The organism is Arcticibacter eurypsychrophilus (genome assembly GCF_001730525.1).
GTDB classification, from domain to species: domain Bacteria; phylum Bacteroidota; class Bacteroidia; order Sphingobacteriales; family Sphingobacteriaceae; genus Arcticibacter; species Arcticibacter eurypsychrophilus.
In genome coordinates, this window is record NZ_MDFN01000033.1 from 1 (window position 1) to 55,926 (window position 55,926).

Annotated in this window: 50 protein-coding genes and 1 tRNA gene; 13 read left to right on the forward strand and 38 right to left on the reverse strand. The window is 38.6% G+C overall.

Features of this window, described 5'->3' with window-relative positions; genetic code table 11:
- The first annotated feature begins 41 nt into the window (after window positions 1-41).
- Window positions 42-779, forward strand: a complete 738-nt coding sequence (locus BFL47_RS16040; protein WP_139125849.1) for a carboxypeptidase-like regulatory domain-containing protein — start codon at window positions 42-44, stop codon at window positions 777-779.
- Here the strand turns inward: BFL47_RS16040 and BFL47_RS20545 are convergent.
- Window positions 776-976: a DUF6358 family protein gene (locus BFL47_RS20545; RefSeq protein ID WP_069660815.1), complete on the reverse strand. Its 201-nt coding sequence runs from the start codon at window positions 974-976 to the stop codon at window positions 776-778. The genes BFL47_RS16040 and BFL47_RS20545 overlap by 4 nt on opposite strands.
- 18 nt (window positions 977-994) lie before the next feature.
- Window positions 995-1,312: a rhodanese-like domain-containing protein gene (locus BFL47_RS16050; protein ID WP_016197497.1), complete on the reverse strand. Its 318-nt coding sequence runs from the start codon at window positions 1,310-1,312 to the stop codon at window positions 995-997.
- Between the two features lie 143 nt (window positions 1,313-1,455).
- Between BFL47_RS16050 and BFL47_RS16055 the strand changes: the two genes are divergently transcribed.
- Window positions 1,456-2,565, forward strand: coding sequence for a DUF4407 domain-containing protein (locus BFL47_RS16055; protein ID WP_069660816.1), 1,110 nt, complete (start codon window positions 1,456-1,458; stop codon window positions 2,563-2,565).
- Here BFL47_RS16055 and BFL47_RS16060 read toward each other — a convergent pair.
- From BFL47_RS16060 to BFL47_RS16075, 4 genes are all read right to left on the reverse strand, one after another.
- Window positions 2,540-3,043, reverse strand: a complete 504-nt coding sequence (locus BFL47_RS16060; protein WP_069660817.1) for a GNAT family N-acetyltransferase — start codon at window positions 3,041-3,043, stop codon at window positions 2,540-2,542. The genes BFL47_RS16055 and BFL47_RS16060 overlap by 26 nt on opposite strands.
- A 168-nt stretch (window positions 3,044-3,211) precedes the next feature.
- Window positions 3,212-3,847, reverse strand: coding sequence for a thiamine phosphate synthase (locus tag BFL47_RS16065; RefSeq protein ID WP_069660818.1), 636 nt, complete (start codon window positions 3,845-3,847; stop codon window positions 3,212-3,214).
- Between the two features lie 32 nt (window positions 3,848-3,879).
- Window positions 3,880-5,532 (reverse strand): alkaline phosphatase PafA, encoded by a 1,653-nt coding sequence (pafA, locus tag BFL47_RS16070; protein WP_069660819.1) that lies wholly within the window; start codon window positions 5,530-5,532, stop codon window positions 3,880-3,882.
- Window positions 5,533-5,583: 51 nt separating this feature from the next.
- A complete protein-coding gene (locus BFL47_RS16075; protein ID WP_069660820.1) occupies window positions 5,584-8,010 on the reverse strand; it encodes a TonB-dependent receptor in 2,427 nt (808 codons plus the stop codon).
- Between the two features lie 296 nt (window positions 8,011-8,306).
- On the opposite strand from BFL47_RS16075, the gene BFL47_RS16080 reads away from it, so the two are divergent.
- On the forward strand, window positions 8,307-11,204 hold the full coding sequence (locus BFL47_RS16080) for a DEAD/DEAH box helicase (protein WP_069660858.1): 2,898 nt from the start codon (window positions 8,307-8,309) through the stop codon (window positions 11,202-11,204).
- Here the strand turns inward: BFL47_RS16080 and aat are convergent.
- The 15 genes from aat to BFL47_RS19835 form a co-directional block, all read right to left on the reverse strand.
- Complete coding sequence (aat, locus tag BFL47_RS16085; protein ID WP_069660821.1) at window positions 11,201-11,833, reverse strand: leucyl/phenylalanyl-tRNA--protein transferase; 633 nt, start codon at window positions 11,831-11,833, stop codon at window positions 11,201-11,203. The genes BFL47_RS16080 and aat overlap by 4 nt on opposite strands.
- Window positions 11,834-11,856: 23 nt before the next feature.
- Window positions 11,857-12,522, reverse strand: coding sequence for an energy transducer TonB (locus tag BFL47_RS16090; RefSeq protein WP_069660822.1), 666 nt, complete (start codon window positions 12,520-12,522; stop codon window positions 11,857-11,859).
- Window positions 12,523-12,568: 46 nt separating this feature from the next.
- Complete coding sequence (gene rbfA, locus BFL47_RS16095; RefSeq protein ID WP_069660823.1) at window positions 12,569-12,946, reverse strand: 30S ribosome-binding factor RbfA; 378 nt, start codon at window positions 12,944-12,946, stop codon at window positions 12,569-12,571.
- A gap of 104 nt (window positions 12,947-13,050) precedes the next feature.
- Complete coding sequence (gene hflX / locus BFL47_RS16100) at window positions 13,051-14,229, reverse strand: GTPase HflX (RefSeq protein ID WP_069660824.1); 1,179 nt, start codon at window positions 14,227-14,229, stop codon at window positions 13,051-13,053.
- A 13-nt stretch (window positions 14,230-14,242) separates the two neighbouring features.
- Window positions 14,243-15,127 (reverse strand): indole-3-glycerol phosphate synthase TrpC, encoded by an 885-nt coding sequence (trpC, locus tag BFL47_RS16105; RefSeq protein ID WP_245681391.1) that lies wholly within the window; start codon window positions 15,125-15,127, stop codon window positions 14,243-14,245.
- Entirely contained in the window at window positions 15,093-15,656 is a 564-nt protein-coding gene (locus BFL47_RS16110; protein ID WP_069660825.1) for an anthranilate synthase component II, read from the reverse strand. Before BFL47_RS16110 ends, trpC begins: the two co-directional genes overlap by 35 nt.
- Before the next feature lie 167 nt (window positions 15,657-15,823).
- On the reverse strand, window positions 15,824-17,245 hold the full coding sequence (locus BFL47_RS16115; protein WP_069660826.1) for an anthranilate synthase component I family protein: 1,422 nt from the start codon (window positions 17,243-17,245) through the stop codon (window positions 15,824-15,826).
- A 327-nt stretch (window positions 17,246-17,572) separates the two neighbouring features.
- Window positions 17,573-18,439, reverse strand: coding sequence for an Rpn family recombination-promoting nuclease/putative transposase (locus BFL47_RS16120; protein WP_069660827.1), 867 nt, complete (start codon window positions 18,437-18,439; stop codon window positions 17,573-17,575).
- 346 nt (window positions 18,440-18,785) lie between these two features.
- A complete protein-coding gene (locus tag BFL47_RS16125) occupies window positions 18,786-19,232 on the reverse strand; it encodes a cytochrome B (protein WP_069660828.1) in 447 nt (148 codons plus the stop codon).
- An 86-nt stretch (window positions 19,233-19,318) separates the two neighbouring features.
- Window positions 19,319-20,284: a hypothetical protein gene (locus BFL47_RS16130; RefSeq protein ID WP_069660829.1), complete on the reverse strand. Its 966-nt coding sequence runs from the start codon at window positions 20,282-20,284 to the stop codon at window positions 19,319-19,321.
- A 433-nt stretch (window positions 20,285-20,717) separates the two neighbouring features.
- Window positions 20,718-21,875 (reverse strand): molybdopterin-synthase adenylyltransferase MoeB, encoded by a 1,158-nt coding sequence (gene moeB / locus BFL47_RS16135; RefSeq protein WP_069660830.1) that lies wholly within the window; start codon window positions 21,873-21,875, stop codon window positions 20,718-20,720.
- Window positions 21,876-21,881: 6 nt separating this feature from the next.
- A complete protein-coding gene (locus BFL47_RS20075) occupies window positions 21,882-22,163 on the reverse strand; it encodes a MoaD/ThiS family protein (RefSeq protein ID WP_069660831.1) in 282 nt (93 codons plus the stop codon).
- Window positions 22,164-22,189: 26 nt separating this feature from the next.
- Window positions 22,190-22,540, reverse strand: a complete 351-nt coding sequence (locus tag BFL47_RS16145) for a M67 family metallopeptidase (RefSeq protein ID WP_083257231.1) — start codon at window positions 22,538-22,540, stop codon at window positions 22,190-22,192.
- A 106-nt stretch (window positions 22,541-22,646) separates the two neighbouring features.
- Window positions 22,647-24,065 (reverse strand): NAD-dependent epimerase/dehydratase family protein, encoded by a 1,419-nt coding sequence (locus BFL47_RS16150; protein ID WP_069660832.1) that lies wholly within the window; start codon window positions 24,063-24,065, stop codon window positions 22,647-22,649.
- Between the two features lie 471 nt (window positions 24,066-24,536).
- A tRNA-Asp gene (locus BFL47_RS19835) sits at window positions 24,537-24,644 on the reverse strand.
- 144 nt (window positions 24,645-24,788) lie between these two features.
- On the opposite strand from BFL47_RS19835, the gene BFL47_RS16155 reads away from it, so the two are divergent.
- Entirely contained in the window at window positions 24,789-25,265 is a 477-nt protein-coding gene (locus tag BFL47_RS16155; protein ID WP_016195214.1) for an Lrp/AsnC ligand binding domain-containing protein, read from the forward strand.
- A gap of 100 nt (window positions 25,266-25,365) precedes the next feature.
- Here the strand turns inward: BFL47_RS16155 and BFL47_RS16160 are convergent, their stop codons facing one another.
- Both BFL47_RS16160 and BFL47_RS16165 read right to left on the reverse strand, forming a co-directional pair.
- Window positions 25,366-26,352 (reverse strand): pyruvate dehydrogenase complex E1 component subunit beta, encoded by a 987-nt coding sequence (locus tag BFL47_RS16160; protein WP_069660833.1) that lies wholly within the window; start codon window positions 26,350-26,352, stop codon window positions 25,366-25,368.
- A 290-nt stretch (window positions 26,353-26,642) separates the two neighbouring features.
- Complete coding sequence (locus BFL47_RS16165; protein WP_069660834.1) at window positions 26,643-27,116, reverse strand: hypothetical protein; 474 nt, start codon at window positions 27,114-27,116, stop codon at window positions 26,643-26,645.
- Window positions 27,117-27,579: 463 nt separating this feature from the next.
- Here BFL47_RS16165 and BFL47_RS16170 point away from each other — a divergent pair, with 463 nt between their 5' ends.
- The 4 genes from BFL47_RS16170 (at window position 27,580) to BFL47_RS16185 (ending at window position 33,004) form a co-directional block, all read left to right on the forward strand.
- Window positions 27,580-28,830 carry a vanadium-dependent haloperoxidase gene (locus BFL47_RS16170; protein ID WP_245681392.1) on the forward strand — a complete coding sequence of 417 codons (1,251 nt, stop codon included), beginning with the start codon at window positions 27,580-27,582 and terminating at the stop codon, window positions 28,828-28,830.
- 86 nt (window positions 28,831-28,916) lie between these two features.
- Window positions 28,917-29,408 carry a thioredoxin family protein gene (locus tag BFL47_RS16175; RefSeq protein ID WP_069660836.1) on the forward strand — a complete coding sequence of 164 codons (492 nt, stop codon included), beginning with the start codon at window positions 28,917-28,919 and terminating at the stop codon, window positions 29,406-29,408.
- An 85-nt stretch (window positions 29,409-29,493) separates the two neighbouring features.
- Window positions 29,494-32,010: a M1 family metallopeptidase gene (locus tag BFL47_RS16180; RefSeq protein ID WP_069660837.1), complete on the forward strand. Its 2,517-nt coding sequence runs from the start codon at window positions 29,494-29,496 to the stop codon at window positions 32,008-32,010.
- 16 nt (window positions 32,011-32,026) lie between these two features.
- Complete coding sequence (locus BFL47_RS16185; protein ID WP_069660838.1) at window positions 32,027-33,004, forward strand: hypothetical protein; 978 nt, start codon at window positions 32,027-32,029, stop codon at window positions 33,002-33,004.
- A gap of 67 nt (window positions 33,005-33,071) precedes the next feature.
- On the opposite strand, the gene BFL47_RS16190 is transcribed toward BFL47_RS16185, so the two are convergent.
- Window positions 33,072-33,695 (reverse strand): rhomboid family intramembrane serine protease, encoded by a 624-nt coding sequence (locus BFL47_RS16190; RefSeq protein ID WP_170827339.1) that lies wholly within the window; start codon window positions 33,693-33,695, stop codon window positions 33,072-33,074.
- A 46-nt stretch (window positions 33,696-33,741) separates the two neighbouring features.
- Between BFL47_RS16190 and pepT the strand changes: the two genes are divergently transcribed.
- The gene (gene pepT / locus BFL47_RS16195) at window positions 33,742-34,995 is read left to right on the forward strand and encodes a peptidase T (protein ID WP_069660861.1); all 1,254 of its coding nucleotides are present in this window, start codon (window positions 33,742-33,744) and stop codon (window positions 34,993-34,995) included.
- A 72-nt stretch (window positions 34,996-35,067) separates the two neighbouring features.
- The gene (locus tag BFL47_RS16200; protein WP_069660839.1) at window positions 35,068-37,899 is read left to right on the forward strand and encodes a TonB-dependent receptor; all 2,832 of its coding nucleotides are present in this window, start codon (window positions 35,068-35,070) and stop codon (window positions 37,897-37,899) included.
- On the opposite strand, the gene BFL47_RS16205 is transcribed toward BFL47_RS16200, so the two are convergent.
- Both BFL47_RS16205 and BFL47_RS16210 read right to left on the reverse strand, forming a co-directional pair.
- Window positions 37,893-39,647, reverse strand: a complete 1,755-nt coding sequence (locus tag BFL47_RS16205) for a glycoside hydrolase family 3 protein (protein ID WP_069660840.1) — start codon at window positions 39,645-39,647, stop codon at window positions 37,893-37,895. The genes BFL47_RS16200 and BFL47_RS16205 overlap by 7 nt on opposite strands.
- A gap of 138 nt (window positions 39,648-39,785) precedes the next feature.
- Entirely contained in the window at window positions 39,786-39,998 is a 213-nt protein-coding gene (locus tag BFL47_RS16210; RefSeq protein ID WP_069660841.1) for a hypothetical protein, read from the reverse strand.
- A 280-nt stretch (window positions 39,999-40,278) separates the two neighbouring features.
- Between BFL47_RS16210 and BFL47_RS16215 the strand changes: the two genes are divergently transcribed.
- Window positions 40,279-40,773, forward strand: coding sequence for a hypothetical protein (locus BFL47_RS16215; RefSeq protein ID WP_069660842.1), 495 nt, complete (start codon window positions 40,279-40,281; stop codon window positions 40,771-40,773).
- A gap of 114 nt (window positions 40,774-40,887) precedes the next feature.
- The gene (locus tag BFL47_RS16220; protein ID WP_069660843.1) at window positions 40,888-42,186 is read left to right on the forward strand and encodes a UDP-N-acetylmuramoyl-tripeptide--D-alanyl-D-alanine ligase; all 1,299 of its coding nucleotides are present in this window, start codon (window positions 40,888-40,890) and stop codon (window positions 42,184-42,186) included.
- A gap of 45 nt (window positions 42,187-42,231) precedes the next feature.
- On the opposite strand, the gene ffh is transcribed toward BFL47_RS16220, so the two are convergent.
- The 7 genes from ffh to recQ form a co-directional block, all read right to left on the reverse strand.
- A complete protein-coding gene (ffh, locus tag BFL47_RS16225; protein ID WP_069660844.1) occupies window positions 42,232-43,572 on the reverse strand; it encodes a signal recognition particle protein in 1,341 nt (446 codons plus the stop codon).
- 68 nt (window positions 43,573-43,640) lie between these two features.
- A complete protein-coding gene (locus BFL47_RS16230) occupies window positions 43,641-44,639 on the reverse strand; it encodes a DUF3078 domain-containing protein (RefSeq protein WP_069660845.1) in 999 nt (332 codons plus the stop codon).
- Window positions 44,640-45,022: 383 nt separating this feature from the next.
- The gene (locus tag BFL47_RS16240) at window positions 45,023-45,646 is read right to left on the reverse strand and encodes a hypothetical protein (protein ID WP_170827340.1); all 624 of its coding nucleotides are present in this window, start codon (window positions 45,644-45,646) and stop codon (window positions 45,023-45,025) included.
- A 188-nt stretch (window positions 45,647-45,834) separates the two neighbouring features.
- Window positions 45,835-46,698, reverse strand: coding sequence for a glucosaminidase domain-containing protein (locus BFL47_RS16245; RefSeq protein WP_069660848.1), 864 nt, complete (start codon window positions 46,696-46,698; stop codon window positions 45,835-45,837).
- An 8-nt stretch (window positions 46,699-46,706) separates the two neighbouring features.
- The gene (locus BFL47_RS16250; protein ID WP_069660849.1) at window positions 46,707-47,366 is read right to left on the reverse strand and encodes a glucosaminidase domain and LysM peptidoglycan-binding domain-containing protein; all 660 of its coding nucleotides are present in this window, start codon (window positions 47,364-47,366) and stop codon (window positions 46,707-46,709) included.
- A 3-nt stretch (window positions 47,367-47,369) separates the two neighbouring features.
- Window positions 47,370-48,005 carry an O-methyltransferase gene (locus BFL47_RS16255; RefSeq protein ID WP_069660850.1) on the reverse strand — a complete coding sequence of 212 codons (636 nt, stop codon included), beginning with the start codon at window positions 48,003-48,005 and terminating at the stop codon, window positions 47,370-47,372.
- A gap of 91 nt (window positions 48,006-48,096) precedes the next feature.
- The gene (gene recQ, locus BFL47_RS16260; RefSeq protein ID WP_069660851.1) at window positions 48,097-49,911 is read right to left on the reverse strand and encodes a DNA helicase RecQ; all 1,815 of its coding nucleotides are present in this window, start codon (window positions 49,909-49,911) and stop codon (window positions 48,097-48,099) included.
- A 96-nt stretch (window positions 49,912-50,007) separates the two neighbouring features.
- Here recQ and BFL47_RS16265 point away from each other — a divergent pair, with 96 nt between their 5' ends.
- Complete coding sequence (locus tag BFL47_RS16265; RefSeq protein WP_069660852.1) at window positions 50,008-50,346, forward strand: phage holin family protein; 339 nt, start codon at window positions 50,008-50,010, stop codon at window positions 50,344-50,346.
- Between the two features lie 5 nt (window positions 50,347-50,351).
- On the opposite strand, the gene BFL47_RS16270 is transcribed toward BFL47_RS16265, so the two are convergent.
- From BFL47_RS16270 to panC, 5 genes are read right to left on the reverse strand one after another with little or no spacing between them, the layout of a single operon-like run.
- Window positions 50,352-52,460 carry a M1 family aminopeptidase gene (locus BFL47_RS16270; RefSeq protein WP_069660853.1) on the reverse strand — a complete coding sequence of 703 codons (2,109 nt, stop codon included), beginning with the start codon at window positions 52,458-52,460 and terminating at the stop codon, window positions 50,352-50,354.
- 2 nt (window positions 52,461-52,462) lie between these two features.
- Window positions 52,463-53,707, reverse strand: coding sequence for a peroxiredoxin family protein (locus BFL47_RS16275; protein ID WP_069660854.1), 1,245 nt, complete (start codon window positions 53,705-53,707; stop codon window positions 52,463-52,465).
- 32 nt (window positions 53,708-53,739) lie between these two features.
- On the reverse strand, window positions 53,740-54,231 hold the full coding sequence (gene rfaE2, locus BFL47_RS16280; RefSeq protein ID WP_069660855.1) for a D-glycero-beta-D-manno-heptose 1-phosphate adenylyltransferase: 492 nt from the start codon (window positions 54,229-54,231) through the stop codon (window positions 53,740-53,742).
- A gap of 25 nt (window positions 54,232-54,256) precedes the next feature.
- Window positions 54,257-54,607: an aspartate 1-decarboxylase gene (panD, locus tag BFL47_RS16285; protein WP_069660856.1), complete on the reverse strand. Its 351-nt coding sequence runs from the start codon at window positions 54,605-54,607 to the stop codon at window positions 54,257-54,259.
- A 55-nt stretch (window positions 54,608-54,662) separates the two neighbouring features.
- Complete coding sequence (gene panC, locus BFL47_RS16290; RefSeq protein ID WP_069660857.1) at window positions 54,663-55,499, reverse strand: pantoate--beta-alanine ligase; 837 nt, start codon at window positions 55,497-55,499, stop codon at window positions 54,663-54,665.
- Between the last annotated feature and the right edge of the window lie 427 nt (window positions 55,500-55,926).

Below are 55,926 nucleotides of genomic sequence, written 5' to 3' on the forward strand. Positions count from 1 at the left end.
TTATCCCGGTTTTACCGGACAACAATAATTTGTAGTATAATATGAGCACACATCGCATTATTCCGTTTATTTTGAGCATCTTGATGTTATGCTGCTTTTTTCAGGGTTATTCTCAATCTATAAAAGCGCAACAAGGCGCTATTTTAAAGGCGGGAGGTAATTTGCGGATTAGTGGGGCAAACATTAAAAATCAGCGGAGTAATTTCAGCGTCGTGTCTAACGAACTTGGGATATTTACTATTCTATCTTCGGTGGGAGATACGCTTGAAGTATCGGCGATGGGCTATATGACTAAATATATTGTAGTCGTGGATTTTAAAGATGTGATTCTTTATCTTCAGCAAATTACCCAGCTTGATGAAGTGACGGTACATGGAAAGTCGTTGGAGGCAGATCTTAATGACATCAGAAAGGCTTATAAAAGTAAAGGCTCGTATTTTAGTGGTAAACCCCCTGTTCTTGCTTATATTTTTAGTCCGTTATCCGCTCTTGGCGATCGTTTTGGTAAAACAGGGAAACGTGCTAGGCGCTTTAATAACTTTGCATCGCAGGAACTTGAATATCAGGAAGTGACTAGAAAATTTAATGATCTATCAATTAAAACTGCCGTGCCAGCAATTACGCCGGAAGAGTTGCCTGATTTCAGATCAGATTATTTACCTACATTGGAGCAGGTTCGCTTATGGAATGAATATGATATGGTCGTTTATATCCGTAAATCGTATAAAGAATTTAAAGCTTTTAAACAACAAGATAAAGGAACAGTTTCTGCTCCTTAAATCTTATTGTTTCTTTTCTTTATTAACTCAGTCACTTCTTTTTTAAGCTTAATCTTTAGGAATATGATAAAAGCTGAAATGAATACGGAGCCAAGTGTGATGGCATATTGACCGTCTTTAGCGCTCCAGAATACACATAACACTAAAATTATTAAAGCTAAGTTGTATAATACATTAAGAAAAATCTTTTTCCCCATTGGATCTGGTCAAACTTATTAATATACAGGCATTGATGGATCAATTTTTTCTTTCCAGGCCAGTATTCCACCTTCCAGATTATATAGATTTTCCAAATCCAGAGTCTGTTCCAGTTGCATAATAGCGGCGGCACTTCTCTTGCCACTTCTGCATTGAACAATCACAGGTTTATCTGTTGCAATTTTATCCGATTCTATTAGAATACCCGACAAAGGAATGTTTTCGCCATTCAGATTAGATACCTCATATTCAAAAGTTTCTCTAACATCTATTAACTGAAAATCTTCGCCATTATCTATTTTCTGTTTAAGCTCTTCAACTGTAATTTCTTTCATGACCTCAAGTTTGTATATTCAAAGATATGAATTATGATGAAACATACCAGTTGGTTGTTTCAAAGCGTTATAATATCGTAATTTTACATCCTACTGTAACAAGTTCCCCCTGCAGCTGTTCTAATATATGATTATATCAATAGATGAAAAATCTTAATCAATTCTTCTGGTTTTGTTCAGGAGTACATATCAATACGTTAAAAGATTACCCTACCGAACATAATAAATATGTAGGAATTGGGGCTACCATTTTTTTTACTGCACTATTCGCCTCTCTCTCTGGTGGGTATGCTATGTATTTTGTCTTTTCGGGTGACGTTGCTGCGGTGTTTTTTGCTATCCTATTTGGGATCATCTGGGGACTTGCTATCTTTAATATGGACCGTTATATTGTATCCAGCATCAGCAAAAACGGGACTGTAAACAAACAAATTCTGCAGGCTACTCCTCGAATTCTCTTAGCTTTTATGATTGGTATAGTCATATCAAGGCCTTTGGAACTCAAGATATTCAACAAGGAAATCCGTGAGAAATTGAAGCTCTCTTATTTAAACGGTCAACGTTCTAAAATAGATACCCTGAATAATACGTTTACCTATAAATATGGATTGGAGTTAAAGAAGGTTAAGGACCTTGTGACTGAGCGGGATTCGCTTACCACTGATATAAATAGGTCTCGTTACCTTTTAAACCAGGAAATCTTTGGGGATAAAACTAACCAGACATCAGGGAAGGTTGGATACGGTACTTATGCCAAGCAGAAAGAAGAGGTGCTGGCACAAAAAGTGAATCGTCTGGATGTTTTACGTACTGATATTACCGCCATGGAAGGCTTTATAAGGCAACGTAGAGATTTGGATGGGATTACCAGTGAGCGTATGTTTAGTGGTAAGCAGCTGGATAGCTTAGCTAATGTTGCAGGTTTTGCTGACCGGAACTGGGCGTTAGGGCAATTAAGTTTTAAGGCAGATGGCACTCGTGAGTTGGGGACTTTTCTTGCTATTTCATTTATAGGATTACTTTTTATTCTTTTTGAATGTTTGCCTGTATTCGTTAAACTAATGAGTGACAAGGGTCCTTATGATGTCGCCTTAATGAATACGGAAGAGTCATCTATCCATGGATCATTTAAAAACAAAGACTACCATATAGCCGTTATTGACGCTGTACAGGAAACAAAAATAGAGAATGAAACGGAAAGGCAAAAAAGAGAAATTATTAATTCTTCTAAATCAGCTGTTTACGGAGAATAAAGTCGTTCATCCAATATTTATAATAAGGAATATCTTCTTCTTTGAAAATTTCAAACCCTAGCCTTTTATAAAAGTCAAATGCCTTGTTTTGTCTGTTTACATTAAGCTCCAACTGCAAGACACCTGCTTTTATGGATTCATTTTCTATGTATTGGAGAAGCAATCTGCCTATGCCTTTACCATGCTCTGCCGGCTGGACATAAAGCTTATGAACCTTTAAAAGAGCAGGATCAATTTCGGATCTGGAATATCCTGCAAAGGCAACAACATTATTCAGGTATTCCGCCAGTATAAAGATTATCCCTTGATTGATCTGTTGGGTTAGCGCATCTAAGGAGTACATATGGTCCAGCATAAAGCGTAATTGCTCCTCTGATAAAATAGAATGGTAGGTAGGCCACCAAATATCCTCTGCCAATTGATGTATTACAGGTACGTCTTCTATTGTAGCTGTGCGTATATTGATGGTCGAACTCATTAGTAGTTTTGAATGTTATAAAAAAACGAATAGCTGTCTTGAATGATTAAATTTTCTCATCAAGACAGCTATTCGTTTTTTATCGTTAATACTCAATTTTTTAATATAACTCTATGTGCAATGAACGGTCTTTTGACCTTCTAAAACGAAGAAGACATAAAAAACGTTTTAATGCAGCTTTTTATAAATTTCCTTAAAAGCTTTTGAAGGATCTGGAGAAAGGTTTACTGCCGCAGAAACGGCAACCCCATATACTCCTGCTTTCAAGAGTGCATCAACATCCTCTGCCGTAACTCCACCAACTGCAAGTAAGGCAATAGATATTCCCCTTTTTTTCATCTCATCTGTGATAAGCTGATAGCCATTTATACCAAGCAGAGGATAATCATTAGGTTTAGTGAGGGTTATTCTCAATGGCCCGCAACCTATATAATCCACAACCTTGCTGTCTGCAATACGTTGGATATCTTCTATTGTATTAGCAGAGGCACCAAGCGTTTTATCTGGTCCTATTTCTTTCCTTATTGATCTAAAATCAGCATTCATATCTTCAATATGAATCCCTTGAATATCTGCTTTTGAAATTAAGGAGATATGATCGGTGACAATCAGGGTGGTACCCCAATCATCGCAAACCTCAGCTATCCGGTTAATATCATCTAAAAGCTGTTCTTCATCCTTAGAAAAACAACGGTATTGAATCCAGTTTGCTCCATTTTCACATGCTATCATGACCTGTTCCAAGTGGCTCCTTCGGGAAAGATCCTGTGTCAGGTAATGGAATTTTGATATGTACTTATGCATGTTTTCTAAATTATTTACCTTCAATTACGTGGTTATTTACTTTCAGACGTGAGGGCCTCAATAACTGGTTTACCAATGTTTCCATTAGGTGCCTGGATATGAAGTAAGGCAGATATAGTAGGGGCAATATCGGTCATGGCAACCGGACGATTGGTGGCTCCCTGTTTAATTCCCCATCCCATTAATACAAAGGGGATATGGGCATCATAAGGGTTCCATGTACCATGTGTGGTACCTGTTGCTCCTCCACTATAAAACCCGGGCTTCAATATAATTTGAATGGCCCCACTTCTGTCTTTATTATATCCGTTAATGATTCGGGTCTTTAATTGCTCAGGTATAGAGGCTTGCTGTGCCTTTTCCATTTCAACAACATAAGCGATATCACTTCTTTTATTGAGATATTGAATGCATGTTTTTATAATAGCAGATTCATCCAGCTTGCTTTTCTCCATAACCAACTTGTTTAAGTTGACCTGATAGTTAGTTAAGCCAATAACCAAGTTTGGCTGCTTGAACTCTTTCTCTAATATAGCATTCAACTCTTTGGTAATCGTGCCGGAAGGAAATAAACCTGCAGGAATATGGTGTGACAGTAAAAAGTTAGGATTATGTGCAGCACCGTGATCAGCAGATAGAAAAACGGTATAATTCCCTTTCCCTAGTTTATTATCTATAAAGGTTAAAAAAGAAGCAATATCCTGATCAAGGCGTAGATAAGTGTCCTCTGCCTCTATGGAATTTGGCCCAAATTGATGCCCCACATAATCGGTTGATGATAAACTTACTGCTAAGAAATCGGTTACATCACCTTGTCCCATTTGCTCATTGTCGATAGTGGCTTTTGCCATATCAAAGGTTATTGAATTTCCATAAGGGGTGGCCCGTATAACAGATAAGTCTTTTTTATGCATGGTGGATGTTTCATATGGAAATACAGGAGCATTCACACCACTAAACTTTCCTTCAAAGGGACTATCATCTTTTTCACTTTGCACGTAGGTGTTAGTAGGATATAGGGTATTCCAGTTTTTGTCCAGATACTTCTGAGGAAGCTTCTGATTGTTAACCGTTTTAACCCATGCAGGAAGATCTTTCATGTAATAGGTACTTGTAATCCAGTTACCCGTTAAATCATCAAACCAATAAGCTGCATTTGCTGCATGTCCCCCAGGTAATATTCCCCCTCTGTCTTTTATCGCAATGCCTATTGTTTTGGAGCGAAAGTTGGTAGCCAGCTTCAATTCATCAGTTACCGTAGTAACCAGTAAATTATTAGGTGACATTTCGCCTGCATTTGAAGTGCTTCCTACCGTTTTTACTGTGCTATCATCTGTGCAATACATGGATTTTCCGGTTGCCTGAATGATAAAGTCGTTGCCGGCAATGCCATGAAGCGAAGGTACCGATCCGGTATAAATAGTGGAATGCCCAATAGCGGTGACTGTAGGAATATAATCAATATTGGTATTCTCGCAGGAGAATCCTTCCTGAAGAAGGCGTTTAAACCCGCCTTTAGCATATCTGTCCTGGTATCGGTAAAGGTAATCCCACCTCATTTGATCAACGACAATCCCAACAACAAGTTTGGGTCTTTCTATTGAAGAAGAGGTGCTTTTTTTCTGTGCCGAAGCACCAAGGGTAAGCAAAATGAATGCAGTAACAAATAGATAGCTTAATTTCATTTTTTCGAATGTGTGAGCTCAAATATCGTAAATCCTCCAGTACTATTCCTATTAAAACTTTAAACTTAACGAAAGCATAAAGTTCCGCGTTGCCTGCGGGAAATAGTTGTTACTGGTGGTTTTAACTCCGTAATAAGTAAAACTATAGGTGTATCCATTTGACTCATAGAGCTCACTGAAAACATTGTTAGCCAATAAGGTTATACCGATGTTTTTCACCTTTCCAAGGGAAGTATTGTAGCCTAATCTTAAATCGTTAACGAAAAAGGCATCTATTGTACGGGTGTTGTTGGAGGTGTTATCCAAATATTGCTTACTTACATATTTATTTAACAGCCCGATCTCTGCCTTTTTGAATGGGCGGAACGATAATTCACTGGAGCCTATAAAAGAGGGAGAAAATGCAATGTTCGTATGAGTATGATTGAAACTGTCATTAATTTCGGTATCGTAGTTGTACACATATTCCGTAAAATCTTTGATCTTATTCCGGCTCAGATTAGCGGCAACTCCCCAGCTTAGATTAGGGAGTAGGGCAAATTGTATATCTGCTTCTGCTCCCAGGCGATAGCTGTCGGCCACATTCTGCCTCAAAGCCTCTCCTTCTGTATTTAATTGTCCGGTTAAAACTAACTGGTCTTTGTAAATCATCCAATAACCGTTTATTCCTGCTTTAACCGAATTTCCGGTAAAACGGTATCCTGCTTCCAGGTCTTTCAGGTTTTCGCGTAAGGGACTTAAACCTGCCGCTATATTGATATAATCATCCCGGTTAGGTTCTTTATTGGCTACTGCAATTGAGGCGTAAACGTTGCTTTCGTTATTCAGCAGGTAGGTAATTCCAGCCTTCGGATTGAAAAAGTTAAGATTGTCCTTTACATTTAGCGCCGTTCTGTTTTTATCTGTTCCTGTAATGGAATACCCAATTTTGCGATATTGCAGATCTCCGTATAAGATCACGCTTCCCAGCTCGTAGGTCGCTTTCCCATAGATATTGAAATCGGTTTTAAATCCATTTCCGTTATAATAACGATCTCCCGGTTGTCCGTTGGAATTAAAAGTAGCCCAGGTAACTTCCCCAAAGTGGTCTCCATCGTATTCATTATAAGCACCACCTAATGTGAAGTTAATCCGTGTTGATGGCTTGTAGTTTAACGAGTAGGTTACGCCATAAAAATCATTGTCCAGCCACCTGCGGCGTACTAAATCAGTGTTCTCAATGACTTCTGATCCTAAAACAACATCTTCAAGACCATAATCTTTTAAGTCCTGTTCGTTTTTATATTCTTCATAATAACCACTTCCATGTGTATAATGCAGCGCTGTATTTAAGGAAAGCTGATCATTAAAGGTATGGGTATAAAATGCCTGGTAATGGTTTTGGGTATAGTTATCAGTTTGGTTTTTATACAGGAAGGAGTTGTATTTCCGTTTGTCCGAATTAAATAAGTTGGATGAGTCAGCTGGTGTAAAAAAGGATACGCCTTTATTATTCTGATAGTAAGCCTCTAATTCCGCAGGAGTTCCTTTCAACTTTTCTCCAGGAATACCATTCCATGCCTGATAGGTCTTCTCGTCTCCTGAAAATACATTTGCACGCAACAGATCTTTTTTGCCATAATAGGCTCCAGATAAGAAATAAGACTTCAGATTGGATGCCCCTCTGTCAATATAACCGTCTGATTTAATCCTCGAAAGTCGCCCGTCAAAAGTAAACTTATCATTGATCAGTCCGGTTCCAATATTGACTGTATTCTTCCAGGTATTATAAGAACCAAAGGTATTGTTCACTTCAGCATAAGCAGAATCCCTGCGGGTAGTGGTTTGAATATTCAAACTCCCACCAAAAGCACCTGCCCCATTTGTGGATGTTCCTACTCCTCTTTGGATCTGGATGTTATCTACAGATGACGCAAAATCAGGAATGTTGACAAAAAAGGAACCCTGACTCTCCGCATCATTTAGCGGGATCCCATTTAAGGTTACATTTACGCGGGTGGCATCACTTCCACGGATCCGAATACCGGTATATCCAATTCCTGTACCCGCATCTGAGGATACAACCACCGAAGGGGTCTGGTTAAGTAGAAAAGGCAGATCCCGACCATGATTATACTTTTCTATTTCTTGTTTATCGAGGTTTTTATAAGTAGTAGCCGTATTTGCTGTAGCTCTGGTAGCGCTTACGATCACTTCATCTGTGATAATGTTTGTGGGTGCCATTGCTGCATTGAAGATCCGGTTGTTGGTCAAACTTATTGTCGTACTTATTTCAGAGAAACCAATAAAGCGAAACGTCAAGGTATATGTCCCAGCTTTCAATCCTGAGATCCTATAATCTCCATTTGGATTGCTCTCTATTAATGTATTTCCGCTCAGGATACTTGCTCCTGAAAGAGGCTGACGGCTAGAACGATTTGTAATTGTTCCCGAGATTGAGTACTGTGCCCAAGCTAAAGCTGGAAACAGGAGTGCCATAAGGGCAACTAAGTAGATTTTTTTCAAAACTAAAATTTTATAAAAATGAATGCGTATCGGGGCTACACGCAATTGTCCTTGTTACAATTCCTACGCCGGCATTATCCGGATCAGGTTCACGGAGAAAAGTATACGCTTTTGTATAACAATCCTTCCGATGGGTGTAATCTCAGCCTGTTTTTACACAAGCACCCCCTAAGACACCACGAAGTTAAGTATCAAATTTTGAAATACCTATTTTTCTGCTTAATTTTATGATTTTTAACTTAGGCTTATTTTACTTACTATTCATATTCATGCTACGTGTTGATAGTTCCAAGCCTTTTAAAGTCGTGTATTCATTGTGTAAACATGAATACCTTGGTTGGTTAATAGAACCTCATGTGGTTCAGTTAAACTCCGATGGAGGCTTTTCCCTTACCTACCAAAGGCTTTTTTCAAATACCATACAGGAGTTTGCCAAGGAGTTCGATGAGATAGATTTTAAACTGATTAAGCTTCTTGATGAAACGGAACAGTCTCATGTCATCAAGCGGTTTTATAAGAAACTAATCCGTCCGGCAGAATTCTTTGCGCGGATCTTCGATGATAAGTTATTTCAGGTTATCCGTCCCAAAATAGAAAAACGCCTTATTGAAGCGATCGCTCTACTTCGACATAAAGGATTCTATCTGATGAGCAGGGAAGGCTGGCCGGTAGATCATCTACTTGAAGTCGCTGAAGAACCTGCATCCGTTTTATTTCACTTCCGACGTAATGAAGAAGAGACACGCTATTTTCCAACCATAAAATATAAGGGTACGCGCATCGAGTTCATGTTTAAGGATGCGCAGATCATTTGCAATGAACCAGCCTGGTTATTATTGGAAAATGTGGTGTATAACTTCCAGGATGAGATGGAAGGTAAAAAACTGCAACCTTTTCTTAATAAACGGTTTATCTCTATTCCTAAAACTTCTGAAAAGAACTACTTTGAACGATTTGTAGCTCCTCTTATTGAGAAACATAACGTGTTTGCGGATGGATTTCAGATTAACACAGAGAAGTTTGATGCCTTTCCCGTATTAAAAGTAGATTTTGTGCCTGGTGGAACATCCCGTCTGGAACTTTTATTCAAATACGGGGAATATACTTTCCCTGCTGGGGTGGGAAGGAAGGTTTCTGTGCGCATGCAAATAGAAGGTGATGACTATATCTTCCATCGCATCAAACGATCGCAACTCTGGGAGAAAAATAAACTGGATGAGTTACTGCATCTTGGCTTAAAAAAAACCAGTGATCTCTTTACTCAGTTCGAGGTAGAACCTCAATCAGATGAAACAGACCCTGCTCTTTCTATTATAGAATGGCTGAATGCCAATCATGCTGCACTGGCTGATTTAAATTTTGTAATCGAACAGGTTGAAGGGAAGAAGCGTTTCCTATTTGGTACCAGTAAGGTAGAGCTTGACTTCCAGGAGAACAACGATTGGTTCGATCTGAAAGCAGTTGTCTTTTTCGGGCCTTATCAGATTCCATTTATTGATCTGCGCCATCATATTTTAAATAAAATAAGGGAATATGTATTGCCATCTGGCGAAATAGCCATTATTCCTGAAGAGTGGTTTGCCCAATATGGAAATTTGATGATGTTTACTGAACTTCATGGTGAGCATTTAAGACTAAAAAAACACCATATTGGACTGATAGCCGATTATGCGAATAGTGAGTTGGCAACCATTACGATGGGAAGAAAACTTCAGATGCTCAGTGCCTTTGAAGAGATCGAGGAGGCTCCTGTACCCATTAACTTTAAAGGTGTCTTGCGCCCCTATCAGAAAGCGGGGTATGATTGGTTTCATTTCCTCCGTAAATATCACTTCGGAGGATGTTTGGCTGATGATATGGGTCTGGGTAAAACAGTGCAAACGCTTGCATTGCTGCAAAAGATTAAAGAGGAAAACGTAAAAGAGGGTACATTATCTACCTCTTTGATTATTATGCCTACTTCTTTAATTTATAACTGGGAGAATGAAGCCGGAAAGTTTGCACCCGAATTGAAAATACTGGTACATACCGGAAGTCTTCGCAGTAAAGATCTAAGCCGCTTTCTGGAATACGATGTGGTGCTAACCACCTATGGTATTACCAGGGTCGACATCGAGCTGATGGTGCATCTCTATTTTCATTATATCATTTTAGATGAAAGTCAGAACATCAAGAATCCCGCATCAAAAGCCTATAAAGCCGTAAGGCAGCTTAAATCAAAGAATAAGTTGATCCTCAGTGGAACTCCTGTGGAGAACACGGTGAATGATCTTTGGGCGCAGATGTCTTTCATTAACCCTGGCTTACTTGGAAACCAGACGTTCTTTCAAAATGATTTCGCAAACCCCATAGAGAAAAAGAAAGATGATGAAAAGGCGAAGAAGCTGCTCGCTTTAATCAAACCGTTTGTATTAAGGCGCACAAAAAATCAGGTTGCCAAAGAACTTCCTGACAAAACAGAACAGCTTTTTTATTGTCGTATGACCGATGATCAGGCCGAATATTACGAAAATGTGAAGTCTGAATACCGGAATGCACTGTTGGACTCCTTAGAAGACGGCACTTATGTGAAATCTCAGATTCAGGTATTGCAGGGATTGACCAGACTTCGTCAAATTGCCAATCACCCACTGATGGTGGACAAAGAATACGAAGGTGAATCCGGTAAATTTGAAAACGTGATTCATACCCTGGAAAATGTACTAGCAGAAGGGCATAAAGTATTAGTTTTTTCCCAGTTTGTGAAACAGCTTGATATCTACAGGACCTATCTGGATAAAGAAAATGTCACCTACGCTTATCTGGATGGAAACACGAAGAACCGAGGTGAGGTAGTAGAAGAATTTCAGCGGAATGATGATATTAAGTTATTCCTTATTTCACTAAAAGCGGGGGGTGTAGGACTCAATTTGACCGAGGCTGATTACGTATTTCTACTTGATCCATGGTGGAATCCTGCTGTGGAGCAACAGGCCGTAGACCGCACACACCGCATAGGCCAGACTAAAAACGTATTTATTTATAAGTTTATAACCAAAGATAGTGTGGAGGAAAAGATTCTTGCCTTACAAAACAGAAAGCGAATTGTAGCTGAAACTCTTATTACTACCGAGGAAAGCTTCGTTAAATCATTATCTCCTGAAGATATTAAAGAAATTTTAAATTAAGGCTTCACATAGGGCAGGAATAAATCCCTACTCAATATTTCAGCACCTAGTGTAGCCAAATGTTCACTATAGATCTGGCAGTCAATTAATTCATACAGGTTAGTATGACACAGCCAGATTAAGGCAATTTTAGAAGCATTGCTGACATGGCTAAACATACTTTCGCCACAAAATGCCTTCCCGGAACTGATGCCGTACAAGCCGCCAACCAGTTGATCCTCCTGCCATACTTCAACTGAATGGGCTATTCCTATTTGATGCAGACGGATATAAGCCTCCTGCATCTCCTTGGTGATCCATGTTCCATCCTGATCCTTGCGTTCTTTTGCTGCACAAGACTTGATTACTTTTTCAAAAGCCGTATCAGTAGTCACTCTGAACTTTCCTGATCTTAAAGTCTGCCGCATGCTTTTAGAAATTCTAATCTTCTCGGGAAACAAAACAAAGCGTTCGTGTGGGGAATACCATAAGATAGGTGAATCATCCGAATACCAAGGGAAAATGCCATTGTGGTAGGCATTCATAAGTCGTTGAGCGGTTAAATCTCCACCAACAGCCAATAAGCCATCTTCTTCTGCCAGTTCTGCAGGAGGAAAACGAGCGTCCAGATCATCAAGCTCAAATATCATTCATACAAAAATACGACAGAATTTTATTTACAATACGTGGCGATGAGCTTATCAGCCTTATCACTGCCTATTTTTCGAACAAATTGCAGGTCTTTGCAAGCCCCTTCCTGATCTCCTTGCTTGATTTTCTGCTTTGCCTGATCAATAACCCGGCTTATATAATCATCATCGTAACCAAGTTCCTCTTTCAGCTGGATGATTTTTTGTTCATCGTCAGCAGTATAATTACCCTTATCTTTTTTTTCGTAATAGGTTATTACCGCATCGCTTAAATAGCCCTGTGCCTTATAAGCATCTATTGCCGCTTTAATTTCAGTGGCAGAGCGCCAGCAGTTAAATTGTCGCAGTGAAAAATTAATGGGTAGAGTGATTACGCTTGTGGTGTCATACAGAGCAGGAATTGTCCACTTTCCTGAAGTAAGCCTGATCAAACGGAGAGCCTCATCATCAAGATCTATTCCTAATCCTTTTTGCACCTTGGATTCAATGATTCGACCCTGACTATTTAACCGGAAACTAACCTCAATAGTCCCTTCAATGCAGTTTTGTTTCGAGTACTCCGGATAAATCATACTCTGATTAATAAAGTTAGCTAAACCGGATGCCCCTCCTTTAAAAGAAGGGTTTTCTGCTGGCTTAAAGGATGCTTGCAGAAAAAATATAAACAATACGAGTAAATTCAGTTTCATTATTACTATAACGAATTGAAGCCCAATTTATTGATTAAACTTCAAATTACTCTTCCTCTGTATCCGGTTGACGGGGTTCTTTGCTTATTTTATCAAATATCTGATCCATCCGATTCACATATTCACTCGTATCATCAATAAAAAACTCCAGACTTGGAACAACACGTGCCTGATTCCTAATCCTCGAACCCAACTTGTATCTGATTTCGTTAGCATGTGCTTTAATGGTACTCAAGGCAAGTGCAGCATCCTGACTATTAAAGAAACTTAGAAATACACGTGCAATAGCCAAATCAGGAGTCATGCGCACCTTTGTAATAGTGACCAGCATATTTGGTAAAAAGCTCATTCCCTCCCTTTGAAATATCTCAGCCAGATCCTGTTGTATCACCCCTGCAAATTTTTGTTGCCGTTTGCTTTCCATAATAATATTATTTGTAACAGGTTAAATGGGTCCAATACCCCAAAATTAGCCTGTTCAAAGTTAATGATTAGAATTAAAGTATGAAGAACCCTTTATTAGAGCCCTTAAAAGAGTAAATTATCATAAGGATACCTTACTGTATGCATTGCTTTTGCTTGCTCATAAACAAGCTGTTTAAGCTCTTCCAGATTTTCCTTATTTAGTGCTGAGATGAATACAGCAGGACTATTATGCTTACCCATCCAGCTATTCCTGAAATCGTCCAGACTTAAAATTTCTGCATCATGACCGCTTTCTGATTTCCAGGCATCAATTTTATTAAATACTGTGATGGTTTTTTTATCAGCTACTCCCAGTTCTTTTAGCGTTTCATTCACTGTTCTGATCTGGTCTTCAAAATTAGGATGAGAAATATCAACCACATGCATCAAAATATCAGCCTCTCTGACCTCGTCCAACGTAGATTTAAAGCACTCAACCAGGTGAACAGGGAGTTTACGGATAAACCCTACAGTATCAGAAAGCAGAAATGGGAGATTATCAATTACCACTTTCCTGACGGTAGTATCCAGCGTTGCAAACAACTTGTTTTCCGCAAAAACATCCGATTTAGATAGCATGTTCATAATAGTTGACTTCCCAACATTAGTATATCCTACCAAAGCCACACGAATAAGCTGACCACGGTTTTTGCGCTGTGTTCCATTCTGTTTATCAATCAGTTTAAGTTTTTCCTTCAGTATAGAAATTTTAGTCTGAATAATTCTTCGGTCACTCTCAATTTGACTTTCTCCAGGACCACGCATCCCAATACCACCTTTTTGTCGCTCAAGGTGAGTCCACAAACGTGTTAAACGAGGTAATAGATATTGCAGCTGAGCCAGTTCGACCTGTGCTTTAGCCTGTGCGGTTTGCGCTCTACTGGCAAAAATATCAAGGATCAGATTACTTCTATCCAGTATTTTAACCTCAAGTTCATTCTCAATGTTTCTGATCTGCGAAGGCGTAAGCTCATCATCAAACACTACCAAATCTATTTCTTCCGACCGCACATAGGCCTGTATTTCTTCCAGTTTACCCTTCCCTACAAATGTAGCCCGGTCTGTATGAGTCATCTTTTGAGTAAAGATTTTCTCCGTAACACCTCCGGCAGTATCCACCAGAAATTCCAGCTCTTCCAGATATTCGCGCACTTTGGCTTCCGATTCATCCTGGGTAATCACACCCACCAGTATAGCCCGTTCTTGTTTTATAGTAGTATCAAATGATTCTTGTTTTGGCATGTATAAATTGTTATTAATCCGCCTTTAGCTCATTCACAAATTCTTGTATAGCTAATCCCGGATCATGATGTTTCATAAAATTTTCCCCTATCAGGAAACCATTAAATCCAGCTTTTTTTAATTCAATTATCGTTTGCGGATCGCTGATTCCGCTCTCTGAGATCTTCAGGAACTGATTAGGTATTAATTTAACCAAATCGTAAGAGTTCTGAACGGAGACCGTAAAGTTATCCAGATTACGGTTATTTACTCCTATAGCATCCAGGTCATCCATCATACTCTGTTCCAGTTCCTGTTGGTTATGCACTTCGAGTAAAACGTTCAAGCCAATACTTTTCGCCAACTTTGCAAAATGAGCAATCTGTGGAGGGGTCAGTATAGAAGCAATGAGCAGAATTATATCAGCTCCAATCGCTTTCGATTCAATGATCTGGTATTCGTCAATAATAAAATCCTTGCGTAAGATAGGGATTTGAATAGCCCCTCTTGCTTCAAGAAGATCGCGCATCCGGCCACCAAAGAACTTCTTATCCGTTAATACGGATACAGCAGAAGAGCCTGCAGCAGCATATTGTCGGGTCACCACAGATGCAGCAGCCTGATCATTAATAATCCCTTTTGATGGAGAGGCACGTTTAAATTCCGCTATAATCCCTGTACGAGCAGGATCAAGCATAAAATCGCGCATTGATAGACAGGTACGATGGAAGTGTTCCGTCTTCTCCAGGCTGCTCATCGCCACCTTAATTTTCGCATCCCTGATCTCCTGCTGTTTATACGATACAATTTTTTCAAGTATACCACCCTGTTCAATCGTAGGAACAAAAGTGTCCGGTATATTTCGTGACTCCATTTCTTTATATTTATAAAAGCCAGTTTGCAATGATTTGTTTTCCATGTTCAGTTAATACTGACTCTGGATGAAACTGAACGCCTCGAACGTCATATTTGATATGTCTCAAACCCATGATCACCCCTTCAGCATCTTTGGCTGTGATCTTTAACTCTTCAGGAAGACCGTCCCGACTCACTGCCCAGGAATGATAACGTCCAATGTTAAAATGATCAGGCAACCCATCAAACAGCGTCTCCTCTCTATCCAGTACCTGCATTTCAGTCGATCGGCCATGAACCGGGTAAGAAAGGTTATACAGCTCGCCTCCAAATACCTCAGCAATGGCCTGCACACCCAGGCAAACCCCTAAAATACTCTTTGTTGGTCCATATTCTCTAATCACATCCAGTAATAAACCAGCCTCTGAAGGAATGCCGGGACCAGGTGATAATAAAATCTTATCATATTCTTCTATGTCCTCGAGTTTAAACTTGTCGTTTCTCAAAACAACAGGAGTTTGTCCGCATTCATTCAACAGATGAACAAGGTTAAACGTAAAAGAATCGTAATTATCTATTACTAATATTTTCATCAGAATAATTCTTTTTAAATTTAATACTAATAAACCATTAAGGTTCTATTAATTAGGGCAGCTTTAATTGGTGCTGAATCATCAAGGAAACGCGCTTTAAACCAATATTTGCACCTTTGGATTTCCTTAAAGCTTAAATAAATATGGAGCATGTGTAACAGTTTAAGTTAAGCATTTTCCAGTTTAGATACAATTGTTTCAGCCATATCGATTGCCTTTCGAAGGGCCATAATCTTGTTATTTACCTCATTCAGCTCACTTAAGGGATCTGAATCGGCAACAATACCAGCACCCGCCTGGTAATGCAGTACATTGTTTCTACTCATGAAAGATCGGATCATGATGGCATGATTGAAGTCGCCATTAAATCCCATGAAACCGATAGCACCGCTATAAAATCCCCTTCCCGTATTTTCATATTGATCAATCAGCTGCATGGCCATATACTTAGGCGCACCACTTAAAGTGCCGGCAGGGAAAGTATCTCCAACCACTTTAAAAGGATCAACATTACTTTGCAATTTACCAGTAACTCTGGATACCAGATGAATCAAGTGCGAGTAGTACTGCACTTCTTTAAATGCCTTCACCTCTACCTTATTGCAATGCCGGCTCAAGTCGTTACGTGCCAAATCCACTAGCATCACATGCTCAGCACTTTCCTTCGGATCGTTTTCCAATTTTTCTGCCAGTTCAGCATCAAGGACATCATTACCGGTTCTTTTGAACGTACCTGCAATAGGAAATATCGTAGCCTCCCCATTTTTAATCGTAAGCTGAGCTTCAGGAGAGGATCCAAATAATTTAAAATCTCCATAATCGTAATAGAACAGGTACGGTGATGGATTAATGGACCTTAAGGCTCGATATACATTAAATTCATCTCCGGTAAAGGGTTTGCTAAAACCACGGGAAGGAACGATCTGGAAAACATCACCTCTGAAGATATGCTTTTTCATACTTTCTACAATGGACATAAACCCCTCATCCGTTAAATTCGAGCTTTCTCCTTCTTTTGATTCAAAAGGATATTCCGGATAATCTTTGTTTTGTGTTAAATACTGCAACTTATCCAACCCTATGGGCTCTTCTTCACTTGCCCTATGCTCAAACAAATAGAGTTCATTTTTAAAATGGTCAATGGCAATAACATATTTGTAAACATGATATTGCAGCAGTGGAATTTCCCTTGCTTCTGACAACTTCGACTTCAGCTTGATGTCCTCAAAATATTCAATCGTTTCGAAAGTAAAGTAACCAAACAAACCATTGGAGCTAAACTTGAACCCACTGTCGTCAAATTCAAATTGCTGACGAAAAGCGGTCACTTCATGCTGTAGATTAATTCCTTCAGAAGGAATCTCGTTCTTTGTCCCATCCGGGAAATAAGTCTTCAACGAATTTTTCTCCAGTACGATCCCCGCTATCGGGTCGCAGCAGATAAAACTCATGCTGTTTTCGCGACTATGATAATCAGAACTTTCCAATAAAATGCTATTGGGAAAGACATCCCTGATGCGTAGGTAGATACTTACAGGGGTAGTGGTATCTGCCAATAATTTTTTAAATGAAGTATACAGTTTGTACATGAGCGTAGTATTCTAGGTATAGTTAGTTACAGATTCCCGGATATAAAAAAACCCGGTGTAATACACCGGGTTTTATATTTATTTGAAATTTTCTTAAAATCAATCTAGTATAAATATACAATATCCCGGGGCACATGTTCTTGCCACCACCATAGTTGCGTATATTTATTTTTTAACATAATACAAATGAAGCTAAAGGAATTTACAACTCCAAATTTTTTATATAAATAATTTATAAAGTCTTTTGATCGGATTAATTTACATAGCAGTCTGATTCCGGAAATATCTATCTGGTCATTGGCCAGCTTAATATATGCAGAGAACAGATTATAGCTCTTCTATTTCTAATACGGACAGATCAGTAAATTCAGCGATCTTTTCAATTGGAACGCCTTGGGTTTTCATCTTACGAGCTGCTTCTTTTTTCCCTTCTATTTTCCCTTCCACATATTTCTTTTCTTCTGCTTCTTGAACTGCATAGAAAAGGACATTCTCATAATCCCATTTTTGCTCTAAACTTGTTCTGTATGACATATACTCCTCCTTTGTTAAATTGCTTACCTCTGCTATCTGGAACACCTTTTCAAAAACACGTTTGTTAAAGTAGACGGGCATTTTGTCCAGTCGGCTCATGTTCTTCAATAGATAAAACCAGCGATCAAGCCCTGTTTCTAATTCTTCAGCTCTTTTCGTAAAGTTAGGCAATTCCAAAAACTTATAACCCAGTTTCTTATAAAATATTGTGCCTGTATCTTTGTCCATCAAACAGATGTCGTGCAAGTATTGTTTGGAAGGTAATTTGTCAATGGTAAAGTCCAGAACGGCGATTAAATATACTTCCTTCAACTCATAGGTGTCGCTTTCCTTTCCAACTGACAATTGTTCATTGATCAGGCGCGAAGTATAGAATATAGAGCGGTCCCGGAAATAAAGCTGTTTTCCGCGTTGCATCTCTACGATAAATTGCTCTCCATTAGCTCCTGTACATGATAGATCGAAAATTGCTTTTTTAAAATCACGCAAATTAGCAGCATGTTCGTTGGGTTTATAGGTAATATCAACGATATGTTTTTCACCTTTAAAAAGTTCATTCAAAAAATCTTTAATGATATCTTTATTAGGTTCAGATCCGAAAAGGCGTTTAAATCCCCAATCTGTTAGAGGGTCAATATAGCGACCTGTATTTAGTTCCATTGGTTTATTATGGTTTAGAATACAGGCAATGTACAAAGAAATTGCCTGTATGAGCTTTCCATAAATAGAAAAACATGACAATGAATTTCTCAATGATTTAAGTCCAATTATCCTTTTAGATAATCTAATTTTCGAATAGTTATAATAGTCTGTAAATACTACTAAAGCTTCCTTCGCTATACCTACTTTGCTCAAATCCTGCTATAGCATGCGGAATGACAGGAGAGGTTTTATTATCAAATAAAGGATTGATATGTTAGGTAGTAAGCATGGGTAATCAACACCTAATTTTCTTCCACTGAAAACTAACTCCAAGGGGTTCAAACAACTCGATTTTATTGAATTGTTAATGACTTACCCCTAACAAAGGTCTTCCGCTTTGTAAAATCGCAACAACGATAATCAACAAGGCCAAACTAAAGTAAATGGCAACCGGGCGATGTTTCGCAGTTAAATCAGCAATTCTTTTTGATTTTGCATTCCCGATTGTAATTAATATAACCGCTACCAGCATCATTGCCAGATGTTCCACCTTCCAATAGCGTAATGTGCTGTCTTTCATTGCTTCTCCCATGGTGTGGTTTATGACCCAAGGGCTTACAAAATATAATAACAACCCGAGCACAAATTGAATATGCGTCGATATTAAAGTAACCAAGTTGAGCGTTTTGTTTGCCTTGTTAAAAGGTTTTTTGCCAAACCATCCTGCAAAAGCTAAAATAATAGCAATTATTAACGCAAAGAATAAAACGAACCGAAGTCCGGAATGTGCCTGAAATAAGAAATCGTACATAGATATTTTGATTGTTATTCAAAGAAACGAAAATTGTGTTAATTAAAGAATTATTCGTTTTCTAATGACATTAAATTGTGTAATTACTATTCCTGTTTAAACGAAACCCGCTCACCCAGAACAACTGCATGAACAGTGCTAAAAGGACTCAATTTTTTACTTGCTGTACTGGCATACCGGTCAATACGCGATGAAAGGCCTTGCATCAGGGTGTTGCCTAAATAACCCATATCATAAATATGACCCTTTTCGACCGGATAGCCTTGTGCAGTCTTATCAATTGCTTCCTTGGGATAATCAGCGGGCTCAGGAGACTGAAAGGTACCGATGATGGCACAAGGACTGAAGGCTTTGCAGTTTAGCAGCACGTATTCCTGTGTGGCATTTACATATTTATAAAACAGCAGCGACATGCTGACCATCAGTATACATGCTGGATTGATCGTGCCATTAAAGGTAACCGTTTGTCCGGCAAGTGTATCGTACTTATCCAAATCAATATCCTGGATATCCAGATGTTCATAGTACTCTTCCCGGAAGTTAAAGGCCACCAGGGTTAGCCTGATGCGGTATTTGTTACTTTGCTCGTTGAGCCATTTGGGCTTTTTGATGTCCGTTTGGGTGTTCAGCTCAGGAAGGGTGACAGAAATCTTTCCTTCGGCAGACTGCAATACCTGCGGTACTACACGGAGCACATCGGCCAGCTGGCTGTCTGCATTAAACTCCATACCGTTCAGGTAAGACAGGTCCGCATCGTGCAGATCCCGTTTTCCTACAGCTGCGCTGGCACTGTTGCGGATGCTATGATACACATAACGGGTACTGCGACTAACGGCAGCCCCATCCCGAAAAAGATAGGCCGGATCAAATGCCCTGCGGATAATGGCCGCAGTCGAGCTGGAAAGCCCGAATTCGGTCGAAGTTTTAATACTTTCCTGCGTTTGTTTAAATGCTTTGGGCTTGCCTTGAATAAGGTTCTTTTTGCCGTAAGTTCGGTATATAACGGAGCCTGCTTTACCGCGGATCATCCCATTTTTATCTACATGAGCCATAATAGTATTTATTAGGTAGGCAAAGTAATCATATAAGAATCTTGACAGGTAAATAATAGGATTATTTCCAAACAAAGACAGAAAACGGTAGGGAAACAGCAGATTTTGCTTAACCCCTTATGTAGGAGATCGATGTAGAAATGGGTTACTCTTCCAGGCAAAAAAGGATCTGCACAAAGCCTTAAATTATTTTCGCTAAACTAATCAGGATAAATCCACTTAATGAAAGCCCAAATAAACAAATAGAACCAAGATAAATTCCACTTAATGAACCCCAAAATAAACCCTGTATAACCAGGCATAAGTCCCATTTACGGACGTTCAGGTGGGACTTATTGCGGGATTATCTCTGATTTATCTCCGCATAATTCAATATCAGGTTTAACTCTTATAACCCACCCAAAAGGAAGTTACAAGAGCCCCGATTTATTCTTTAATAAGTAGGAAGATCTAATTCCAGCTCATTGATATAATTAATTATCCCTCCTTCGAGATTATACAGATTATTAAAACCATACTTATCCTCCAAAATGCGAATGGCTTTGGCACTGCGTACACCAGATTTACACATCACTACTACCCTCGTGTTCCTGTCAATAGTACCTCCCGAAGCACTTATGGTAGAAAGCGGAATTAATTCCGTTCCAATATTCACATAATCATACTCATCCGCTTCGCGCACGTCAATGATCTGAAAATCCAAACCCTGTTCCTGCCAATCCTGCAAATCCGTAGGACTTACTTCTTTAAGTGGCTTTTCAATGGCTTTTACGCCGCAAAATTGTTCATAATCAATCAATTCTTTGATCGTCGGATTTTCTCCGTTTACAGGGTTAGCCGGGTTTTTGCTGATATTGAAAGTTCTGGATTCAAAACTAAGGGCATCAAATGTAAAAAAACGACCACTTAGGGTGTCTCCTACGTTGGTAATAACCTTAATGACTTCCAAGGCCTGAAGGCTGCCGATAATACCTGGCAAAACGCCTAATACGCCAGCTTCCGAACAATTAGGCACAGCTCCCGGATCGGGAGGAGTTGGAAACAAGTCCCGGTAATTGGGTCCACGAACTCCTTGGTCATTTAGCTGATTGAATACAGAAACCTGTCCTTCAAACTGGAAAATAGATGCATACACATTTGGCTTATTAAGCAACAAGCAGGCATCATTTACCAAATACCGGGTAGGAAAATTGTCAGTGCCATCGGCTACAACATCGTACCCGCCTATAATTTCTAAGGCATTTTGAGATGTCAGCTGCGTATTATATACGGTAATATTAATGTGTGGGTTTAGAGATAACAGCCGTTTTTTTGCCGCTTCAGTTTTTGGAATGCCGACCTCCTCGATGCCAAACAGGACTTGCCGATGCAGGTTACTGTCGTCGACCACGTCGCAATCCACAATCCCAATATGGCCTACTCCTGCTGCAGCGAGGTACAATAGAACAGGACTGCCTAATCCACCCGCACCTACTACCAGTACGCTTGATTTCTTTAATTTTTCCTGAGCTTCCATGCCAAAACCAGGAATGATAATATGGCGATTGTAACGCGCCAGTTCTTCTTTAGAAAAGAGGGTATTCTGAGTCATTGGTGATCAAATTAAATTTCCGCCTGCTATAGCTGGTACAATGCTGATAACTGAACGTGTTTCTACGTGTGTGTGGTTATACTGTAGGTTTCGTATATCATCTTCATCTACGAATACATTAATAAACGATCGAATGGAGCCGCTTGGATCAAGAAGATGTTTCTGTACATCGGGATATTGATGTACAAGATTGGCGATAATTTCAGACACATCATTTCCTGAGATATTGATTTTAGCTGAATTGCCGGTAAACTTCCTTAAGGGGGTTGGAATTATAACAGTAGCCATATGTTTTGAGTTAAGTTTTACTTATTTTACAATAATATTTCTATAATTTGTTCTTGAAATTTTTGCTCTTCATCCAGTTGCCAGCATTTAGGTGCCGAAACACCCCGTCCTGATACGGAGATAATGAGATATGAAATATTGGGCAAAGCAAACTGCTTGTCATCAGGAGAAGGTAATGCGGGCTGATTGGGATGGGAATGATAAATTCCCAGCAATGCAAGGTTATTTTGTTCAGCATATCGTTCAGCTTTCATATAGTCGTATGGATTTATTTTAAAATAACGATGCTTTTCTGAACCCTCATCATTTTTAACTTCCAAAGCAATTTTTACATTATCTTCCTGTGTTCCCTGAATGCCAAAAAAAAACCACAACATTCATTTGGAAATATACGTACAGCACTTTCAATCATTACTGACCAGGGATCCGCTGCTATGATCAATTTGTTAAAGTTTGCCATACCTGTAGATTTTTAAATCGGGGTTAAGAAATATTTTTTTCTACTATCAAATCTTTTATCTGTTCTGAATACTCAGAATCTTCCAGACTCTCAATCAACAATGAAACAGTGGGACCATAATGAGCTATAGTAGTGCCCTCTGCTTTTAAATATTGAGGTTTAAGTCCCCATTCTAATATTTTAAAAGTTACACGTTTATCGACTTTCTTTAATGCAGCCCGTACAAGAATCTTTAGTTCAGTAAGTAAACGTACTTTGGAGCAGTTTTCTCCCTCGGTATTTTGAATACGGATCAGGGAATCAAGTAGAATTTTTTCATCAACTGGACAAACATGCGAAATGATAATATCACCCTCTTCATTATATGATTTGTCTTTGCATTCATATACATTAATCAGCAAATTTAATTCCTGGGGATGAGACCAATCCATTTGTCCTCTAAAGAATTTTTCCGAGTATCCTGGTGGGTTTCCTCTAAAAATGACTGGGATAAAGCTGCCGGCCTCTTTAATGTAATACAGGGCAACTTCCAAACTTTCAACTGGCCATTCGAGGTTTCGTACAATTAGAAAATTAGCTTTTCCGGTCGTAGAATGGAGTAAGGCATTTAGCATCAGGTCAGCTGCTTCTTGAACGTTCTGAGCCGTTACATACTTTCCCGGGCTGTGGAGGGAAAGATGATCTGCATTTCTGGCGTTTTGAAATTCAATATCCATCAAACTATTATCCAGAATATGAGTAAACCTAACTATTGAATAGAGTACGTCACTACGCCGGGCATAGGTATCAAATATTAATTCACATATTTTCTTCGTAGCAGAGTAAACCTCGTCTGTATAATACCTGCTGGATTTGCCAGTGGATGAAAAAACACATTGTTTTACTGAAGGTGTGTTTTCGCATGCTTTAGCCAGATTCCAGGTTCCTATTACATTTATGTTTACAGCATCGAAAATATGGTTTTCAGCAAAACCAGGATCGCGCTGAGCCGCGGTGTGAAATACGAACTCTGGTTGATAGGTTGCAAAAATTTCATTTAGTTCATCCGAATTGCAGATGTCTGCCTGAATATATTCTACGCGGTTGTTGCTAGTATTTGCTTTATCATTAAAAGGTTTTTTATCTATAACAATTATTTTACTGATTTGGAAATCCAGTAATTTATTTAAGAGACTGCTACCTACGCATCCCAATCCTCCGGTAACTATGCAGGTACTTGATTTTAACAAATCGTTTATTTCAGCTACAGGCAAGCTTAATTTTCTTTTTGTAGTCGGCGAAAATGGATTTTCATCTAATCGACCCTCTGCATTATATAGTTCAATAAGCTGTTTCGTTAAATTCAGCAGTTCGGAATATGATTCTGGTAAATGCAGTTTAGGAGACAATTCCCATATTTTCTCAAAAATTGAAGAAATTGTATACATGTTTTTATTATTCATAGAAATGATGTACCATTTAATTACGTCGCTAAAGGAATTTATTAACGAGTCTGGATGTAGTCATATTGATTTTCTTCATATCAAATTTTACTAATTTTATTAATCTCTGTTGAAATTCTACGCTAATTTTATTAAGAATTAAATGTTAGTAGAATTGAATTTTCAACATAAACTTACTGTATTTGTTTCGTAGATCAACGAGGTGAGAATTAGATTTACTTACTTTTGTATAAAAGTGTAAAATAACGGTAAACAAATTAATTGAGGATTATTAGCATCAAGATAAAGAAGAGAATAGCGATTTGGGAGGTATTAAAAAAATGAAGCTTCCGATGGGCGGAAGCTCAAACTAACCAATTATAAACCTAAATTATTGAAAGGAGCTGTAAGGGAAGGAATCGAACCTCCAAGGAGTGGTTAACCGTTGCCGGATTCCCATGATCTCCACCAAGGGAAGGAATCGAACCTGAGCTGTAAGGGAAGGAATCGAACCTCCAAGGAGTGGTTAACCGTTGCCGGATTCCCATGATCTCCACCACCGAGACAAGGAGGTGTGTCTGCCTATTTCACCACCTTACAGTATGTAAACATTTGCTATTTGCATTTGCTTGAAACAAATATAGTAGGTTATTTGGTATTGTTGCAAATATTTTAACAAATTATTTTAATTTTTGTAAAATTTTTATTTACTTCGTATATATATTAATATCTTTCAAATTATTTATGGAAAAGAAGAGCCTTAATTTAGAAATTGATAATCTGGATATGCAGATTCTGTCAATCCTTATGGAAGATGCAACAATCCCTTATACAGAGATAGCTAAAAAGCTAATTGTTTCGGGTGGCACCATTCATGTGAGGATGAAAAAGATGCAGGATCTGGGTATAATAAAAGGGTCAAACTTATTGGTGGATGCCCAAAAAATCGGATATGATGTTTGTGCTTATCTGGGTATTTACCTTGAAAAGGGATCAACTTATAAAGATGCGGTAGAAAAGTTGAGAAATATAAAGGAAATTGTCGAGTTGCATTATACTACAGGTGCCTGGAGCATGTTCGCTAAAATTATTTGTCGTGATACCAATCATCTTCGGTTAGTATTAAATGATCATATTCAATCTGTACCAGGAATTCAACGTACAGAGACCTTTATTTCACTTGAAGAAAGCATTAAAAGACAGATTAATTTGGATTTATAATACTAAAAATTTGTATTGATCAAGCGCCATATAATAAAAAGACCAACCTGATGACAGATTGGCCTTTTTAAATTGGTGTTTATTTCGGTTGAATAGACAATTATTTATTTACGTATAAAACGCTTTTAACAGCTTTCACAACGCGTTCTGCATTAGGTAATGCTTCTTTAATTAAAGTTGGGGCATAGGGTAGAGGAACGTCTGCCGAAACAACACGTACTACCGGAGCATCCAGGTAATCAAAGGCTTCATTTTGTACCTTAAATGCGATCTCTGTAGCAATAGAACCAAGTGGCCAAGCTTCTTCAACAATAACCAAACGGTTTGTTTTCTTCACAGAATTAATAATTGTTTCGTAATCAATAGGGCGAACAGTACGCAAGTTAATTACTTCTGCACTGATACCTTCTTTGATTAATTCCGCAACAGCAGGATGAACTACGCGGGAAAGCATTTTTCCAAAAGATACGATGGTGACATCGGTACCTTCAGTTTCTACATGTGCTTTACCTATTTCAAGATAATACTCCTCTTCAGGAACAGGACCTTTATCGCCATACATCACTTCAGATTCCATAAAAATTACGGGATCAGGATCGATGATAGCTTGTTTCAGTAATCCTTTTGCATCGTATGGGTTAGAAGGAATAACTACTTTTAATCCGGGCACGTTAGCAAACCAGTTCTCAAAGTTCTGCGAGTGTTGAGCGCCTAACTGACCTGCATTACCTGTTGGTCCGCGAAAAACGATTGGAATTGGAAACTGGCCAGCACTCATGGAGAGGATCTTGGCTGCACCGTTAATGATCTGGTCTATGGCAACCAGGGAAAAGTTGAAGGTCATGTATTCAACAATGGGTTTCAAGCCATTCATGGCCGCGCCTGTAGCAATACCAGTAAAACCTAATTCCGCGATAGGGGTATCGATTATCCGCTTAGCTCCGAATTCTGCAAGCATACCCTGACTTACTTTATAAGCCCCGTTATACTCAGCAACTTCTTCGCCTATTAAAAAAATCTTTTCGTCTTTGCGCATCTCTTCGTTCAATGCTTCACGAAGCGCTTCTCTGAACTGTATTTCTCTCATTATTTGCTAAATCAATATTTTGGAAGGCAAATATAACGCAGTATTGCTTGGGAAACAAGTACTGAAGGTTAGGATATCGGTGCTTTACACCGGAGATGACATAGATATGTGTTCTAACGACTGTTTTTAGCTAAGAGGGGACGATTGAGGGCTGATGTTTATAGTAATTGTTACAATATTGAAAGGCGTTATTTTCTTTTTTAGGTCTGATTATTTTTAAAAATCGGATTAAAACAAAAAATGACCGGATTTCTCCAGCCATTTTTTAAATGATTTATGAGGATTAGACCTTATAGTTTATGGTCAAATGCTGGTCTGTTTTTTGGAGAGGCATCCTGATCTAGCCGATTTTTGCTTCTTCTGTTGGGTGTACTTCTACGGCCTTTAAACTTATCTGCTCTTCCTTTTTTTAATGAAGCGTATTTGCTTTGTTGAGCCGGACTTAGGACACTATTGATTTTCCTATCGCTGGAAGCATGTTCGACTAGCATTTGCTTGTGTTGTTCCATCCGTTGCTTTTCAGCCTTTTCGTGGGCTTTGGTCATTTTTTTTGCCCGGTTCAGGTTCAGGTTATAGATCTGAGTTTTTTGCTTTTCAGAAAGAACGAGTTGTTTGTCCATCCTGTCGGTAGCGAGGCGTGCTCGTTGTTCCGGACTTTCTATGCGCTTATTGTTTCTTTCTAAGCGTTGAGTGTTTCTTTCTTGAGAGAACCCTGCAGTTGCAAATCCGGCGAACAATAGAGCTGTTATGATTAAGTTTTTCATTTCTTTGTGTGTTTTAATGAATAGATAAATCCGGAGGAGAATAGTTTAACGGGGGTTTATTTAAAAAATGTTAATTCAGGGATTTACCTACAGATCTGTCTTTTTGTTATGCTCTGGTTGGATGCTTTTATTCTACTCAAAATGAATGCTTTAATGTGCTATGTAGCAACAACAGCACATAATCAATAAAAAAGATAGAATACTGTTATTTTTTAATAGATTCGTTTTGGTAATCAGTTTACTTCTATATTAAATAACAAAATGCGCTTTGGGAAAGGTATTGGAGCCTGAATGTTGAAGCGTTTTTGTAGTTTAAGGGGAGTGTTTTGTTTATGTAATTATTAGCCTACGTATAATTGATCAATAGATCTAAACCACTCATATGAGACCTTTAAGCGTTTTTTTGTTATTATTTAGCACATGCATGTGCTTTTCGGCCTGTCAGCGAAGCAAATCAGAATCTATGTCTGCAAGAGAGGAAGCCTTTGTTCTTCATCAGAATGAAGATAAACTGACGCAACTCATCATTTACGACGTATTTACTCCTCCTGTGGCGAGCCGGATTTATGCTTATTCTGCATTGGCTTCTTATGAAGCAATGCGCTTTCAGGATTCGAAATATAAATCTATAGTAGCTCAATTAAGAGGATTTGGCCCTATTGCAGCACCAGAGAAGGGTAAAAAATATAATTTCACCTTAGCGGCGACTCAAGCATTTTTTACTGTGGTAAGAAAAGTTACTTTTTCGGTTGATTCGCTGAAGGGTTATGAGGATCGTTTGTACGCGAAATTTAAAAGTGGAATGGATGACTCCACCTTTGCCCGGTCGATAGCCTTTGGGGACTCGGTGGCAAAGGTGATTTTAAAGCGTGCTAGTACGGATAATTATCAACAGACACGTTTTAAACCTAAGTTTTTAGGCAGTCAGAATCCTGGAATGTGGCGTCCTACTGCGCCTGATTACTTAGATGGTGTGGAATATTGCTGGGGAACGATGAAAACGTTTGCTTTGGATACTTCGTCGCAAATTACTTTGCCTCCGCCTCCGGTATACAGTGAAGATAAAAACAGTACCTACTATAAACAGAATCTGGAAGTTTATGAGCAAAGTAAAACGTTAACGCAGGAACAAAAAGATATTGCGCGTTATTGGGATGACAATCCTTTTGTGATGGAGCATGCCGGACACATGACATTTGCTAATAAAAAGATTACGCCGGGGGGGCATTGGATTGGAATTACAGCCATTGCCTGCAAAAAGACGGATGCAGATGCAGTTAAAACGGCTCAGGCTTATGCTTTAACCTCGGTTGCGATGTATGATGCATTTATATGCTGTTGGAATATAAAGTATCAAACATCTTATATCCGCCCGGTAACAGTGATCAACGATTTGATAGACCCGAACTGGTTACCCCGCCTGCAAACTCCACCTTTTCCTGAGTATCCGAGTGGTCACAGTACGATTACCCGCTCAGCAGCTGTTATGCTTACCCATCTTTTTGGCGATCACTTCGCTTTTCAGGATACCAGTGATTTGAGATATATCGGGATGAAAAGGGATTTTAAGTCATTTGTACAGGCTGCTGACGAAGCATCTATAAGCCGCTTTTACGGTGGCTTACATTATAAGAATAGTGTAGATAAAGGAGCGGAACAAGGTAAAAAAGTGAGTGAATACATTTTAAGCAAGTTAAAGCTGGTAAATCCATAAAGGTATGACCAATTTGTTCAAAAAGGCTTTTATCTTTGAACCCTGTTTGGATATGGATAGGATGACTATCGCAAAAACTTGTATGAATGAAAAAAGTGTTCCTATTACTGATGTTGCTGCTGGTTTTGAATACGGCAGGAAATGCACAAGATGTAAAATTATATAATCCCAATGCCGATGCGGCAAAGGAGATCAAGCTGGCTGTTGATAGGGCCGCTAAGGAAGGGAAACACGTGCTGCTTCAAATTGGAGGTAACTGGTGTGTTTGGTGTCTTCGTTTTAATCAGCTGGTCACATCCAATGATACATTAAAACTAGCTTTGAGTTCAAATTTTGTGGTGGTACATGTCAACTATAGCAAGGAAAATGAAAACAAAGCAGTTCTTGCTTCTTTAGGCTATCCTCAGCGGTTTGGGTTTCCAGTATTTGTTGTGCTGGATGGAAAAGGACACCGGCTGCATACGCAGAATAGTGCGTATCTGGAGAGTGGCAAGGGGCACGATCCCAAAATGGTACTGGAGTTTCTTACCAACTGGTCACCAGCTGCTCTTGATCCTAAATCTTATTTAAAAAACTAATTATCTGAAAAAAGTGTTGTTTATTCATCTTACTTAGATATTAATCGCTTTTTAACATATTATTCTATAGTATTTTCTTTCGTTTATGAAATATTTTCCATTAAAGCAATTTGCATTATTGATTGCTGTTGCATTTACTCTTAGCTTAAATGTTCAGTCGCAGGTAAAAAAGTCACCTGATTTTTTAGTCCAGATTTACAGGGAGACCCCAGTAAAGATCAATGCCCTGATACATACTAAACTGGATGTCCGCTTTGACTATGCCAGGTGTTATTTGTACGGGAAGGCCTGGCTGACTTTGAAGCCTTATTTTTATTCGACCGATTCTTTGCGACTTGATGCAAAGGGAATGGAGATTAAACAAATTTCAATGGTAGAGGGGAACGTGCTAAAGCCGTTAAAATACACGTATGATATGCAGCAGTTGAATATCAAACTAGGTCGTACATACAGTAGAACAGAAAAGTATACACTATTTATTGACTATGTGTCTAAGCCAAATGAACTGAAAACTAAAGGTAGTGCAGCGATAACCAATGCGAAAGGCTTGTATTTTATCAATCCGATGGGAGAAGATAAAGATAAACCGGTGCAGATCTGGACACAGGGAGAAACGGAAGCTTCTTCGGTTTGGTTTCCAACAATAGATCATTCTAATCAGAAAACAACGTCTGAAATAGCTATGACTGTGCTTTCTAAATATGAAACACTTTCGAATGGAAAGTTAATTTCCAAGAAAATGAATGTGGATGGAACCCGTACAGATATATGGAAGATGGATTTGCCTCATTCCCCTTATCTGTTTATGATGGCAGTTGGTGATTTTAAAATATTTAAAGATAAATGGAGAGATAAGGAGGTTAATTATTACCTGGAACCTGCCTTTGCTCCTTATGCTAAACAGATATTTGGACATACGCCTGAGATGATGGAGTTTTTCTCTAAAAAATTGGGTGTTGATTTTCCATGGAATAAGTATTCGCAGATTGTGGTGCGTGATTTTGTGAGTGGGGCAATGGAAAATACAACGGCAACTTTGCATGGGGAGTTTGTGCAAGCTAATGCCAGAGAGTTGCTGGATGAGAATAAGGGGGAGGATGTAATTTCCCATGAGTTGTTTCATCAATGGTTTGGTGATTACGTGACTACTGAAAGCTGGAGTAACCTCACCGTTAATGAGTCGTTTGCTAATTTCAGCGAGGTGCTATGGCGGGAATATAAATACGGGAAGGATGAAGGGGATGCAGGCAACTATAAGGATATGCAGCAATATCTGGGTTCGCCTAAAGATGCGTCTAAAGATCTTGTTCGCTTTCATTATACTGATAAGGAAGATATGTTTGACCTGGTCAGCTACCAGAAGGGCGGTAGGGTGTTGTATATGCTGCGCAATTATTTAGGTGAGGAGGCTTTTTTTAAAGGGATTAATATTTATTTGAAGCAGAATGCTTTTAAAAATGGTGAAGCGCATCAATTGCGACTGGCGCTGGAAGAGGCATGTGGAAAGGATTTAAACTGGTTCTTTAATCAATGGTATTTTGGAAGTGGTCATCCTGAATTGCAGATCAGCTATCAATGGGATGAGGTTAGCAAAACGCAAAAAGTATTTTTAACGCAATCTCAGAGTGGTGCGGCATTTATATTGCCTATGGCTGTGGATGTTTATGCGGGTGGGAAAAAAGTACGCCATGATTTCTTGATGAAGGCCAAAATGGATACTTTAAGTTTTGTGGTTAATGCTCGTCCGGATCTGGTTAATGTGGATGCGGATAAGATATTACTGGCTAAGAAAGAGGACCATAAGGTATTATCTAACTATGTATTTCAGTACTATCATGCACCTCTGTATGTAGATAGGCTTGAGGCAATTGATAGTTGCAGCGCGAATCAGTCAAAAAATGAGGATGCACGTAAAGTGATGCTTGCTGCATTAAAGGATCCTTATTATGGCTTGCGTATTCTGGCCATAAATTCAATTGACCTGACAGATTCTCTTGTTAAAGTGGCGGCGTTGCCTGTATTGAAAACGCTGTCTGTATCTGATCCCCGTAATTTGGTCCGTGCGGCTGCATTACAAAGTCTTGCTTCTATGCGTGATTTTAGCAACAGACCTTTATTTGATGTGGCATTAAAAAGTGAATCGTACTCGGTTCAGGGTGCTGCGTTGGCGGGTGTGATTATGCTTGATCCGAAAGAAGCGTTTGCTATAGCAAAAACGTTACAAAAAAATAGTAAAGGTGATTTGACTAAAGCTATTCTTGCTGCATATACCTATGGTGGAACAGAGAAAGAACTTCCTTTTTTTAATGATTCTTATGAGAAAGCGGGATTGCAGGATAAGGTTGAAATGATCAGTCCTTATTTAAGTATCCTGGCGCGGATTGATAATAGTGAGGAAGTAAACAAACGTGTTACCGATTTTAAAGAAGTAGGGATCAAAAATAAGAAATATGATATTGATAAATATGTTTTAAATCTATTTGAATCATTCAAGGAGATTAAGGTGGAAATGGCCAAACAGGCAAGTCCTGAAGTAAAGGTTGAATTACAAAAACAGCTTGCTGTATTGTCCCAGGCAATGGCTGAACTAAAAGGTTCATAAAGGTGTATATTTGGCCATGAGTACTTCATTATTTCGACCGTTTGAACGGTTTGATTTTAGCGAAAAGGTTTGTTTTATGACTGGTTTGGAAGCAGACCGACAGATTCAACTGTTTCCCGAATGGATGGTCAATACATTTAATCTGAAAGATCAAGCTTTAAAAATGCTGGATGAGCATATTCTGACTTATCCGGACATTAAAATTCCAGTTTCTGAGTTCGCTTATCAGGAGATAGAAAAATTAGAGCAAGAGGTTAGTTTGGCTCTGAATACAGGTTATGCGGCCGTTAAGGCGTTGGATGACCTCCGCTTATTTCAATGGATTGCCAAGCAGGTTTATGGCATGATCCACTATGAGGTGCGGGCGGGAATCAGGCAGCAAAGATCTACTGGTGAGGCATTAAATTTCTCGCAGGGTTTAATGCAGAAATTCGGTAATCTTCATCTCATGTTGCAGTCGCTTCTTAATCCGATGGAGTTTGAGGGCGTTCTTCCATGGAAGATCATGGTATTTCCGGTAGATAACCCTCCTGAAACTTTCAGCTACAGGGATGAGATCAATACATTGGTTTTTTCTTTAAAGATGAAGGACTTTGGACTGATTGCCTGTTTACAGGATAATGGTGAAAACGCAGCGTATCATCATGCTGTGCTGAGTACGGTTTCAGACCATACGTTACAGCCTATCCAGTTTGAAGAGATTTGTGCCCGGTTCTTTTATTCTGCTTACATATTTAATCGTTTGCCTGAGTACTCCTTGCTTTCTACGGGTGATATGTACTATATTGATGGGATGCCGTTGCGGATTAGCAGCAGGCCGTTATTTGATAACTGGCAGGTGAAGACTTACGGACAAGTACTTGAAAACTTCTGGAAGCCCTGGGGTTTTGTATTGTTTGAAATTATCAAAGATCCAGAGAATCCATTAAGCTTTATATTAGATGATCAGGGTAAATTCATCAAAAGTCCTTCAGTACCGTTAAGGCTTGGTTGATAATAGGAGTTCTCAGCGATCAATCATATTACCTGAAAGCAGTATGCTGGGTTGATTACTTGAGTGATCAGTGACCAACCATTCTTTGGATTTCGGAGAAAAAGTGACTTAGTACTCCGGGATTAAAGATGATCGTGATAATTAGTCCGGAAAGTGCGCCATAGAAATGGGCATCGTGGTTAATGCCACTGGATTGTTTCGATGCATAAGCGCTATAAAGCAGGTACAGGACACCAAAGATAACGGCAGGGATTCCGATAGGAATAAACATGATGTAAAATTTGGTACTGGGATCAAAGAGGATATAGCTGAAGATTATGGCAGATATGGCTCCTGAAGCGCCAAGACTGTTGTATCTGAAATCATCTTTATGACGCATAATGGTGCTGAGGTCGCTTAGTATCAGACTAACTAGATATAAAATAGCGAATTGCCCGCTTCCAATAATACCTTCAAGGGTAAAGGCAAAGAAATAGAAAGAAAACATATTGAAAAACAGGTGTCCCCAATCGGCATGTATAAATCCGCTGGTGATGATAGAATAGACCCTTTCTCCCCGGGTAACACTATAGGGATGAAGCATTAACTTTCCATACAGCTGTGGATTGGAGAAAGTATAGATACTTGTTATAATCGTTAATATAAAAATGAGGGCAGCAACGGGTGCCTGACTGAAGATCGCTTGAATCATGCCCGTAATGTACAAAATATTTACTTTTGTTTTAAAATCAGAATTAATGGAAAGTTTAAAATCATATTCATTCACAGCACTTGAACGCTTTTTGAAATATGTGAAAATCGATACGCAGTCAGATCAGAATTCTTTATCACAGCCTTCAACTGAAAAGCAAAAGAATTTGGGCAAAATATTAGTGGAAGAACTTCTGGAAATTGGTATAAAAGATGCAGAATTGGATGAGTTTGGATATGTATATGCCACTATTCCTGCTACGACAACAAAAAAAGTTCCGGTAATTTGTTTCTGTTCGCATATGGATACTTCTCCGGATTGCAGTGGACTAGATGTTATTCCTGTTATTCATCACAATTACCAGGGACAGGATTTGGTGTTACCGTTGGATCAAAATCAGGTGATGCGGATGGTTGATCATCCTGATCTGGAGTTTCAGATTGGGAATGATATTGTAACAGCAAGTGGAAATACGTTGTTAGGGGCCGACAATAAAGCCGGTTTAGCAGAAATTATGGATGCAGCTGCTTTTTTAATCGCTCATCCTGAATTGAAACATGGAAAGATCCGGATTCTTTTTACACCTGATGAAGAAATTGGTCGTGGTGTTGATAAGGTGGATATACAGAAGTTAGGAGCTGATTATGGTTATACAGTAGATGGAGAGTCATGTGGTTCTATTGAGTATGAAACGTTTTCAGCAGATTATGCCACGATCACTATCTCGGGAGTCAGTTCTCATCCTGGTTTTGCAAAAGGGAATATGGAAAGTGCGATAAAAATTGCTGCGGAAATAGTTTCTTTTTTGCCTAAAGACAGGCTTTCGCCGGAAAGTACAGAAGGTAAAGAAGGATTTATTCATCCGGTAGCGATGCAGGGATCGGTGGAAGAGGCATCTATTGAGTTTATATTGCGTGATTTTGATGATGCTGAACTTAAAAATCATGAAGGGATTCTGAAAGCGATTGCAGACGATGTACTGGAAGGCTATCCGTCATCTTCATATAAATTGGAGGTGAAGGAGCAGTACCGGAATATGAAAGTGGTGCTGGATAAACATCCTGAACTTATTGATTATGCGAAGATTGCGGTGGAACGTACGGGTGTAAATCCGAAACTACAGAGCATCCGTGGAGGCACAGACGGCTCTCGTTTATCATTTATCGGGTTGCCTTGTCCTAATATTTTTGCTGGCGAACATGCCTTTCATGGCAAGCAGGAATGGGTGTCAGTACAGGACATGCAAAAGGCGGTTGAAACCATTGTGCAAATTGCCTTAGTTTGGGAAGAAAAAAAATAATTTTTCAATTAAACCTCCTTGTATTTATAAAGTCTTAGAAGGGTAGCAAATAGTATTACTCAATAAGGCTTCATGAAACAATTTTTATTTTTATTTTTTACTTGTCTCTGTACCACAATTTTACATGCACAAGGGAGCCGGGCCGTAAGCGGAATTGTGCTTGATTCGACAAATGTCAGCGTAATTGCCGCTTCTATTAAACTAACATCAGCTAAGGACACACTTTTTACCCGCAGCGATGTTGACGGTAAGTTTTCTTTTAGAAATGTTAAATCGAGCCAGTTTGTTTTAAGTGTTACTAGCTTAGGATATAAGAATTTTAGTCAACGTTTTCAGTTCGCTCAGGCTGCGACACCGCTCAAGCTTTCTACTGTTATATTAAAAGTGGAAAGTAATTTGTTGAATACGGTGAACATATCAGGTGTAACTCCAATTATGGTAAAGGAAGATACGATTCAATACAGCGCGAAAGACTTTCCTGTAAGGGAAAATTCGGTTGTAGAAGATGTATTGAAGAAGTTGCCGGGAATTGAAGTAGACAAAGATGGAAATGTGACTACCCAGGGTAAAAGTGTAACGCGGGTTAGGGTTAACGGTAAAGATTTTTTTGATGGTGATTTAAAAACGGCCACACAGAATCTTCCAGCAGACGTTATTGAGAATATTCAGATCATTGACGACTATGGAGATCAGGCTAATGCTAGCGGTATCAGGGATGGAGATCCGGATAAAATATTAAATATTACCATAAGTCCCAGCAAGAATAAAGGGATGATAGCCAATGGCGTTGCCGGTGGAGGTAATGATAACCGTTATATAGTATCGGGTATGGGAAGGCTTATGAATAATGATGAACAACTTTCCATGATGCTTAATTTGAATAATACAAATGCCAATCTGTTTGATTTTGCTGGTGGTGGAAATCAAAGAGGCGGAAGATTTCGTGGTAGTGGTGGTGGCAGAGGGGGAAATGCAGGAGGAATTACCAACACACAAGCCGGTGGATTTGACTATAGAAAAGATGTTTCGAAGAAGATTACGGTGTTTGGTAGTTACAGGGTATCCTCATCTGATAATAACGCTAAAACAGATCGTTTTACGGAAACTACGACTGGTGATCAATTGATTACGACTACTCAAAGAAGCAACAACAATAGTAACAATCTGAATCAGGGACTTAACTTTAATTTAGAATATAAGATTGACTCCTTAAATTACTTGAAAGTAGCACCCTCTCTAAATTTGAGTACAAATAAGAATGATGGTGACAGCTATAAGCAAATACAGGAACTGGTTAGACAGGATCAAAATACAAGGTCGAGCAATGAGTCAAGCTCTCCGGCTTTTGGTGCTGATATTCTTTACAATAAGCGTTTTTTAAAGCAAGGAAGGAATCTGTCATTAAACTATTCAATTAATAAGTCTTACAATAAGAATGATCAGGATATTAGTGATGCCTTTAATTTTTATGATACAGGAGGAATTATAGTTGCGGGTGCAGACTCTAGCTCTCGCCGTTTGATTAATACGGATAATGAACGCTTGAGCAATCAATTAAATGTGACTTATAGTGAGCCTTTAGGGGTCTATTCCCGTTTGGATTTCTCGTATAGATACAGCCGTACAGAAAATGATAATAGCAAGATTACTGATTTGGCTGATGTCAATGGTGCGTATTTTCGATCAGATTCATTAAGTAATATTTTTAATTATTCTTTTACTGCGAACCGGTTTGGCTTAAGCTATCGGTATGACCGTAATAAGTTGTATAATTTCTCTATTGGTATGGCTGCTCAGCCTACTACATTAAAGGGTTATTCGGAGACTAATCATGTAAGTGCGGGAAAAACAGGATTTAACGTGTTCCCTACTGTACGATTCTCGTATAATTTTGCCAAAACTGTATCTTTAAAGATCAACTATTCAGGAGAGAGCAGTGAACCTGGTTTTGAGCAGATTCAGCCGGTGGTTGACTTAAGTAATCCTCAAAGTCCGGTAATTGGAAATCCTAATCTAAGGTCAGCATTAAATCAGAATGTAAATATTGAGTACAATAATACGGATGCGCAGACAGGGGCCTACTTTAGTGCAGGAGCGAGGGGAAACATTATCAGTGATCGGATTATCAACAATACGGTCCGAATCAGGGAGCCCATTATTAGCGGAACGGATACAACTTATAATTTGATTCAGGAAAGACGATTCTTAAATGAAGATGGCTATTATGCTTCCAATGTATATTATAGATGGTCTAAGCCGTTTATGGATAAGAAATACAGGCTTCAGGTAGGAGGAACCGTGAATTATACCAATGATGTCTCTTATGTGGATAACGAAAAAAACATTGGTAAGAACTGGACCTTTTCTCAGAATGCCAGATTTCAGATCAACCCTAACGAAAATATTGATATTACACCGGGAGCTTCTTACCGGTACGGATTTGTAAATTATTCTCTCCCGAATAGTATTGATTCCAAGAACTCTACTCTCTCTTTGGATTTGAATGCAAAGATCTATGTTTTTAATACATGGATTCTTGGCTTTGACGGAAGTAAGAATATTAATTCAGGCTTTAGAAGTATCAATGCGAATCCATTAGTTATAAACAGCTATCTGGAAAAGCAGATGTTTAACCGAAAGGGACGACTAAGATTACAAGGGTATGATTTATTAAATCAAGCTGCCACTGTGAATGCCACTCAGGGGGATAATGGTTATTCAGTTAGTAATACAAACCGCTTAACACGGTATTTCATGTTAACCTTTGCTTATCGCTTCAATAAATTTGCAGGAAGAACACAAAACAACCGTGGGGATATGCCTCCTGGGGGTGGTGAAAGAAGAGAAGGTGGATTTAATCCTGGTGGTGGAGGTGGTGGGGGTTCACAGGGAAGAGATCAATAAGAGATCTTTCCTAGGACTGGTTTGGGCTCAGGAAAATAGTCCAAACCATCTCCGTACTTATAAAAGGAGTTAATAGTTACCGGAAGTTTTCCCGTAGCTGGCATTTGTCCTGTTAGAATTTTAACTACAGAACGTTGTGCCTCATCACTATTTTGGTAGGTTACAAGGACACTTTTACTAGCTTCTATGCCGGGTAAACCTGCAATAGTATAGGGATTTGCAAAAACACAGGATATGGTGTTTAATTGAGCGAGTTCTGCTATGAATATTTTGAGTGGAGTATTGTAATCCAGGGAGCTTTGTGGCCTTTTGCGGTAATCATGGATTGCCATAATTACCTGATCGTACTTTTTAACTTCCTGAAGCATTGCGTTCATGTCTGTGGCAGAACCAATTTTAGACATAAGGAAGAGCATGGAATTGGGGATCTTTAATTTAAGATCCTTTTGGAACTTAGTAAGTTCAGTTACTCCCAGACTAATAATTGCAGTCCGTTTTTTAGTGTCGAGTGCTTTTAAAAGGCTATCACTATGCAAAACAGTAATGGATGCATCTACAAGGTGTTGATTCAAACTGAGAGCTTCACCACTATTTAAGTCTTTCAGGAGATTAATGGTATTTATTGGGTGATAGTTATTGAGACCGGCCCAGTATTTTGCTTCTAATATCTTCTTAACACTTTGGTTGATTCTTTCCCGAGTGATTCTACCTGTTTTAACGGCTTTCTTTACTAGTTTGATGGCACGTTTTGTATTTTCAGACAATTCAATAATATCGTTCCCTGCAATTACTGCTCTTACATCAGCTTCACCATCGGGGAAAAACTTAACTACACCTTTCATTTCCATTGCATCGGTAATGGCAAGTCCTTTAAAGCCTAGTTCCTCTTTAAGTAAGCCGGTAACTATTGTTTGTGATAATGTAGAGGGTAAATTTTTAGTAGGATCGAGTGCCGGGATATTCATATGTGCGATCATGACACCTGAAGCTCCTTGCTTGATAAGCTCCCGAAATGGATATAATTCCAGTGAATCGAGCCTTTCCTTTGTGAAATTCAATACAGGTAAACTTTGATGGGAATCCACATTGGTATCTCCGTGACCTGGAAAATGTTTAATGCTCACTAATATGCCCTCGTCTTGTAACCCGCGCATGTAGGCTAGTCCTTTTGCTGCAACGTTGTATTTATTATCCCCAAATGAACGGTATCCAATTACAGGGTTGTCCGGATTATTGTTAATATCAACTACTGGTGCAAAGTTTAAATGCATCCCTAGCATTTTAAATTCTTTTCCAATTTCCTTTCCCATCTGATAGATCAGGTCATTGTTCTGAATGGCACCAAGTGTCATTTGATAGGGATAGGATATTGTACTATCGAGTCTCATTGATAAACCCCATTCTGCATCCATTGCAACAAGTAATGGGACAAGTGATACCGATTGATAGGAATTCGTTAATACAGCCTGCCGTAGGGGGCCTCCCTGGAAAAAGACCAGTCCCCCTACTCGTGAATTGTGAATTAATGTTTGTATTGAGTCCTCGTAAGCTTTTCCTTTGTCTGTGTGCGCCCTGATAAAAAACATCTGAGCTATTTTCTCTTTCTTATTTAATTTCTTTAAAACGGAATCTACCCATTGATCTTTGCCTGACATGGGTTCATAAAAGGGAGTTCTGGTTTGTGCGGAAAGGTGGGTAACAATAGAAAGTAAGAGTATAAAAAACAACAGGGGCCGGGTGGCTCTCATAATCACTGATATTAATAGAATATATAGGATACAATATTAACAATCCTGGATTGTTTTTCATCTAAATGAGTTAATAAAAGAATAAAAAGGTAAGTTATCAGTCTGTTATTCATATTTGATAACAGACTGACAATAAAATTACATACCAGTTTTTGTGGTATCTGTTGTGGTGGGAGTAGATGTAGGTGCTGATTCAGTCGAAGTGCTGTCAGTCATTGTTCCAGATCCAGTTCCAGTTGAAGTGGAATCTACCATTGAACTGTCCATGTTGGATTGAGATTCTCTGCTTGCAGAGCATGATGCCAGACCTAGTCCGGCCGTAAACATTAACATAATGATTTTAGTTTTCATAGCTGTTTTTCAAGTGTTTGCAATCTGTTAATTGTCCAACTTGTAACAAAGAAAGTAGTTATAGGTTTCCGAAATAGCAATTAAATCGAATTTTGATACGATAACATGTAATTAAGTTGTCATCAATTTTGAAATTCTCAAATGACATACGTTTGCATAGGTGTATTTTTAATATTTTAATAAATAATCCTATTTATTGTGAAAATATCATAAAAAGTAAAATATATTTTAAATATGTTTAACAATACGTTACTTTTGATGTGAAAATAAAAACAGCGTTATGAAAAAGATTTTTTACTTAGCCTTTTTAGTTCTGGCTTTGTCAACAAAAGGATTTGCTGATGATAAAAACGAAAGTAAGGAAGCAAACGTTTCTTATTTTGCAGAAAATAACTTCCTAAATAAATACCAGGCAGCTAAAGATGTAAAATGGACGGTTACAAATGACTTCCAGAAGGCAGTCTTTACATTAGACGGTCAAAAATTATCTGCATTTTTTGATACTAATGGTGAGTACATCGCCACTACACAATATGTAGCTGCTGATAAGATCCCTGCAGTTGGTCAACGTAGATTATCAAAGCTTTATAATGATTATAAGGTGAATGAAGTTGTTCGTTACGATTTTGATGGTGAAGCGGCTTCACCTCTACAAATGCTTACTGGCAAAAGATTTTATAATACTATCTATTTTGCCAATATTAAGAAAGACAATACAAACGTATTAGTTAAGATTACTCCAGATGGAGATGTTTCTTTCCTGAAGGATTTATAAAAAACTCTTAAACTTCTTTAGAAAACCGGCTAAGTCCGGTTTTTTTTGTTTCATTTTTTTAACAAACGGCAATCCTCTCTTTATTTAATTTATAATTGCATCAAAGTGTTTGTCATGAATATTGAAGCGTTATACATCCTCTATACGAATAACCGGACAGTTAGTACGGATACGAGAAATATTACACCAGGAAGTCTGTTTTTTTCACTTAAAGGGGAGAATTTTAATGGAAACGAGTATGCGGCCAAGGCATTAGAAGCGGGAGCATCCTATGCAGTGATTGATGATAGCCGGTATTATAAAAATAACCGGTACATATTAGTCCAGGACACCTTAAAAACTCTTCAAGAATTGGCCATGTATCACCGTGCTCAGCTTACTATTCCAATTATAGGTATCACCGGAACAAATGGGAAAACAACAACTAAAGAATTGCTGAATGCTGTGCTTTCCCAACACTATGTAACATATTGCACCACCGGTAATTTAAATAATCATATTGGTGTGCCTTTGACGCTGTTAGCTATACAGCCTGATGTTGAAATTGCCATTGTAGAAATGGGAGCCAATCATAAGAAGGAAATTGAGGGTTTGTGTGCTATTGCCCAACCTACACACGGTTTAATTACAAATGTAGGAAGAGCCCATTTAGAGGGATTTGGTGGATTTGAAGGTGTCAAAGAAGCAAAAGGGGAGTTATATGATTTTATTAAATCAAGTAAGGGGATAATTTTTGTAGACGGCGATAACTTACTTTTAAAGGAGATGTATCTTTCCCGGGGAATTGATCAGGCAGTAAGGTATGGGCAGGGCAAGGAAAATGAAGTTTCAGGTTCTATTCTATCAAATGACCCTTTACTCACTATAGAATGGTTATCCCATACAGAGAGACGTCAGCTAAAAACTAATCTAACAGGGAGTTATAACTTAGAGAATATTTTAGCGGCAGTTACTATTGGTCTTTATTTTAGTGTGCCAGCGGATGAAATTGATTTGGCTATATCCTCTTATACCCCAGGAAATAACCGTTCCCAAATTATTAAAACAGCTATAAATACACTGATCTGCGATTATTACAATGCTAATCCTAGCAGCATGAGGGTGGCAATAGATAATCTCAACCTTGTTCATGCCAGTAAAAAAGTGCTTATTTTAGGCGATATGTTTGAATTGGGCGCTAATTCTCTGGAAGAACATCAGCAAGTGGTAAATCATGCATTAAGTATACCCGTTGAACGACGGATATTCATCGGTAAGGAGTTTGACGCTTTGAAAACGGATATTCAGGCTGAGTTTTATTCAGATGTTGACAGTGCGATGAATGGCCTATCGGATAATCCTATCAAAGATGCCATGATACTTATCAAAGGATCCCGGGGAATGAAAATGGAAAAGTTGGTACCGATATTATAAATGGAGGCTGTATCTTAATTCAAGATTGAAATACAGCCTCTTATATTATTTCCCGAAAGGCATTTTAGGCATGCCTTTCATCATTTTAGTCATAGCCGCAGGATTACTAAACTGCTTCATGACTTTTCGCATGTCATCAAATTGTTTAATTAGCTTATTCACTTCCTGAAGGTTTGTTCCTGATCCTTTTGCAATACGACCACGGCGACTCTGATTTATAGAGTCAGGATTCTCGCGCTCATATGGGGTCATAGAATGAATAATGGCTTCTATAGGCTTAAATGCATTGTCATCAATGTCCATATCTTTAACCGCTTTACCAACCCCTGGAATCATTCCCATAAGGTCTTTCATGTTACCCATCTTTTTAATTTGCTGGATCTGTCCGATAAAGTCGTTAAAGTCAAATTTATTCTTGCGTATTTTTTTCTGTAATTCAGCTGACTCCTTTTCGTCAAACTGCATTTGGGCACGTTCTACCAGGGATACCACATCACCCATTCCGAGTATTCTGGATGCCATTCTTTCCGGATAAAACACATCCAGTGCTTCCATTTTTTCGCCAGTACCAATAAACTTAATCGGTTTATTGACAACAGACTTAATAGAAAGGGCGGCTCCACCTCTTGTATCACCATCAAGCTTGGTTAAAACAACACCAGTAAAGTCCAGACGGTCATTAAATGCTTTAGCGGTATTCACAGCATCCTGTCCGGTCATTGCATCTACAACAAAGAGAATCTCATGAGGTTTGGTACTACTCTTAACAGCAGCAATTTCATTCATCATGGCCTCATCAATAGCAAGACGACCAGCAGTATCCAGAATGACAACGGTATTCCCATTTCGCTTAGCTTCGGCTATACCTTCAAGAGCAATTGCAACAGGATCTTTTGATTCAAGATTAGCATAAACAGGGATTCCGATTTGTTCTCCAAGAACCTGAAGCTGGGTAATAGCTGCAGGACGGTAAACGTCTCCAGCCACTAACAAAGGTTTTTTCCCTTTTTGTGTCTTCAGATAGTTAGCCAGCTTACCTGAAAATGTAGTTTTACCAGCACCATTTAATCCTGCAATAAGTATGATTGTAGGATTGGCGGTTAAATTCAATTCAGTTGCAGTGCCACCCATTAGTCCGGCAAGCTCATCATTCATGATCTTGGTAAGAAGCTGTCCGGGAGACACAGCCGTTAAAACATTTTCACCTAAGGCTTTTGCTTTAACGTCATCTGTAAAAGTTTTGGCTGTTTTATAGTTTACGTCGGCATCAAGAAGGGCTTTTCGAATCTCCTTCATGGTTTCCGCCACGTTAATTTCCGTAATCGAACCTTGACCTTTAAGTACTTTAAAGGCTCTGTCTAGTTTATCCTGTAAATTTTCAAACATATTAATAATCCGCTTTTAAACAGCTGTTGCAAAGTTAAGTAATATTTTTAAATGAACGTTGGGTGGCGTTAGTATGGAAATTTATAAAGGATTCCTAATGAGATCGTCTGACTTGCCTGAATTTTATTACTGGCATCATCGTCATAAAGGACTACTGCAGCTACAGTCACATTAATGAATCTATTTACTTTCGCAATCATGGTAAGGTCGAGACGTTGGTCAATATTTCCAAGCTTTTCGTAATTGGCAAACATGGTATACACACTTTTAACTACTAAATTAGGCATCACTTCTTTTTCAAAGTTACTCACCAGCTGAAAGGCGAGCTCATTTCGGATGACTTTACCAGTATCCACACCATAATTTTTAGAACTATTTTTATAAATATTCTTATCCAAAACAAAGGTTTGACGGGCTGTTCCAGTACCGATACGTAAGGAATAAAAGCGACTTGGTCTAAACTCCAGACCTAACGATTCCGTTAAATAACCTGGCGACATAAAACGGGAAATAGTTGTAGCCTTTTCTCTCTTGACATCATCTTCAGTTATAGTTGAGTAGGCAAATCCTCTGTCAAATTGAGATTCAAAGTTGATAGACCCAAAGAAATTCCAGCTTTTAGATAATTTTAAGGCCACTTTATTATCCCAATACAAGCGGTCATTTGTTTTTCGCTGCAACTGACCTTTATTTTTTATCTTACCATATTGCAAAATAACTTCCGAAACATAACTTTTATCGCCTTTAGTATAGTCTGTTTTATAATTGAAAGACGTTCCTACAGCGAGCGAAGTAATACCCCCACCACTCCAATTATCACTAAAAGAAGCCTGATTCATATTAATTCCAAAAGATACCCAATTCCGCCAGTAATTTACTTTCAGGTTAAGTTCCGATTCGGGAATTTGTATTGGTTGAAGCTGCAGAAACGGTCGTCTAACAGAAAGACTTTTTTTTTGAGGATATTGTCTTAATTCGCTTAACTCAGTTGTGTCCGATTTGATATCCTGTGAAAATGCATTTAAAGAACAGGCCAAGCACAGCAAAAATAATAGTCTTGTCACCATATTAGGACAATATTAAAGAAAAAAAGAGACAGCAAAGCCATTATTTAAAAATACTACCATTAGAAAAACTTAAACCAAGAAAAGATTTTACGCTTTTCGAGATAGGAAATATCATGATCCATTGAAAATGCCTCCTTTTCAAATACGATATTTGCATAAGCTTTGTGGTGATTTCTATAGCGCAAAAGGTTCAGTAAATAGTGTATAACATAAAATAAATAGAAAAACAGGACCAGCAATTCAATCTGTTGATAGATGTGGATCCTTTCATGGTTGATTAAATACGGATCCTTTTTGTAGGAAGCATGCTTGACAAGTATAAAGGGGAATAAAGCCATTCCTGCAGCCGGCAAAAAAGATATTTTTCGTATAGGAAACTGCATTTATTTATACTCGGGAATAAGCGGCGGCAGCCGGTTGAGTGTAGGATTGGATTGATATCGCCTAAATGATTCTTTAATAAAGCTAATTAATTGATATTCATCTGCTCGCAGAATGAAGTTGTAGGAAGGACGATACTGCTGCATAAAATCAAGCAGTTTATCCTCTGTTAATCCGGTCACTCTATTTACTATCGCAGAAGTATACCTGTAATTGATGATATTTTCCTTGTAATCCCGCTCTATGATTTCCTGAAGATAACGGGCGTTTTTCCCTTCTCTGCTTAACAGACTAAAAATGGCATCTATGCCAAGTCCTGCACCTCCAGGCCTGTTTTCTGATCCCATCTGTAGAATATCTTGTGGATCACCTTTAAAATAAATATCCTTGTACTCATTTTTAGTGCGATTTAAACGCTTGTCCGGATTGAGTAAAGTGTCATTTATCGTGACTTCCTGAAGCTGAATGCTGTTTCGTTTTAAATAAAACAGCACTGTATTGGCCTTTGGAATAACCAGTGTATCAACGCTATAACCATGAACAGCTGCGACAAGCGTGTCTCCTAACAGGGCCTTAGTGGTAAATTCCCCTTTCGTGTTATTGTAAAACCCAGTATGGGTACGCATATTATACAGATATACACGAGTAATCCTGAGCTTAGAATCTCTGTCAAATATGATTCCTTGTACTGTTTTTTCTTGCGCAAAAACAGTACAACTTACCTGAAGTAATAAAAGCGAGATTATTAAATTTTTCAACAATGGTAAATCTACCCAGAATGATATAAAAGGCGCTAAGTTTAACAACTCTTAACCTATTTTGAAACAACTAAGAGCTGTCCAGGTTTTAGGTCATTTCCCCCCATAGAATTAAGTAATTTAATCTCATCTACCGATAAACCTACTTTCCTGCTTATTGCAAATAAAGTGTCACCTGGAACAACCTCATAAATTTTCAATGCAACAGCTGGTTTAATTATTTCAGCAGGGGTCTCTGCAGGTTTCTCAGCAATCTGAGCCAACACTTTGTCCTCTCGTTGAACTTTATTATAAATAGACTCGCCCCTATCGTAGCGGTCAAGGCCATACCTTTCTATCAGGCCAATTAATAATTCCGGGTACTTGGGATTAGTCGCATATCCAGCCTTTTTGAGTCCCTTTGCCCAGCCTTTGTAATCATCCCTTTGTAAATCGTACAAAAAGGAATAATGACTGCGCTTCAAAAACTCACTGTGGTCTTTATACGATTCCTCTGCCGAATTATAATAGCGGAAGCACTCACCTGCAGTATCATCATCTTTTAAAATCGTCTTACCTGTCCAGCCGGCATGGCATTTAATCCCAAAATGATTATTTGCTTCGCGTGCTAAGGGACTATTTCCACTTGCAGATTCCAGCATACCTTGAGCAAGTGTGATACTCGCCGGGATACCATTTTTAACCATCTCTTCGATAGCTATATCCTTAAAACGTTCGACATAACCGTTGGTAGAATACACTTTAACAATCTTGTCTTCAACAAGGACACCGTCATGTTTGGGAAACTTTATTCTATCAGGCTTGTTGGTTATTATTTTTTCAGGCTTTTTATAGGTATGATGAGTTCCAACAAGTTGTTTTTTGCTGCTACAAGAGGCCAGCATTGTGGCTATCAATGCAATCAGAAGATATTTTTTCATTCAGAATATTACAAATGTAAGCTCTGGCCAATATTAAGCATACTGCTTGTTAAGCCATTTTTGTTTTTTATTTCTTTAACAGTAGTTCTGAAACGCTCGGCGATCCTTATTAGTGTATCCCCTCTCTTTACATTATAAGTATTGATCTCTTCTGATGTGGCAGGCGCTGAAACATTGCTTTGCAAGATACTCGAAGAAGGGGTATCCAGCTCGTTAAGTTTATATTTTCTAATAATGGCAGTTACCTGGCTTGCCCAGGTACGACTGTGCGCATATCCGCCACGTTGAATGCCCATTGCCCAACCTCTGTAATCGTCAGATGCATAACGGGTAAATAAGCCTGTAAATTGATTCTTTAAAAACGATACGAAGTCAACGTAACAGTCGTTCACGTTGTCATACCCTTTATATGCAGATTTTATTGGTTTAGGTCCACTTTTTCCTTTTAGTCCAAAATGGTTATTGAGGTATTTTGCTATTCTGCTGGTTCCACTTGCCGATTCATGAATAGCGATGCCAAGGATAATACTAGCTGGAATACCATGTTGGTTCATTGTAGTAACAGCTACTTTTTTATACGATTCAATGTAGTTTTCTGCTGGAGTTTGAGCTACGGCTGTCCCTGAAATGAAAACTATAAGGCTGGCATATACTATTTTTTTAAGCATAGATTACTTTTTACGGATTATTAATAAACCATCGCGCACGGGAAGAATTAATTTTTCAACGCGATGATCGTTAGTTACTTTATTATTAAATGTACTGATATTTTGAGTGTCTTTGTCTTTTGCTCCCATGGCTATCTTACCATGCCACAACACATTATCGACAATAATAAGGCCTCCCTTGTTCACCTTATCAAACACCATATCGTAATAAACGCCATTATTCTTCTTGTCAGCGTCAATAAAAACCAAATCAAAAGATTCATTTAAGGTTGGAATTACCTCAACCGCTTGCCCTATATGGTAAACGATTTTGTTACCTAATTGTGAACTTTTGAAATACTCCCTTACACGTTCTTCAAGTTCTTCATTCACATCAATCGTGTGCAATAACCCATCTTCTGTAAGTCCTTCAGCCAGACATAATGTTGCATAACCCGTATAAGTTCCAATTTCAAGAACTCGATTCGGATAATGCATTTTACTCAGAAAACTTAGCACACGACCCTGATAATGCCCTGAAAGCATCCGGGCCATTGGCACCTTTAAGTGTGTTTCGCGACTTATATATCTGAGCAACTCTGACTCTTCTTCGCAGTGTTGTTCCAGATAGATCTGCACGTCATCAGTTAGCAGTTCCATGGCTGCAAATATAGACAATTATCTTTTTATGGAAATTATTTCCGGATAAGCCCAAGATTATCAGGCAAATGATATATGTAATACGGCTTTCCTATCTATAGGGCCGCTTTTTGCGGACCATATAATTTCCTATTAAATCAAGGAATTCTTCACCGTAACGATCAAACTTATGCTCTCCAACGCCAGTTATCGACAACATTTCACTTGTCGTGAGTGGTTTTTTATTCGCCATTTCATACAGTGTTGCGTCACTGAAAATGATATATGCAGGAACCTTTTCTTCCAATGAAAACTTACGTCTTACCTTTTTCAATTGTTCAAATAATTCATCTTCATAATTCACCGGTTTAGCCTGACTAGTAAAATTAGATTTTGCAGGTTTAATTAAAGGTGGAAGTACAATCAGCTCTGCTTTTTTCTTGCCGAATAAGATCTCTTTGCCGTAAGCAGTACTTTTAAGAGCGAAGTTTTCGTCGTAAGCCATCTCTATAATGCCCAGATTAAGCATTTGCATCAAATAGCGTTGCCAGTCTGAAGTACACAAATCCGATCCAATACCATGCGTTTTCAATTTATCATAGCCGGCCTCTCTTAAGTCAGTCCTCAGGGAGCCCCTTAATACATCTATAACCATAGTTGCTCCTTCTTTCTCTCTCATTCTAGCCATTGCTGAGAGTGCTTTTTGAATGAGGAGCGTGCCGTCGAAGTGTTTCCTGGGATGGCGGCACACGTCGCAGTTGCCACAGTTCTTTTCCAGCGTCTCAGAAAAGTAACTGAGCAATATCTTTCTCCTGCAAATATCTGCTTCAGCGTAGTGTTGAATCCGCTTCAGCTTTTCCAGGTTAATGTCAGCCTGTCCACTTTGAGCTGCAAACCTATTCAGCATCGTGAGGTCCGAGTAATTATAATAAAGGATAGTTGCTGCCGGAAGCCCATCTCTGCCTGCACGGCCAATCTCCTGGTAGTAGCTCTCCATACTTTTGGGTAGATTATAATGAATCACCCAGCGGACATTCGATTTGTCTATCCCCATTCCAAAAGCGATAGTAGCACAAACTACCAGTAAATCATCGTTTATGAAGTTCTCTTGAACGCGCTCCCTTTCCCTTGCATTCATCCCCGCGTGGTAGTATCCGGCATTGATACCCTTTATTTTAAGTTCATAAGCCACTTCCTCGCAGGTAGTCCTGCTTAAACAATAAATGATTCCACATAGATTGTTGTTCTGCTTAATGAAAGAGGATATTTCTTCGAGTTTTTGTTTCGTTTTAACGCCTATTCGTACATCCAGACTCAAATTCTTCCTGTCAAAAGAAGAAACAAAGATCTTCGGATCCTTTAAATGAAGCTGCTTGATAATATCCCTTCTGGTTACTTTATCTGCGGTTGCCGTGAGCGCAATAAAAGGAAGATGACTGAATCGTTGCCTCAATAAGCCGATATGCCTGTATTCAGGTCTGAAATCATGTCCCCATGCGGAGATACAATGCGCCTCATCAATGACAAACATCGATGGGTTAGTCATGGATGTAATAGACGAAATATCAGAGATAAGCCGTTCAGGCGATACATATAATAGCGCAATCTCCTTCTTGTAACAGGATTCGAGAATTTTTTGCTGTTCCTCAAAGGTTTGTGTGCTATTTAAAAATGCAGCCGCTATACCATTTACCTTTAATGCATCTACCTGATCTTTCATGAGCGAAATCAAAGGGGAGATTACGATACAAACTCCATCCCTCAGTAATGCCGGAATTTGAAAGCATACTGATTTCCCCCCACCTGTTGGCATTAATACCAATACATCGTTTCCGGACAGGACTTCATGGATGATATCTTCCTGCTGTGGGCGGAAATCATCGTATCCGAAATACTTTTGTAAAATTTCCTGAGCAGATAAGGACATGGATAAAATTAAGAATAATACGAATCAATGCACAATTTGAAGTATGTTTAAACTTTATGAGCCTAAATACTGTTCGTACTTAAAAAGATAAACTTAATGGGAATTATAATTGAAATATTACTTACCGGTATAGCCGTTTCTGTAGCCGCCTTTCTTGTTCCGGGAGTGCATGTTGATGGTTTTATAAGTGCCATCATCGCCGGTATTCTAATTGCTTTAGCCAATGCCACAATTGGTACGCTACTTCGGCTTTTTACGTTTCCTATCAATATTTTAACTCTTGGTTTGATGTCTTTCATCATCACCGTGTTAATGGTTTTATTGGTTGATCATTTTATGAAAGGCTTTAACACAACAGGCTTTTTAGCCGCATTAATCTTTGCTTTAGTGCTTTCTATTATTAAAATGGTCTTCGGGTCGTTAAACAGAGGTTAAAAAAGCTATCCTGATATGGCTTGAATCACACTGGGAGACTGGTCTTGTGCTGCTTTCTTAAACACTTCAGCATTGTTTTTGGACTTATAAATACTCTTTAAGGCATTTATTGCTGTCGACCGAACATACGACCTGACATCTTTTAATGCCAGGTCCTTTACTTTATTATAAGCAGTAGCCTGTGCTTCAGAAGGAAGCAAACTCAAACTCCGGACTGCCATTCTTCTTATAGCCCATTGTTTGTCATTTAGGGCCTTAATTACAGTGCTAATCGAAAGAGTTTGCAAAGGCTGTTTAACCAAGCCCTGCAGGGCTTCCATCCGGTCAGCAAATAAGGGAGCATTCGCATATTGAAATGCATACTGTTTGATACTTTTATTCTCCTTTTTACTGCAAAGAATATATTTTTCTGCGTCTACGTTAATCAAATCGGGCTCAGTCTCCTGGTCAAACGTTAATGTTTGATCCGCTTTATCGATAATCACCTCTTCTCTCCGAACTTTTCCGTTACTATAAATATCAATTGCTAATGGTAACCGATACAAAGGAGCGGTGTTTAATGATTGCGTCTGAATGATACTTACAATCGACTTTTTAGTCAGAGCATCATATTTACTGTTTATAGTAAGCTCAGGGTTACCAGAGTTTAGAAACCACTGATTAAAAAACCAGTTCAGATCCTTTCCTGTAACCTCTTCAAAAGCCAAACGGAGATCATGAATTTCTGCATTCTGATAAGCGTGCTTTTTTAAATACAAATTCAAGCTTTCAAAAAAAGCATCATCACCAACTGTTTTCCTTAACATATGAAGAATCCGTCCGCCTTTTTGATAGCTTACCACATCAAACATCTGCTCGCGGTCCGAATAATTAAACCGGATTACATCTTTTTCTTTCGCCCTTGTATCGTTTAAATAGGAATTCGCATCCCCCCATCCTTTATAATCAGCCTCGTCCAAGCCGTATTTATGTTCCTCCCAGAGGTATTCCCCATAAGTAGCAAATGATTCATTTAAGGGTAAATTTGACCATGATTTCGCTGTAACAAAATCACCAAACCAATGATGGAAAAGCTCATGGGCAATAATATCTTCATGGTCTTCATCCAGATGATACCCCGCGGTCATATTCATCCCTTCAAAAAAGGTCGTCGCCGTTGTGTTTTCCATGGCTCCTCCCTGAAAATCACGCACCACAATCTGAGCGTATTTATCCCAGGGAAATTCTACCCCCAGCTTTTTAGAAAAGAACCCGATCATTTCGGGTGTTTTTCCAAAAATAAGTTTTGCATTATCTGCAAATTCAGGCTCCATGTAATAACTGACCTCTTTGTCATTCCAAGAATCTTTTACTATTTTAAAATCGCCGCCAGCAAGCATGGTCAGGTAGGTAGAATGCGCTTGTTCTTGTCGCCAGTTGTCTGTATGAGTTCCATCTCCATTGTCCGTAGAGAAATCCAACAGGCCATTGGACAGAGAAACCATATCCTTTGGTAAGGTGATACTGATTTCCTGAGTCATCTTCTCCTGCGGATCATCAATTGTAGGGAACCAACCTGAGTTACTTTGAGTTTCACCCTGTGTCCAAAACTCCCTGGGTTTCTTAGCAATTTTGCCATCGCGATTAATAAAATAAAACCCTCTGTCCGCTGACGAACCAATATCCTTACCTACTATTAACCTTTCGGGCATTGCCACATAGTCGATCATGATTTTGAATTCCTCATCATGCGTATAGGTTTTATTCAGATCAACTGTTAGTAATTTGCCGTCGTATGTATATTTTAATGGTTTTTGATCATAGTTATCCAGAAGAAATACCTGATTGATTTTAAACCCTTTTGCATTCAATATAATCTGAGCGGATGGATAGATATAGGGTCTGGCTTCTATCGTGGCCTTCCCGATTACAAAAGCACTGTCCCAATCTAATTTGATGTCAAGCCCCGTATGGATAATATCTGTAACCTGCGTATAAGCGGGTTGGTAAATATGAGCACCCGGTCTGGTTTCATATACCGACAAAGGATCCATTACCACCTTTTTAGTGCTGGAACAGGTAATCAGAAAAAGCCCTGCCACAAAAAGGCCGAGCAGTTTATAAGGGTCTTTCATAATTACTTTACAGTAAGTAAATGATTTACAAGCGTTTCGAACTCTTTAATAAAGTCGGTGTAATACTTACCTGTACCCGGACCACTGAATCCGGTATGGATTTTATTTACATTTCCTTTTTTATCAATGATGATAGTGGTAGGGAATGCATTAAAATCCTGAAGAGCTGGTATGCCTTTTAGAACATCTTTATTTGTATATCCGGTTACTAAAAGTGGATAAGTGATATCAAACCGCTTCCGGAGTTGCTCCATACTCTTTTTCGACTTCATAGGATCACTTGTGCGCTCAAATGCCAGACCTATTACTTCCACTCCCTTGTCCTTATACTGTTTGTAAAAATCGGTCATAAAAGCCGTTTCATCCATACAATTCGGACACCAGGTTCCTAGAAACTGGATAATAACAACCTTGTTTTTATATACAGGATCAGTCAGAGATACCATTTTTCCATCTAAATTCGGGAAGCTGAAAGCCAGTGTAGAATAGCCGGGTTTAAGCGTAGTTAAGGAATAAGCATCAGGAAGTATGGCTTTATCATCTTTCGCTGCCGACCAGTTTTTAACCGATGAAATCCCTGAATACAATTTGCCATCCAAAATATTTTTACCATCAACTGTACCTGTGAAAAGCATACAATTTGATCCATCAAAGGCAGAGAGAAAAAGCTTGCCTTGCGAAATAGATCCTTCAAGAAAACGGTAATCACCAGTAGTGGTAAGAAATGTACCAGTCACTCTAGACTTATGCTGTGTAAATTCACCTACAGCTAAGGTAGTGTCTTTGCCATCTATGCTGGTAAAATTACTAGACCATCTTCCCGTTATCTGTTCAGGCGTTTCTGGATCCTCTTCAAAGAAGCGATAACTTACGTCTCTTTCCGCATTGAATTCCATACTTACATCCTTATCTGCTAAATGCCTGACCCAATTTCCAGTCAGACCATCTGATGTAAAAGCTGCTCTGAATTCAGAGTCAAACAAAGGAAGTTTAATGATAGCCGAATCGGCAGTTATCGTAATATCGTCGACCTTTAACCGATCATTTGCATTTAATATATAAATGACTTTCTTCCCTGCAGAATCTAATACCTCGAAATTGAAAGGAACCTCTGTACCTGCTCCATTTTTAATTGTTGCCCTCCAGGTACCTTTAGATAGACCGTTTTCTGATTTTCCACATGCTGAAAGAAGGACAGTTGATATAATTATAAAAGTATAAAACAGGCGAAAAGTCTTTGAAGGCATAATAAAGTTGTTAAAAATGAAATATATTAGTTCTATTGCTCACGTATTTTACGCTCAATTGAAGAAGTGGAATATCCATCTAAAAAGGGAATGGTTTTCACTTCACCACCATTAGCCAATACAATATCTGCTCCTACTATCTGGTCTACTGTATAATCTGCTCCTTTAACCAAAATATCAGGCATAATTGCTGTAATCAGGTCTGCAGGAGTGGACTCATCGAACAATACAACTGCATCAACAAAAAATAAGGAGGCAAGGAGTGCTGCTCTTGATTTTTGGTCCATAATAGGTCTTGATGGACCCTTGATCCTGGACACAGAGCTATCTGTATTCAATCCGATAACTAGTTTATTACCTAATGCTGCTGCTTTAGCCAGATAATCAATATGTCCCAAATGTAATAAGTCAAAACATCCGTTGGTGAAAACGATTTTTTTATCAAGAAATTTCCACACATTAATCAATGGACTAATTTGTTGTAAACTAAGTATCTTTTTGTCGATGATTTCTAACTGATCCATAAGCTATTCAACAGTATCCTGATATTTATTTAATAAGTCGGTTGTTGTCATCCGGGAAAACCAGGATAGGCTGATACTTTCTGCCCTCTTCCATTGTCAGCGAACCAAAAGACATCACAATGATGATATCGCCAACCTGAGCAAGGCGTGCACATGAACCATTCAAACAAACTATGCCGGAGCCACGCTCCCCTTTAATTACGTACGTTTCAAAACGGGCTCCATTGTTATTGTTAACAATTTGAACCTTTTCATTTGGAATAATATTCGCTGCATCAATTAAGTCTTCATCAATTGTGATACTTCCCACGTAATTTAATTCTGCCTGGGTAACTTTTACCCGGTGTATCTTTGACTTCAAAACCTGAATAATCATGATGCAAAATTAGCAAAAGGTATTGAAAGTCTACTAGTTGAAATCCCCTCTCCTGTTAATTAAAAATCATATTATCAATCAACCGAGTTTTCCCAATAGTGGCCGCTAATAAGGCCACGATGCCTTTACTGTCATTATTTAGGGTTGTTAAGGTATCTTTATCTAATAGTTCGAAATAATCCAGTTTAATTTCAGCATCAGATTCCAGGATGTTCAGGGCAATGGATTTTAATTCTTCGGGAGTATGATTTGCTGAAACGTCTCTTATTGTAAGGAGTGCTCTGCTGAGTAAGAGTGCCTTACTTTTTTCAATATCCGATAAATGTATATTCCTGGAGCTTAACGCCAAGCCTTCGTCATTCCTTTTGATAGGGCACATCACTAACTCAACAGGAAGGTTTAGAATGTCGACCATTTTGCGAATAATAAGCACTTGCTGATAATCCTTTTGGCCGAAAAATGCTTTTGTAGGGTTTACAATTTGAAATAATTTAAAAACCACTTGTGTGACGCCCTGATAATGTCCGGGACGGAATTTACCTTCCAGAATATTTTCCAGATAGCCTAAGTCTAAATGCCAGGTTTCGTTCTCTTCGTACATTTCAGTTACTTCGGGAAGAAATAAGTAATCGCAAGCTGCCTCTGTGAGTTTTTCAATGTCCGCAGAAACTGTACGAGGATATTTTTCCAGATCTTTTTGATCTGTAAATTGAGTTGGATTAATAAAAATGCTGCAAACTACGACATCTGTCTGCTGTTTGGCCGTTTTGATTAAAGATAGATGACCAGAATGAAGAGCGCCCATTGTAGGAACTAAACCTATGTTTTTATTTTCCTTTTTTAACTCCGTTAGCAAATGAGATAACTCTGCTTTTGATGTAAAGATTTTCAATTGTAATAATATTTAATGACAATTATGCTGAACGATAAGAGATGTTAAATAGTTGTAACACTTTATCTTCTACAAAAGTCAAGCGTTTTAATTTAGATCCATTTAAATGAATTAAAACCTGCTTTTATAGGTTCAGCGAAGCTATAAGAAAAATGAATAGCTAGCAATGATTATCATCACAAAAAGCCTTGAGTTTTAAATTACATGGTCATGATCCATTGTTCGGTTAATTCAATTCAAATAGGAATTTCATATTGTATGTATAATTAATAGTGTTTTAAGTTTCAAATGATCCCCAATTTGCTTTATTTAAGAGCGGAGAAGGTGCGGAGAAGGTGCGGAGAAGGTGCGGAGAAGGTGGGTATATTGTGCGGGTTTTTTAATAACCAAAACAGATTGTCTCGTCCTAATATAGCTATACACTTAT

Bases quoted from the DNA above. Each gene is read 5' to 3' on its own strand.
- BFL47_RS16150 (WP_069660832.1), bottom strand. From the start codon at position 24,065: ATGAATAATAAAAACATGTATACAATTTCTTCAATTTTTGAGAAAATA.
- BFL47_RS16175 (WP_069660836.1), top strand. From the start codon at position 28,917: ATGAAAAAAGTGTTCCTATTACTGATGTTGCTGCTGGTTTTGAATACG.
- pepT (WP_069660861.1), top strand. From the start codon at position 33,742: ATGGAAAGTTTAAAATCATATTCATTCACAGCACTTGAACGCTTTTTG.
- BFL47_RS16040 (WP_139125849.1), top strand. From the start codon at position 42: ATGAGCACACATCGCATTATTCCGTTTATTTTGAGCATCTTGATGTTA.
- BFL47_RS16165 (WP_069660834.1), bottom strand. From the start codon at position 27,116: ATGAAAAACTTAATCATAACAGCTCTATTGTTCGCCGGATTTGCAACT.
- BFL47_RS16255 (WP_069660850.1), bottom strand. From the start codon at position 48,005: ATGGAACTGCTAACTGATGACGTGCAGATCTATCTGGAACAACACTGC.
- BFL47_RS16130 (WP_069660829.1), bottom strand. From the start codon at position 20,284: ATGGCTCATGTAGATAAAAATGGGATGATCCGCGGTAAAGCAGGCTCC.
- BFL47_RS16110 (WP_069660825.1), bottom strand. From the start codon at position 15,656: ATGAAAATATTAGTAATAGATAATTACGATTCTTTTACGTTTAACCTT.
- ffh (WP_069660844.1), bottom strand. From the start codon at position 43,572: ATGTTTGAAAATTTACAGGATAAACTAGACAGAGCCTTTAAAGTACTT.
- BFL47_RS16240 (WP_170827340.1), bottom strand. From the start codon at position 45,646: ATGCGTACCCATACTGGGTTTTACAATAACACGAAAGGGGAATTTACC.
- BFL47_RS16275 (WP_069660854.1), bottom strand. From the start codon at position 53,707: ATGCCTTCAAAGACTTTTCGCCTGTTTTATACTTTTATAATTATATCA.
- BFL47_RS16245 (WP_069660848.1), bottom strand. From the start codon at position 46,698: ATGAAAAAATATCTTCTGATTGCATTGATAGCCACAATGCTGGCCTCT.
- BFL47_RS16125 (WP_069660828.1), bottom strand. From the start codon at position 19,232: ATGTACGATTTCTTATTTCAGGCACATTCCGGACTTCGGTTCGTTTTA.
- BFL47_RS16115 (WP_069660826.1), bottom strand. From the start codon at position 17,245: ATGTACAAACTGTATACTTCATTTAAAAAATTATTGGCAGATACCACT.
- BFL47_RS16265 (WP_069660852.1), top strand. From the start codon at position 50,008: ATGGGAATTATAATTGAAATATTACTTACCGGTATAGCCGTTTCTGTA.
- BFL47_RS16180 (WP_069660837.1), top strand. From the start codon at position 29,494: ATGAAATATTTTCCATTAAAGCAATTTGCATTATTGATTGCTGTTGCA.
- BFL47_RS16200 (WP_069660839.1), top strand. From the start codon at position 35,068: ATGAAACAATTTTTATTTTTATTTTTTACTTGTCTCTGTACCACAATT.
- BFL47_RS16230 (WP_069660845.1), bottom strand. From the start codon at position 44,639: ATGGTGACAAGACTATTATTTTTGCTGTGCTTGGCCTGTTCTTTAAAT.
- BFL47_RS16055 (WP_069660816.1), top strand. From the start codon at position 1,456: ATGAAAAATCTTAATCAATTCTTCTGGTTTTGTTCAGGAGTACATATC.
- panD (WP_069660856.1), bottom strand. From the start codon at position 54,607: ATGATTATTCAGGTTTTGAAGTCAAAGATACACCGGGTAAAAGTTACC.
- BFL47_RS16075 (WP_069660820.1), bottom strand. From the start codon at position 8,010: ATGGCACTCCTGTTTCCAGCTTTAGCTTGGGCACAGTACTCAATCTCG.
- BFL47_RS16270 (WP_069660853.1), bottom strand. From the start codon at position 52,460: ATGAAAGACCCTTATAAACTGCTCGGCCTTTTTGTGGCAGGGCTTTTT.
- BFL47_RS16155 (WP_016195214.1), top strand. From the start codon at position 24,789: ATGGAAAAGAAGAGCCTTAATTTAGAAATTGATAATCTGGATATGCAG.
- rbfA (WP_069660823.1), bottom strand. From the start codon at position 12,946: ATGGAAAGCAAACGGCAACAAAAATTTGCAGGGGTGATACAACAGGAT.
- hflX (WP_069660824.1), bottom strand. From the start codon at position 14,229: ATGCCAAAACAAGAATCATTTGATACTACTATAAAACAAGAACGGGCT.
- rfaE2 (WP_069660855.1), bottom strand. From the start codon at position 54,231: ATGGATCAGTTAGAAATCATCGACAAAAAGATACTTAGTTTACAACAA.
- recQ (WP_069660851.1), bottom strand. From the start codon at position 49,911: ATGTCCTTATCTGCTCAGGAAATTTTACAAAAGTATTTCGGATACGAT.
- BFL47_RS20075 (WP_069660831.1), bottom strand. From the start codon at position 22,163: ATGGCTACTGTTATAATTCCAACCCCCTTAAGGAAGTTTACCGGCAAT.
- BFL47_RS16170 (WP_245681392.1), top strand. From the start codon at position 27,580: ATGTCTGCAAGAGAGGAAGCCTTTGTTCTTCATCAGAATGAAGATAAA.
- BFL47_RS16090 (WP_069660822.1), bottom strand. From the start codon at position 12,522: ATGAAACTGAATTTACTCGTATTGTTTATATTTTTTCTGCAAGCATCC.
- BFL47_RS16120 (WP_069660827.1), bottom strand. From the start codon at position 18,439: ATGGAACTAAATACAGGTCGCTATATTGACCCTCTAACAGATTGGGGA.
- BFL47_RS16220 (WP_069660843.1), top strand. From the start codon at position 40,888: ATGAATATTGAAGCGTTATACATCCTCTATACGAATAACCGGACAGTT.
- BFL47_RS16080 (WP_069660858.1), top strand. From the start codon at position 8,307: ATGCTACGTGTTGATAGTTCCAAGCCTTTTAAAGTCGTGTATTCATTG.
- moeB (WP_069660830.1), bottom strand. From the start codon at position 21,875: ATGACTCAGAATACCCTCTTTTCTAAAGAAGAACTGGCGCGTTACAAT.
- BFL47_RS16205 (WP_069660840.1), bottom strand. From the start codon at position 39,647: ATGAGAGCCACCCGGCCCCTGTTGTTTTTTATACTCTTACTTTCTATT.
- BFL47_RS16060 (WP_069660817.1), bottom strand. From the start codon at position 3,043: ATGAGTTCGACCATCAATATACGCACAGCTACAATAGAAGACGTACCT.
- BFL47_RS16210 (WP_069660841.1), bottom strand. From the start codon at position 39,998: ATGAAAACTAAAATCATTATGTTAATGTTTACGGCCGGACTAGGTCTG.
- BFL47_RS16190 (WP_170827339.1), bottom strand. From the start codon at position 33,695: ATGATTCAAGCGATCTTCAGTCAGGCACCCGTTGCTGCCCTCATTTTT.
- BFL47_RS16250 (WP_069660849.1), bottom strand. From the start codon at position 47,366: ATGCTTAAAAAAATAGTATATGCCAGCCTTATAGTTTTCATTTCAGGG.
- BFL47_RS16050 (WP_016197497.1), bottom strand. From the start codon at position 1,312: ATGAAAGAAATTACAGTTGAAGAGCTTAAACAGAAAATAGATAATGGC.
- BFL47_RS16185 (WP_069660838.1), top strand. From the start codon at position 32,027: ATGAGTACTTCATTATTTCGACCGTTTGAACGGTTTGATTTTAGCGAA.
- BFL47_RS20545 (WP_069660815.1), bottom strand. From the start codon at position 976: ATGGGGAAAAAGATTTTTCTTAATGTATTATACAACTTAGCTTTAATA.
- trpC (WP_245681391.1), bottom strand. From the start codon at position 15,127: ATGGAAAACAAATCATTGCAAACTGGCTTTTATAAATATAAAGAAATG.
- BFL47_RS16065 (WP_069660818.1), bottom strand. From the start codon at position 3,847: ATGCATAAGTACATATCAAAATTCCATTACCTGACACAGGATCTTTCC.
- BFL47_RS16215 (WP_069660842.1), top strand. From the start codon at position 40,279: ATGAAAAAGATTTTTTACTTAGCCTTTTTAGTTCTGGCTTTGTCAACA.
- aat (WP_069660821.1), bottom strand. From the start codon at position 11,833: ATGATATTTGAGCTTGATGATCTGGACGCTCGTTTTCCTCCTGCAGAA.
- BFL47_RS16145 (WP_083257231.1), bottom strand. From the start codon at position 22,540: ATGTTGTGGTTTTTTTTTGGCATTCAGGGAACACAGGAAGATAATGTA.
- BFL47_RS16160 (WP_069660833.1), bottom strand. From the start codon at position 26,352: ATGAGAGAAATACAGTTCAGAGAAGCGCTTCGTGAAGCATTGAACGAA.
- pafA (WP_069660819.1), bottom strand. From the start codon at position 5,532: ATGAAATTAAGCTATCTATTTGTTACTGCATTCATTTTGCTTACCCTT.